The sequence below is a fragment of the Eoetvoesiella caeni genome (assembly GCF_003315175.1).
GTDB lineage: Bacteria > Pseudomonadota > Gammaproteobacteria > Burkholderiales > Burkholderiaceae_B > Eoetvoesia > Eoetvoesia caeni.
In genome coordinates this window covers 225,844-281,571 of record NZ_QNRQ01000004.1, presented here as the reverse complement: position 1 = coordinate 281,571, position 55,728 = coordinate 225,844, and the positions used below count along the sequence as shown (strand labels likewise).

Sequence of the window (55,728 nt, the reverse complement as noted above, 5' to 3'; positions counted from 1 at the left end):
TTCTATAAGCTTTCACTGGGTCAACAGCAATCCATCCTGCTCGCACTGATGCTTTCGGCCAATAGCGACAAGCCGCTCATTATTGATCAGCCCGAAGACAATCTGGATGGCGAGTTCATCTACTCCACGCTGGTTCCCGTGCTGCGCCGCGCTAAGGAGCGGCGGCAGGTCATCATCGTCACACACAATGCCAATGTCGCTGTCCTGGGAGATGCGGAACAGATTATCGTGCTGAAGGCCAACAACGATCGCGCAGAGATTGTTTCGCGCGGATCTATCGATCGCTCTGAAACTAGGGATGCGGCATGCGCTATCCTTGAAGGAGCGAAGGAGGCATTTATGCGTCGGGCAAAGATGTACGGATTCGAGGTGTAATGGTTGCAAATAAACGGACACATAGAGGCAATCGAAGCCATCACTAGCTTGAACCCCAACGGGCGACAAATCGACTTTGAGCCTGCGATCAAAGGCACTACAGAGGCTTCCTACAAGGACTATGTAATCACGCGGCTTAGCACGGGTGCTATCAAGCTAGAGCGTGATGGCCTCCCCATAGAACCTGTCTCGCCCGAACTCCGACGCCTGGCAGGCGAGCTTAACGTCCCCACGGCAAACAAGCAGGGCAATCCGCACAACACCCAAGTTTTGGGCAGAGAGCTAATCAAAGCTATCAATGCGCTTTAGTGATGCGATCTAAGGGAGCTAGTCAATGGGCCATCTGAATATTCTATTGGTCAGATAGTGTCATCGTGGCTTCAGCTGTATTAAGCGCTTTCCTGAAATGCCGCCGTAGACACAGCGAACTCCCTAAGCGGCAAGCTCACTCTCGCAATCGGAAAATCCCCCGCCAGGGCTACATACCCGCCCAGTGCAGGCAACGACTGTATCTGCGCAGCCGTCACCACGTCTTCCGTCGTCCGATCCGTGTTGTCCGACGTATTCCGGTGATCCACACTGCGGCTGATGCTGTACTTGGGCCGTTCAACCTCATGCTTGCCCAAACTTTCACTCATGTCCTTTGCCGTTTGCGGGTCGGTGCGGGAGCCGCCCAGGACAGCCAGGTTGCGAAAACTCGCACGAATAGTAGTGGCCATGGTGCGCCCGTAGATGTGTTCCAGCTGGGATGTGCTCTGCAATCCCGCCACGATGCGCAGACCATTTTTCCGGCCCTTGGTTAGGCCGGCCTCCAGTGACGGCAGGGCTTCCAGGCTAGCCAACTCATCAATGAACAACCACCAGCGTCGGTGGGTGCCTTCAGGCATGGATAAGATGGACGTGATGAATACGTCGGCCCATGACGACACTAGCGGCTTCATGGAGCTCATCATGTCTTCGCGCCAGTTGATGTATAGGTTGCCACCGTTCGGCTTGCTCAGCCAGTCCCGGATGGAGAACCGCCCGGGTTTCATGCCGGTGTGCTCGGACAGTTTGTTCGACAGCACGAAGCGGGCGGAAGACAGCGCCTTGCTGGCTTCGCTAGAGCCAACAAAAAGGGATTCGGCCAGGGTGCCTTCCAGGAATTGCTTCAAGACCTTGGGGTCTTCGATGGTGCATAGACGAAACAAGTCCATGACGCTGGCTTCCTCGCCCTGCAACTGGTGCAGTTTCTTGGCAGTCTCGCGCAGCAGCAGGCGACCGAAGTCGTTCCATTCTTCAGCGTTCTTATCCTGGCTCATGGGAACCATAGAGTGGGCCAGCCGCTTCCAGTCGTAGTCGGCGCGAACTTCATTGAAGAATGCCCAACCCTGGCTGCGGGCATCATAGGGGTTCAGGATTACGTTGCCCGGTTGCCAGAATTTGCTGAGTAGGTCTCCATTGGGGTCAATCACGATCATCCGGTCGTTGCGCTCCGGCGTTTGGCCGGGCAAAAGGTTGTTCATGTCGTGCTGTGAACGCTTGAGTACGGAAGCGGCCATGTTGCGCAACAACACCGATTTACCGGAACCCGTAGCACCACTGATGAGCAAATGCAGGTTCTCGTTGGCGGTCGGCATGGGGATGCCTCCTACGTCGATTTGCTGCTTGCCACTTTCTTGGCACTGGCGAGCCAGGCTTTTTGCCGAGGTGGTGCGTGTGCCACGTACAAAGCGTTTGTAGGCAGCACCCTCAAACCCTTCGGTTCTAGCGGTGCGCCCGATAAGCAGGATAAGCACCAAGGCGAGGACCAGACCTATGCCCAGTGCGCCGTAGAGCACTGGGTACTGCGGCGTTAGCATCACAAAATGCCAGAACGTTTTGGCGTTCCAGTCTCGCCAGTGCATATGGCTGCCCCAGGTGGCGGCAGCCATCCACGCACCAGTCGGCAAGAGCGCCAAAGAAAAGGCGGCAATGCGACGCCGGGTAATGGGTGAAATCAAGGTGGACATAAGTGCCGGTCCTCAAGAGATCAGGATCTGACCCAGGGCCAGGCCTGCCAGCAAGCCGCCCAGAATGCCTGCTATACCGCCTACGACCAAGGCGATGATTGCCATACGTCGTGCGGATTGGTGGGCGATGCTGGTGTACTGGGCGGCATTACGAGACAACTGATTCAGCTGGTTGCTGGTGCCATCCAGCATGGTCTGGATGGCGTGTTGAGCCTGCTGATTGATGGGTTTGGCTGCCGCTTCCATCGTGGCGATCAGATGGCGGCTGAGTTGTTCAGGCAGGACTTGCTGCGCTTCGCCCATGGATTGCATCTGCTTTTGCACTGCGTCCAGGCTTTGGGTAGTGCTTTCCAGTCTGTCCACGAGGCCAGCGACTTCACCCAGTACCTCGTGGTACAGCAAATCCAGCTTGGTACGAGCGCCACTGGAATTCGAGTGTGATTCCATGGCGACCAACTCAGGAGAACAGCGCGGTGAAAGCCGCATTCATTTGTCTGTCCACCGGCTTGGCCAGGGCGCGTAGGGCGTGCCGGTTGCTTAGCTGTGAAATTCGGAAGTGGTCATCAGGTTCGGCAGCGCGAAGTAGGGCGCGGTAGTCGGTCTGATCAGCCAGCACATCGGCAATTGTGGTGCGTTGGTCGGCCAGCAGTTCGAACACTTCGTTTTCGTAAATGGCAGCCTGGGGGTTGGCCTGCACTTCGCCTGTTTTGGCAGCATAGGCCAGGATCGAGGGAAACTCGTCGTGCACGCTGCTATCGACACGGTTGAAAAGGATCCGTACCCGTTCTGGGTCAACACCCAGTTCTGCCAGGGCAGCCACCGTCTTGATGGTTTCGCGCTGGGCCTTGCCGGTATTGATCACAGGCAGGACGAAATAATTCATTTCCTCGTGTGCGCCTTCGTAGCGCATCATGTGCGTCAGAAAATCCTCGATGTTGCTGGCACCCACATCGACAATCGCATCTTCGCGGGTGAGCAGTTCGCGGAATAAGCGGCCAAAGTGTTCGCCGCGTAGCTGATCGACATTCAAGCCCAGGTCAGCGCCCGTTTCGTTGGTGGATTCCACTGCAAAAATCTGGGCACTATTCATGCGCGGTGCCAGCAGGTGAGAGGCAGCGACTGTCTTGCCAACAGAGCCGGTGTAGTTCAGGACGGCGACTTTCATGATTCATTCCTTTTGGTGGGGTTGTTGTCAGCTGATTGAGCGCGATTGGCCAGGCCTTCGCGGCGCAAGGCTTCCAGGTCTACTCGCATGTCGCGAATCTTGCGTAGATCGCCAGGTGTCTGGATGCTGCGTGGTCGGCCTTGAATGGCATCGGGTGCGGGAGGTTGTGGATGGGGGTTGCTCGCATGGGTTGACTGTCTGGGTATGTCACCGGCAGAAGCTGCTGCATTCAGGCATTTTCTGGCTGCGGATCGTTGGGCTTTGCGCCATCGGTACAGCGTGATGGCGAAGGTGCTGCGTTGTACCGTCAGGCCTGCGGAAGCCAGATCGTCCAGCACGGCGGCATGTGGAACACCAGCAGCCATTTCAACCTCGATCAGGGGAAACAGCGCTCGTAGCTGGGCTGAGAGGCTGATGCGAGGGTCCAGGGCCGCAAGGACAGTGCGGTAGCGTGTTACAGGTGCAGATTCACTCATAGGTTTCCTGAAGTTGGAGTAATCACGGTCTCGTTCAGTGCGATAGGGCTGGAAAGGCCTCGGTCTGTTTGCCTGCCAGCCAGGCGCAGCCTGCGGCCAGTGCTTCGTCGTAAGCAGATTGCTCGTCAGTGAAGCGGACTGACTTGCCTCGTGCAGAGAATTGCCCACCGCCGACCTCCTGACCGTCATCCAGCAGGCGCAGGGTGTAGCCGCCAGCGTCGGATGGGTAAGGGATGATTTCGAAGGAGTATCGAAGTCGGGTCTGAGTCGCTTCGGTGTGAAATTGCCGGGCCACTGTGCAGAGGCGAGCGGCCCAGTGCGGGCCGATGCGATCCAGGGCTTCGGCGATGCTGTAGCCGCGATCATGCAGCCAGTCGCTGCGATCCAGCACCAGAGCTGCAGTCAGGGCTTCGCCCAGACTCATGGTGCCAATACCGTAGTGAGCGGCTTGTTGAACGATGTCGAGCATGCGGGTGTCGATGGTTGCGTGCATAGGATCTCCTTTGCCTTGCGGTGTGAAGGGACGTGATGGGGATGAGAGAAGGAGGTGCCCGGAAGGGCGGGTGTGGTTTGCTGCAGACCGATGCAGCCGCTGCGCGGCTGCTCAGCGTGACAATGCAAGACAGCCTGACTTATCCACAGGCCTTGCTGGTAGTAATAAGGTAGAAATAAGGTAGAAGGCGCTGCGATGGCTGGAATGACCCTGTTCATGCGGGTTTCCAGAAATAGTGCGCGATGCTATTACGATAAAGCGCGATGCTATTACGATAATCCGCGATGTTATTACGACGAAGGCGCGATGCTATTACGATGGATAAAACGAGTTATCCACAGCCTAAAATACCGTTCGATTGCTGCTTTATTTATCGACTTAAACGTAGCCAGACTGCCTGTAGTTGGTTTTTTCTGCTGATCTCTATGCGAGGTTTGGCGATAATTTCCAACCGCTCAAGCTCCAGAAGTGAGCGTTCCAAAGAGGGTCTGAAATCTCGTACACGTCCGGTGTATTGCGCTCTTTCTTTCAGAATATCCAAGCTGTATTTTTGAATCTCATCGGCCGAGGTTCCAACAAGCCGTTGCAGGCTTTTGGACAAATCGTGCCGCATTTTCAGACGCTTTTCCCAGTCCACTAATGCATACTCGCGATTGCTGAAAATCTGTGCCCAGCGTGGGTCTATGTGTAGCGTGTAGATGCCAGTGGGTTCGTCATAATCAAAGCCTCCTATCATTGGCAGCACTCGAGTTGAAGGGTGATTGCCATAGCTGTACTTGACGGTGCCGTTCCGTTTTTTTGCTTCGATGCATATTACGAACCTGGCGAGGTCTTTCATGCCTTGGTGCAGCCATTCGTAACTGGCTCCGCTGGTATTCCTACCCATTCCGCGTAAGAAATCTGCACGATTGATGACAGGTTGATCGCCTGGCAGAGCCGTGGTTTGTAGGTATATGGCATGCATCCAGATGTCGGCGTGGTCTTCGCTCAACTGTTTGCCGGATCCTTTGAGTAGGATGTTGCTGCCCTCCAGAAATACGGTGTCGTCATGCAGTGTGCGCCAGCCCCGGCGAACCGGTGCGAAGATGGCACTACGGGCGATGTAATTCGGAATGGCGCGTGCTGTTTCATTGATACCGGGCAGTATGAATGGTGTAGGAGTTGAGGCCTGCTTTTGTGCTGCGGCGGCCAGCGCCTGGGTGGCTTTTTGCTGAGCACGTTGCATGGCTGCTGACAGGCGCAGAAGGTTCTTATCCTTGTGAAAGGGCATACGGGTGGATGAGGTCATGGGTAAAGCTCCAGGCGAGCCCATGCAAGGCCTGCCCGGAACGTGTGCAGTGCCTCACACGGGTTCAGGGGTAGGTGCGGGCAGGCAGCGATGCCAGTCCGCAAGGATGGAAATGGATGCCCGTCAGGGCGTGGGTGACTCAGGTGTTGATCTGCCGCCTGGGCTCAAACCAGAGCTCTTTCAGCCGAAACCGCTCGAAATGCAGCACGATGTCTATGGTCTGGCGCAGGAAGGCCTGAATGGTTGGCAGATCGAGATTGCCGCCCGTGGGTGATTGCTTGATGAGCATCGCCAGGCGGTCAAAGGCATCGGCGGCCCCGTTGGAGTGGGTGGTGGTGACGGATCCTGGATGGCCCGTATTCAAGGCCGCCAGGTAATCCCAGGTTTCAGGGCCGCGCAGTTCGGCAAGGAATATCCGGTCTGGCGATAAGCGCATGCAGGCGGCCAAGCTTTCGGTGGCCGAAACCCGACCGCGTGTGCCGCCATACATCAGATGAATGCGGTTTCTGTGCCGGGGCAGAATGAGCTCATGCACGTCTTCGATGGTGACCAGGCGTTCATCGACGGGAACCCGGTCGATCAGCGATCTTGCAAAGGTGGTTTTGCCCGAACCTGTCGCACCGGAAATGACCAGGTTCTTGCGGGCCTGAATGGCAGCGAGCAGGAATCCGGGAATGTCACCAGCATCCTTCAGGGCCATCAGTTCCAGATCGGCTTTCGATAGGCCGCCCGAAGTATATTGGGCGGCGGCGTCGTGGGTGGTCTCAAACGCGCCTTCCGCGTGCAGTTCCTCCAGGGAGAACGCCACTTGGGCGTGCTTGCGGATATTGATGGCCAAAGTGCCGTCAATGCAGGCCGGAGGCAGCACGATTTGGCCGCGCTCGCCATCGGGCAGGACGACAGATTGAATGGGGCTGCGTGCCATGTGGTTGTACGCGGCCAGCGCCGTGGCCAGGGCCTCCAGGTGGGGGTAGGAAAGCTTGGGGCACTCGTGAAGCTGCCAGGCACCGCGTGTGCGGGTGTACAGCTCACCGGCTCGCACGATGGCGATTTCAGTGACATTGGGATCCTCCTGATGTTTGGACAAAGGCCGCAGAAAGGTGCGAACCGCAATGGATCGATCAAAGGGGATCGCTTCAGTGGATGGGTTCAAGCTCATAGACGTGACTGAAATCCAGATCACGGGCGACCATGATGCCGATACGCTCGCCCTGGTTCTTGTAAAGGGTGGGAGGAATGTTCAGGGACTTTTCCAGAATCTTTGCAACCGCTTCTTGTCCGCCTTCGGCGGTGTTGTCAAAGCGGATGTTGTTGCTGCCCGATTGCCCTTGATTGGATGCCCAGTTACCGAAGTCGCCCACCAGAGAAAGCAGAATGGCGTTGCCAAAGCGTTCCCAGAAGTGGTTGTCGATATGTCCGCCCAATCCCGCTTCGCCCAGCGGGCCGGTGCCGGGGGAACTTAGATTCACGATGACGCCGGTAGGCGTTTCCAGTCGGTTCCAGGTCACAAAGGCCCGGGCCTGGCCCTGCTGTATGCCTCCAGACTGATAACCCGTGAATTTGGTGCCGGCATCAATGAGCTTGACCTTGCCGTTGGCGCTCATGACATCGTGCGTGGCCAGACACGTCAGAAGCCCGGACTGGGTGCTGACCAGTTTGGTCTGCAGGGTGCAGTCGATCACGGTGCCTTGCGTGAGCAGGAAGTTGCGGTCACCCAGTTGCCCGGCGACCGATGGGGCCAGCTCCAGCGGTCGCAGCTTGTCGGCCAGGGGACCCGCATCGCTATAAGGCCCTTGGGGGGCATTTGACTGGCTTGGGGTCGTGCCGCTTGCGTCTGCACCACCGGCCTGTAGTGGACTGGTCAGCCGACGCTGGGTAAGTTCATCGACGGGAGGTGGAGCTGCGGGTATGGGTGCGGGAACGCTGTAGCTGGGCGCCATCGTTGGCTCAGGATTCGGAGGCGGCGGTGCGGGAGGTGGTGTGGGGCGTTCTACCTTGGGGGCTTTGAGGCGATTGGTAATACCGCTTTGATCGGCTTCCAGACCGCTATCGGCTTTTGCTGCTGGTTCGCGGCTCCAGACCTTCATGAGCACGCCGGCAGCCACTGCCACAGCGATCAGAATGGTGAGCCACAGAAATGCGCGGGCACCGCGTGGGGCGCTGCGCCCGGTTGCCTCCAGATTCAGTGTTTCCCGCTCCAGATTAGCGTCTTTAGGGTTCCCCTCTTGCGAGGCTTGCTCTTGTGCCTGATCTTGTTCCTTTTCCGTCATGGGGAATTCCTTTCTTGCGTGGCTTCGCGTATGCGGATGGTGGGCACAGGTGCCGCAGTGGGCGATTGCGGGCTCGCACTACCCTTGATGCTGCGTCTGACTGCGGGTGATGCCGTCCCGGTATGTGCTGGTACGGGTGTGGTGCCGTAGGCGCCGTTGTGAATCGCCAGCACTTGGTCGCCCAGGCGCAGATGCCATAAGGCAGACGTGCGATGAAGCACCATCGTCCGTTCATCTGCCATGTGGTGATTGGTGATGACTTCTTGTCCGTCAGGCGTGACGCGGTACACGGTCGGGATGTCGGCTTGCGGTGCAAACTGCAGCCAAGTCTGACGACCATCGTCCCAGGCGTGTACCGGTGCGATGGCCGCATCGCCGCTGCGGGTGTAGGTCTGCCAGTTCATGTCAGCGCTGACGGCTTGTAAGGATCGCTCAATCGCAGCCTTTTGTGCGGCCTGGGTTCGTTGCCTGGCTTGAACCTCTGGATAACGGACCACGAGTTTGTACAAGGCGGCTGAATTGCGGTTGTCGCTGTACGAGAGCCTGAAGCTGTAATCGCGCCTGTCAGTAACGACGATAAGGTTGGTGTTGGCGTCTTCTGCCGTGGGTTTGAAGAACAGATGATTGTTCTTGTAGGTAAACGCATAGGCTTGGCTATCGCCAAAGACGTGGTAGACGTATTTTTCGCCGGGCTCCAGCACGATATGGGTGGCCACGCCGATCACGGCATTGAGCTGGATGACATTGGCGTCGTTGTAATTGACATAGCGCACGCGGTGGTCGAGTCGCGAGGAACGAGGGGTCTCCAGCGCCAGCGCGCTGGCAGGGATGGCCAGGCAAAGAAACAACGCCAGCGCCTGCCGACTGGGGAAATGTTTAAACATAAGAATTCCTTCAGATCCTTGTCGGTATCAGCGCGACAAGTCGGCAGCCAAGTCATAGCGCATGACCTGAAAGCCCAGCGGGTTCAGGCGGGCGACCTCTTCGGTGAGCGGCACGTCGGTGTATTGGTAAGCCATGGTGGCAATCAGGTGCTGAGCCTTGGTGATGTTGCCCGTGGTGACTTCCCGCTCCGTCTTGGTAAAGCGCACGATAGCGGCCTGGTTGGCACCCAAGGTGATCGAATGAATCTGCACATCGACTGTGCCCTGAGTACCGAGGCGTGTCGTGACGGCGTCCTGCCCTTCGAATCGTTTGCCATACTGCGTCTGGATGGGTGCAGAGGACAGCAGGGCGCACGTGTCGAATTGCTCCTGTATCGTCTGCCAGCTGTAGCCCTCGCAGTTCAGCACGTAAGTGTTCAGAAAATACTTGGCGATGCGCTGGCCGTAGTCTTCGAGCGGCTGGCCCAGGCTACTGACATGTTCGATGGAGCCGGTGGCGCTATCGACGCGGACCACATACATTTCAGGCGGCTGCTTCAAAGGGGTAAGGCCCGCAACAGCAGCAATGGAGGCCAGGGCGATCAGGCCAGCACCGATGGCCACCTGCCAGGCGCGTTTACGGCTGCTGACGAGCTCGCCAAGGTGATCGCGTTCCAGGCCGCGCGACTGCTCCAGGTAAGCGGCAACGTCTTCGGATTTGAGAGATGCGGACACGAGTCAAACTCCTTTGAAAAGAGGCGGCGTGGCATTGACTGGCACGCGTGGCGTATCGGCCGGTTGCGGCGGCTGGGGCGCATGAAAGGCACAGCCAGCCAGCAGCCCGGCCAGCGCGAGGGCGGCAAAGAGGTTTTTCATGGAATGGTTCCTATCCTGCCGGATTGGCAGAAGGACGGGGATGGAAAATAGGTTGATTGGCCCGGCATGGGCCGACAAGCAGAACGCCTATTTGGCGCGCAGGCGCAGCATGCTACGCAGTCGTAGCATTGAGAATGCTCCTTTGGCCGCGGTACCCACACCGAGCTGAGCGCCAAAGCCGTTGGAGAGACCGGCTGCGAGGCCTGGAATCATGACCATGATGACAAGGCTGGCGATGCCGACCAATGTTTGGGCTCCAAAGAGAGACATAATGTCCTGATCACCAGCGTTGATTTGGTCTGCAACCATGCGAATAAGCTGAATGTTCATCTGTAGCAGCAACCCAAAGATGAGTCCTGCTAGCAGCGCCAGAAACACGAAGTTAAGGGCTTGTGAGACCCAACTGTTAAACAGCGGCTTGGTGGGTTCAAACAGAGTAGCTGCTATAAAAATCGGTCCGGCAGCGACGATGAGTGCTATCCCCACCTTGCAGACCACGATGATTACCATGATGATGCTGCCCAGGATGGCAGCATTGATGCGTACCAGTGTGGCCAAGATGCTGACGAGCACTTCCCAGGTTGAGGGAAGAAATCCAAGCATGGAGTCACCCCCGTCAGCACCTAGCATAGTGTTGGACGTTTCGCTGGCTTCGTGCTGCAGTTTGTCGACTTCTTGAGCTACGTTGCCAGTACCTAGTGCTAGCTCAGTCACATCATCTGGCAGGCTAATCATAGCCTTCGCGATGTCATTCTGATACAGGCCGCCTACTCCGAAAATCATCGAAATGATGGCCACTAGAATGGCTTTGCGAAAGAACTCAGTGACCGTCATATTGCTCTGTCCGTGCATAAGGGCAAACGCATACACGACAAATTGAAGTGTGAGGCCAACTACGATGACTGGCATCAAGGCCTCGAATAGAGCCTGCATGGGTCCATTCACAGCGTCATCCAGGACATTCTCTGTTTGGGTCATAACCCATTGGGCAATATCGCTGGGTGCTGACGGCGGGGTGACAGGAGGAGTCAGATTAGACATGATGCCGCCTCACTTTTCAGGATTGGTGGCATCGCTGGCATTAGTGGTGCTACCAAACCAACCCCTATACACTTGCTGTGCTCGCGCCTGCAATAGATTGCGCTCGGCATCCAGTTGTTGGGATGCTAGCTGAATCCGTGTCTGCTCCGCTTGAATGTTGGCTTGCTCTATCTGAATGCGAGCCTGTAGTTCCGCGATTTCCTTCGGGTTTGTTGTCTGATTGATCTTGTTCTGTAAAGCATCTACGTTGGCTAGGCGTCGAGTCATGGAGTCATAGGCCCGTTCGCTCATGGCCTTGGATGTGGCCTCAATATTCAGAGAGCGCCTGGACAGGCTCTGGCGATCCTTCTGAAAATTCACGGGAGCCATCACCTCGTCTGTGATGCGGCCTACATCGCCATCCAGGCTCGACCCTCCCGAGCGGTTCAGTAGGCTCTGAGCATTGGATGGCAGGGCAGCGCGCAGTTGGTTCCGAATATCGGCGTTGCCGACAACGTTACCGTAACCGCTGGACTGTGTGAAAGCAGCCAGCTGACTTTTGGCTGTAGCTAGCTGATCGGTTAGATTCTTCAATTGGTCGCGGGCGGTCAGCAGTTGCTCCTGCAATTGGGCGATCGTTGCCGCATCGACGGTGGGGATGCCGCTGGCATGGGCAGAATTTAGAAAGGCAGCGGACAGGATTATGCCCGCCGCAAACGACTTGCAGCGTGTCATGTGAAACTCCAGGATGTCCACAAGGTCCGACGAATGCCGACCTGTGGATTTGTTAGAAAAGGGCTACGTCTTGTTGGTAGCGCTTTCGTATTGTGCTTCGGTGATGCGGTGGGCCTTCATGCGATCGGAGACGATCGCATCTTCCTTTTCGTCGTAGGCCAAATGAACAGTATCGGCTACGACCAGTACATTGTCGGCCGCCTTAATGACTGCTGGTACGGTGCGGGTTCGATACCCGACCTTCCCGACGATACTCCATGCTGTCTCGTGAAAGAGGAAGCTCTCCCCGTTACGCTCGATACGGACCAGCACCGGGTGATTTCCTTTGTCCGACTTCCAATACCCCACGAACTTCTCTCCATCTGGTTCAGTCTTGCATCCGGCTACGATGGTCAGCAGCGCAGCGGCGCTAACAGTAGTGATGAAATGTCGTCGATTCATTGGGTTTCCTATGGTGAACGGTTGTTGGGGTGGGTCGGACTGCGTTTGAATGCTGCCCAGGCGTCGGTCACGCTGCAAACGTGTCCGGTCTTTGTAAGCCAGTAGGACCTTTGTTTATGTTTCAGGATGTTCCGGCAGATCGTGTCCATGGTGTCATCGAAAGTAGGGTCGCGGTGCGGGCTGGATGGGATCATAGGCATAGATCTGGACCCTCCTGCCCATGCTCCTGTTCATGCCGTTCCGGGCGGTGATCGAAACGTACGCCGATCAGGTCAGCTACCTGTTCATAATCGGCGGGAGTAGGAGGGCGACCATTCATTTCGTGAATAAGCAGGCTGTAATATTTGTGTACCCCTTGTTCAAAATAGGCACGATCTTCGGGTGGAAAAGTGGAGCGGAAGCAGGCTTGTGGTGACATGTCGGGATGGCTGCAGGGTGCCTCGGAGATCCCGTATTGCTCAACATGCTGCGCCAGGGCGTCGGCATCGACAGTGATATGGTCCAGCTCGGTTTCGTACGTACTGGCTTGACCAACTTCCCGATCTTGATGCGTCCAATGGTCGCAGTAGACAGAAATGACATAAGCATCATCCGGGGTGTCCGCTTGCGCTTCCGGGCCGGAAAGCCCCAGGCGGGCATAGAAGTCCTGATCTTTCGTTGCTTGCAAATCGTCGCGGGCCTGTGCTTGGCGCTGGTTGTGTTCAAGCGCTGCTAGCTGCTTTTCCCGATCATGAGTGTCTGGTTTCATAGGCTACCTTCTTATGAAATGGCGGTTATCTGGCGGCTTTGTTTGACGGTGTCCAGGTACACAGGTAGCCAGGCGGCCGGATCATGCCCGGCCTGGGCCACTGCCTGTTCGGCTATCTCAGCCATGTCGGGGCTGCCAGAGAACACCAATAGTTCGTCTTCGCAGCCGGACAAGTCCAGTTGCGCGACCGTGACACTTGAACCTTGCTTGACGAGAAATTTACGGCTGGCCTCGCCCAAAGACTTCAATAACTCGAACTCAGTGGGTGACAGGCCGAAGCCCTCGATGTAGTCGCGGGCCTTGGCTCTGGGGTTAGGCAGCAGAATTAAGGTGGCTGTCTGCTGAACCAGAGAGGGGCCGACTGGGTTTTCCGTGATGGCGCCCGGCTCCTGGGTAGCGAAGGCCAGCACGCCGTTTTTCTTGCGGATGGTGCGGCTGGCATCTTGCATGTCTTCCTGAAAATGCCTGTCCTTCAACGGGTGCTGGCACTCGTCGTACAGATTGATGATGCGCCGGCCATCGTGCAGGGCATCAACGCGGTGCTTCAGATACATCGTGGCGGCGCCTCGTACTGCGTCATCATCGAGTAGTTCGGTCAGATCAAATCCGAAGATGGCGGGTTGGCCTGTGTCGGTGGCTAGACTCAGTTCATCGGCAGGGTTATCGAACACCCAGCCATATTCACCGCCCTGGCACCAAGGGGCCAGGCGAGCATGGATGGTGCTCGTGGTGTCATCCTCACTGTAAGGATTGGGCAGCAAGGTATTTAAAGTCGATAGCGTGCGAGCCTCTCGATCGATCAGCGTGGTTAGCTGCTGCACGGCCTGGGTAATATCTGCCTGCTGCCGTGTGGTGACTGCTTCGCCCCGGCGCTCGGCCAGAAATACGACCAGGCGCACCATGAAGGCGACGTTGCCTTTGGTGGGCTCCATCTGAAACGGATTCCAGCCAGTTGCCTCACCCAGGCGGATGTTGAAGTAGCGGCCCCCCAGCGCCATGATGAGCACCTGCATGCCCTGATCCTTGTCCCAGACAACACACGTTGCACCAAATTTCTGCGCCTGGGTAAGCAGCATTCCCTGCAATACAGTCTTACCCGTGCCGGTCATCCCAATGATCATGGTGTTGCCCGGACGACGCTTTCCGGTTTCGTCCAAGTCCTCAGTAGAGGCATGGAAGTTGAAGAAGAACGGGCTACCTGTCTGGGTTTTGAGCAGCGTGACCGCTGGCCCCCAGGGGTTGCCGACCGGTTTGCCGGTCAGTTGGTTATGCAGGCTGGAAAAACACAGGAAGTTGAGCGATGTGATGGGCACCGGGCGTGGCCGCCAGTGCCAATTACCGGGCAGTTGAGCCCAAAACCCGGCTTCTAGCGCCCGGTCCAGTGGCCGGAAGCCGATTGCCTCTTCGGCCAGCGCCGTGGCGGTCTGGGCCAAGGCCTGGCGCACCCCTTCAGCCGTGTCACCATAAATCAGCATCGTGGCGTGATGATCGCCCAGGCCCAGGCGAGCTGATGTCAGATCGTCCATGGCCTCAGTCAGTTGGGTGACCTGGCTGATCGAATCATCGCCCGAATCGACCAGCAGCTTGTGATGTTTCTTGACCAGCTTTTTGGCTGCCGCTCCGGTATGGCTGCCCCACGATTGAGTGAGCACGAATTCGTGCGGCAGTCCCAGCAGCCGATCCAGGTGTCCCGGTTTTGTGGCTTCCGGGTAGTCGCGTAGCTCCATCATGCCGAAGATGCGGGAGCTGGCGACGGTACGCAGTTCGCCCAATTCTCCATGGCGGCCAAAGATCGGTCTGGCGTAGGGCAGGGTGTCACGCAAGCGTTCTCGGTTGATTGGTACGGGCCGGTGCGTACCGGAAAGCAGAAATCCCAGGAACTCGGCGGCTTCGCTAAAAGCAAAGCCCTTGCGATCTACGATGCCCAGGGTTTGTGGATCGTAGCGGTACAGGCCAGCGCTCAAGGCACGTATGATGCCGTTCAGGCGTTCGATGGACTCGGCTTGCCAGTGCGCAATGCGTTGTGCGTCGGCTTTTTCCAAACTGGCGAATGTGCCCAGTATCGGATCCTGTACTGGATGAATAAGCACTGTCAGGTATAGATCGTTGATCATCAGGCCCGAGGCATTGAACGTGGCACGGTAGGCGGCATCGAAACTGGAAGCAAAGGGCTGGTTGAAAGCGCTGTCGGGGTATTCCGTGACGCGACGGCGCACGATGTGGGAGTACAGGCCAAGCGATCCCATGGGTAAGCCGCGTAGCACGTTATGCAGCGCTTCGATCCAATCTTTCAGCTCATCTTGTGCATAGGCATCCGGCGCACGGCCCGTTATCTTTATGACCGCCAGGTATTCATGGTTGTCGCAGGCAATGATCTGGTCGGTGACATGGTGGGAATAGGGCAGATAGCGCGAGACGCGCCGTTCGTCCACGGCCAGGGTGGTAGCAGCAGTCATGGAAACATCCTTTACTTGATGAGTGCGCGCCAGGGCCGACGCCGGTGGTAGCCTTGCAGGGCGTAACTTGAGCCCTGCCAGAAGCGTTGATTGCGATTGCGCCGTCGCGTTTTCAATTCGAGCCACAGCACATCCAGCGCTTTATCGTCATCGCGGGTGAGAATGGCAAGCGTGGGTATGACGAGGAAAAGCAAGCCCCACCAGGCTAGGCCTGCCGTCATGGCGACTATGGCTACGCAGGTAAAGGCGCCCAGTAATAGCTTGGTGGGAACGCCCATGAAGGTGGCCTTGCGGCCCAGTCCTCTAAAGACCGGATAAGTGTTGGTTGCCATGGCTTACCTCCAAAGCAACACAACCAGTTCGGCAACGGATCCGGCCAGCAGCACGCCAATGCCCCAACGGATGGCATCGTCTTTACGCATGACCTCTGCCGAATACAGTACAAAAATGATGACGCCGATGATGATGGCTGCAATGGGCAGGATGACATCCAGATTGTCTCTGAGAGTCTGCAATGTGGTTTGCGCTCGGGAAAGTCCGCCGATGGATTGTGCAAATGCAGCCTGATGGATACCGAGCAGTAGTGCGGCTGTAGTCGGTTTACTGATGATCCGTAGGAAGGACATAGCGTTCTTGAAGTGTTTCAGTAGAGACATGCGAAGACTCCTGCCCCTGGAAGCCAAGGGGCGCAGTGGTGGTGGGTAAGAATAGGAATGAGTGTGGCTAGGTCGGCCAGGGGTGCGTCAGGCGTCGGTGTCCGAGTTGGTCTCTGGTTTGCCGTCACGCGTTTGTGAAAAACCGTCGGTTGCCGGGTTGGCGCTGAAACCGTCCGGTGCACCTTCTGGTTGAGCCGGTGGTCCTTGATCGGGTTTCTGCGCTGGCTCTGCCGGCGTGGCCTTTGTCGCAGGCCCTGTCGTTTCGTTTTTCAGCGGTGCCAAGGCCGGAACCTTGATCTTCGCTTGGGCCAGCACTTTGCCGACATAGCCATTGGTGAAACCGCGCTTGAAATTGCCAGTGTTGTAGCAGGACAGTGCGGCGCGTAAGGCGCGCTGCGGATCTGTCTGTCGGGGCAACGCTCTGGCATAGCACTCTGCCAGTACCGTCTGGGCGGCGGCCAAGTTGCGGCACGGATCAAAGACAGTCTTGCTATCCAGCTTCAACCACGCCCAGTTGCGAACATTGATCTGCCCCAGCCCGGCATCGAAGTCGATACCCTGGTCAATGAGGCGGTCAGCAGCTGCGCTCGCTTCGACCAAGGTTTGAGGTTGCCGTCGAAGGTGCTGGCCCTTGCGGTTGACGCCGATGGCGTACTGCTGGACTCGGGATTCATGACGAATCAGTGCATGCAGCGTGACTGGGTGGATGTTGGGCGCGCAGGTGAGGACCAAGGCTGCTATTTCTGCGATCATGCTTGGCTCCTTCAGCGTCCACGCCGGTGCCTGGGGTCCGTCAGGGAAAAATTCCAGCCTTTCGCCCATAACCCGCTATGGTCGGCATCCCATTTGGCTTGTGCTGCGTCGTACTCTTCGGCTTTGACCCAGTGCCCGCCCATGGTTGGCCTGCCGACGTAGCGTACAGACAGCTCATACGTCCAGGCGTGATCGTTGTAAACGACACAATAGGTGGGTAGCTGGTCGAGTGTGACTGTAGGTAGCGGATGGACTTCGTAGACGGTTTGCCCGCTGTCACCGCCGTATTCACGCTTGCGCCATTTGTACGCCGTATCGGCATAGGTTTGGTTCAAGAATTCCGCGTCGCATTTGCCAGCACCGCGTGATATGGCATCAATGCGCTCTGACATGCCTGAGTCGCCGGACGCTGGGCACTGCGATAGAAAGGAACGTCTCGCTGAGACGGTTGCTGACCAGTCCAGGCCGTGTTTGTTGTACTTCCTGATGCCGAAGTAGTGGTCCAGGGATGGACTGCACTGGCCAGGTCGCAGGCTGGATGACAGGCAAAGCGTTGCTTCGCAGGCTAGACGTGGGATGCCAGTGAGTAGGTCAGCCGTGCCGGCGGCATGAGCGACAGGAGCCAGGACGCAGGCGAGCGCCAGCGCCCCAGCCCGCAGGGCGGGAAGGGTTTGCATGAAGATGTCTCCGGGAATGGGTACGGCAGATGGCCTTGGAACAGGCCGAGGACGAATCAGCGTTGACGCTGCAGATTCTGTTAAGCGAGGCCGATCTGTTCAGGCTTGGCCATGGCCCGCAGCCTGTACGGCTATAGTCTTAGGCATGGGTCAGCATCAGATGGCCGACTGTCTCCGGTGTTTTACGCAGGCGAATTTCTATGTCATAGCCCAGGCGGTTCAGGCAGTCCATCAGCTTGCGCTCGGAGAGGTTTGAGAACTCACCGCGCAGCAGACTTGATACTTTGGGTTGTGTCAGACCCATGCGCTGTGCCGCTTCGACTTGGGTAAGTCCACGCTCCCGAATGGCTTTGGCGATTTCGGTAGCCAGCCCCGATTTGATCTGTAGCTTCTCGGCATCGGGTAGGCCGAGGTCTGCGAATACATTGCCCGAGCTGGCCTCGATTTCAACTCCTGCAACAATGCGTTTAGTCATTTTTTCAACTCCTGAGCAACGATGGCGGCAGCTTTGAGGCGCTGGCGAATGATGTCCATATCTGGCTTGGGCGTTTCAATACCGCGCTTGCTCTTCTTTTGAAAGACATGCAGCACAAAGACGGCCTCAGAGAACCGCACGGTGTAGACGGTTCGGTATGTGCTGCCGGAGTCGTCTTCGATGATCTCCAGTACACCTGCGCTGCCGAAGCCACTCAGCACCTTTACTGCTTCGTGCTGTTCACCTCGTTGGGCGGTATCAAGAACATGGCCAAAGAATTTCCGTACTGGCACAGGTAACGCCAGCAGATCTTTCTTGCTGCTACCAAGCCAAAAAAGCGGTTTTATAGGGGCAGGCTTCACGTTAATATACCATTTCAGGAATATTTTGACTACGTCCAGTAAGAATCAGCGTTGATGCTGCAGTGTTTGTTGCGCGATGGCAATGTGTTCAGGCTTGGCCATGGCGCGCAGCAGATGGGCGGTTTCGATGGCGGCCAGACGGGTATCGCGCAGATGACCCAGGTCTGCCACGATCTGACGCAACAGCGTCAATTCTTCCTGCAGCATGTCATCGGCGGACAGTCGGCGCCTCATGTAATCCGAGAGGGACAGCCCTGAGAGAGCTGCCGCCTCGCCCAGACGAGCGGCATGGGAGGGAGTCACTCGGATGCGGATGACTTCAGAAAGGGACTCATTCATGGGTAGGTTCCTTGGGAGATACAGTCAGTCGTCACTTGAGCATTGCCACCAGATAGCAATGCCCTAAGTTTCGTCATGTCCCGACCCGTAGCGCAGGCCGTGGCCGATGACGGATGAATTGCAGTATGTTGTCCTCGGGCATAGGCATCTGCCCAACTTCCAGTTCATCCAGAAAGTCGGCCCATTGCTGCACCATCGTTTTGCGCTGGGCAATGAAGGCTGCGCGGTCATAACTGCTGCCGAGCTCTTCGTCTGAAGTGTGGGCCAGATGGCGTTCGATGACGTCGGGCTCCCAGCCCAGATGTTCGCGGATCATCGTCCGTGCTGTGGCGCGAAAGCCGTGACCGGTGATTTCTTCCTTCGTGTCATAGCCCATGGTGCGCAGCGCCGCGTTAATCGTGTTATCGCTGATGTAGCGGCTTTTCTCCGAACGTCGTGACATGCTACGGAACACGGGGCCGGTGGGGCCAGTCAATGGATATAGTTCCCGCAGAACTTCTAAGGCCTGGCGAGGTAGCGGTACGATGTGTGCCGGCGTACGGCTATCCCGTTTTTGCCACTCACGCATCTTCATTTTCTCGGGCGGGCAGCGCCATAGTTCAACTTCAAAGTTGATGTCCTCCCAGTCAGCGAGCCGGATCTGGCCCGGCCGCTGAAACATCATGGGCGCAAGCCTCAATGCACATCGCGTGATGAAATGGCCGTGATAGCTGCGAATATCGCGGAGCAGTTGCCCAAGTTGGGCAGGTTCGGTAATCGCTGCGAAATGCCGACTGCGTGGCGGTGGCAGGCCGCCGGTGTTCTTGTTGACGAAATTCTTGCTCGGCTCCAGCGCTCCCACGTCTACAGCGTATTGGTAGACGTGCTGAACGGCCTCGCGCACACGCTGGGCAGTTTCCAGATTGCCGCGATCCTTCGGACGATGCAGGCACCGGACAATTTCTGTGGGCAGAATCACCTCAATTGGTTTGTGTCCTACCCATGGGAAGATGTGGATTTCCAAATGTCGGATGACTTTCTGGGCGTAGTCCTCCGACCATTCCCGGTCTTTCTTGGCACTGGTGTGCCAGGCGCGGGCTAGTAACTCGAAGGTATGCAGACGAGCGATTCGCGCCAGCTCTTCCTGGTGCTCACGGACTTCTTTCGGGTCCAGGCCATTGGCTCGTTGACTGTTGGCTTCGTATGCCTTGGCTCGTGCCTGCGCGAGGGAAACTTCCGGGTATGGCCCCATCCCAAGTTTGATGGGCTTGCTATCCTTCATGTAACGGTAAATCCAGGCCTTACCCGTGGTTCGCACACGCAGGTACAGATTGTCCCCGTCATTCAGTAGGTATTCCTTCTGGCCAGGCTTGGCCGCTTTGATCTGTGTTTCGCTTAGTAAGCCCAAGACTTGTACCCCCAAAGGCTGTTTTTCACGAAACCATTGTGGGGTACAAACTGGGGTACAGACAAATGCGGGATATAGCGACGCGCAGTGAGACGTCCTGGGCGATGACTGTCGCCTAAGATATTGATATTTCTGCGTTTTGGGATGTTTTGAAGCGTGCTGGAACAGCAAGATGGTGGCCTGGGGCGGAATCGAACCACCGACACAAGGATTTTCAATCCTCTGCTCTACCGACTGAGCTACCAGGCCAACCGTGAAAGGCAAAACTATACACGAAAATTTAAATGCGTGCTGGCGGCAAGAAGGCTGAATTGCGGCTTTTCAGGCCTGCGCTGACCGGTACGCCGAGTGTACAGGAGCGCCTGGTGTTGCGCACTGTGTGGCCGCTGCATGTTCGGCACGGCGCTAATAGCTTGAAAACAAGACGCATTCCATAATGGATTACCCCCAATTTTGCGCAGGCGTTTATAATCTACGCCTATCTGCAGGTATTTTCTGAGGTTTTTGCGCTTTCCATGTCCGTCGACGTCTTAACTTTCGGTCTGAACCACGTTTCTGCCCCGGTTGCGGTGCGGGAGCGCGTGGCGTTTCCGATCGATGTGCTTCGGCCTGCGCTGGACGGTTTGCGTTCGGCGTTTGGGGCGTCGGTCAAAGAAGCGGCCATTCTTTCCACCTGTAATCGCACCGAAATCTACTGTGCGGCCGAACCCCATGTGCGCGAGCAGCTGCCGGTGTGGATGGCCGATTTCAATCGGTTGGAGTCGGTCAATCTCAAACCTCATTTGTACGAGTATCAGCAAAACGAGGCGGTGCGCCACGCCTTTCGTGTGGCCAGCGGGCTTGATTCCATGGTGCTGGGCGAACCGCAAATCCTGGGGCAAATGAAAGACGCCGTGCGCGCCGCCAACGAGGCGGGCGCGCTGGGCACTTTGCTGCACCAGTTGTTTCAGCGTACGTTCTCAGTAGCCAAAGAGGTGCGGTCGCAAACGGCCATCGGCGCGCATTCGGTGTCCATGGCGGCGGCCGCGGTGCGGCTGGCAGAGCGGGTGTTTGGCGACTTGTCGCAAACCAGTGTGCTGTTCATTGGCGCGGGCGAAATGATCGAGCTATGCGCCACGCACTTTGCCGCGCTGGCTCCCAAGCATATCGTGGTGGCCAACCGCACGCTGGAGCGCGCGGAACTGCTGGCTTCGCGCTTTACGGCAAAGACCATGCGCTTGTCCGAGCTGCCTGAAAAGCTCGCCAATTTCGATGTCATTGTTTCCTGTACGGCAAGCTCCTTGCCCATCCTTGGCTTGGGGATGGTGGAAAGAGCCACGCGTTCGCGCCGCCACCGGCCCATGGTGATGGTCGACCTTGCCGTGCCGCGCGACATCGAAACCGAAGTCGGGCGACTGGACGATGTGTATTTGTATTCGGTGGACGACCTTGGCCGCATGGTGCAAAGCGGCACCGACGCGCGCCGTGCGGCGGTGGTGCAGGCAGAGGCCATTATCGAGACGCGGGTGCAAAATTTCATGCACTGGCTGCAAAATCGCGAAATAGTGCCCACTATTGTGGAAATTCACCAGGCTGCCGACAAGGTACGCCAGGCCGAACTGGAAAAGGCGCGCCGCATGCTGGCCAGGGGCGATGCGCCCGACGCGGTGCTTGAATTGCTGGCGCACGGCCTCACGCAAAAGTACATCCACGGGCCTTTGGCGGCGCTTAATCAAAGCGAAGAGGCCGAGCGCGAGCAACTCATTTCCTTGTTGCCGCGTCTGCTGCCCACGGTGGAACGGCGTCGTTAGCTGGGAATACTCCTTCGCTTGCGTCGCTGCGCGTATCCTTTACGCGACATGTTTTAACCCACCTTATCCTCCCCAATATTTATGAAAAATTCGATGCGCAATCGGCTGGAGCATTTGTCTCGCCGGTTAGTAGAAATTGACGCCATGCTGGCCGAGCCGGAAATCACCGGCAATATGGACCGCTTTCGCAAGATGTCGCGCGAGCGCGCCGAGCTGGAACCGGTGGTCGAGGTGTTTGCCGCGTATACCGCCACAGAAGGGGACATTCAGGCGGCCCAGGAAATGATGGGCGATCCCGAGATGAAGGCAATGGCCGAAGAAGAGTACAAGCTGGGCAAGGACCGGCTTGAGCAACTGGCCGCCGACTTGCAGATTTTGCTGTTGCCGCGCGACCCGGATGACGGGCGCAGCGTATTCCTGGAAATCCGGGCAGGCACGGGGGGCGACGAAAGCGCCTTGTTTGCGGGCGACTTGCTGCGCATGTACAGCCGTTATGCGGAAAACCGCGGCTGGCGCGTCGAGTTGATGTCGGCGAGCGAGTCCGAAGTCGGCGGCTACAAGGAAGTCATCGCGCGCATTGGCGGCGACAGCGTGTATGGCCGGTTGAAGTTCGAGTCGGGCGCGCATCGGGTGCAGCGCGTGCCGGAAACCGAAACGCAAGGAAGGATCCATACCTCTGCTTGCACGGTGGCCATTTTGCCCGAAGCCGATGCCTTGAGCGAGATTGTCATCAACCCGTCCGAGCTGCGTATCGATACGTTCCGTGCCAGCGGGGCGGGCGGCCAGCACATCAATAAAACCGATTCAGCGGTGCGTATTACACATTTGCCCACAGGATTGGTGGTGGAATGCCAGGACGACCGCTCCCAGCATCGCAACAAGGACAAGGCCATGCAGGTGCTGGCGGCCAGGCTTAAGGACAAGCAGCAGCAAGAGCAGCATAATAAAGAAGCCGCCCAGCGCAAAAGCCTGGTGGGTTCGGGCGACCGCTCAGAGCGCATTCGCACCTATAACTACCCGCAGGGCCGGGTAACGGACCACCGCATCAATCTTACGTTGTATAAATTGCAGGCCATTATGGAAGGCGACCTGGACGAGCTGACCGGCGCTTTGCTGGCCGAACACCAGGCCGAGCAGTTGGCCGCCATGGGCGAAGAGTAGGGCGGGCATGGCCGATACCGTGCGCCGTCTGCTGGCGTCTTGCCGCTTGCCCCGGCTGGAAACGCAAATGCTGTTGCAGCATGTGTTGCAAGTGCCCAGGTCGTGGCTTATTGCGCACGATACCGACGTGCTCGAGCCGGGCACGGTGCAGCGGTTCCAGGCCTTGGCCGATTCGCGGCTGGCGGGGCAGCCCATGGCATATTTGCTGGGCGAGCGCGAGTTCATGGGGCATGCATTCAGCGTGGCTCCGGGAGTGCTGATTCCCCGTCCTGAAACCGAACTGCTGGTGGAAACCGCGGTACAGCATATCAATCAGTCGGGCCTGGCTGCGCCCCGCGTACTGGACCTGGGCACGGGCAGCGGCGCTGTCGCCATATCGATTGCGCTGGCATGTCCGCAGGCGCAGGTCTTTGCCACCGACATCAGCCCCCAGGCGCTGGCGGTAGCGGATGGCAATGCCGGCAAGCTTGGGGCCCGAGTCGAGTTTTCTTGTGGAAATTGGTACGATGCAATCGTGGGCCAGCCGGCCTTCGACATTATCGTGTCGAACCCGCCTTATATTTCCGCAGACGATGCGCACCTGGGCCAGGGCGATTTGCGCTTTGAACCCATAGGCGCCCTGACCGATGGCGCCAATGGCCTGCATGCCCTTGAAACGATTGTGGCGGGCGCGCCTGCGCGATTGGCGTCAGGTGGCGTATTATGGATGGAGCACGGATGGGATCAGGCATCCGCCGTGCGCAAAATGTTGCAAGATACCGGCTTTTGCCGGGTGAGCAGCCTGCAGGATCTGGCTGGCATCGAAAGAATTACCGGCGGGTTTTTATAATTGTCTAATTGTTTACTTATTGTCCTGGAAATTAAAGCACCATGAGCGAAGTTCAAGATTTTATTCGGGAAACCGTCACGAGCCATCCCGTTGTGTTGTTCATGAAGGGAACAGCCCAGTTTCCGCAATGCGGCTTTTCCGGCAAGGCCATCCAAATTCTGAAGGCATCGGGCGTGACCAAGCTGGTTACTGTCAACGTGCTTGAAGACGAGGAAGTGCGCCAGGGCGTAAAAGAATATGCCAACTGGCCCACGATTCCCCAGCTGTATGTGGCTGGCGAATTTCTTGGCGGTTCGGACATTATTTCCGAGATGCACGAAAGCGGCGAATTGCTGACCATGCTGAAAGAGGCCGGCGCGCTTGAGTGATGCGAAAGTACGCCGCCTGGTCGTCGGCGTAACAGGAGCCACCGGAGCCACATATGCGGTGCATTTGCTGCGGGCCTTGCAGGGCGTGCCCGATGTCGAGTCGCACCTGGTGGTTTCGCCGGCGGGCGTGCTGAACATCAAGTACGAGCTTGGCCTGACCCGCCAAGAGGTCCATGCGCTGGCCGACAAGGTCTATAGCTTTCGCGATGTCGGCGCAACCCTGGCCAGCGGCGGGTTTGCCACCATGGGCATGGTCGTTGTGCCGTGTTCCATGCGCACGTTGGCGGCCGTGGCGCACGGTTTGTCCGACAACCTGGTAACGCGTGCAGCCGACGTGACTCTTAAAGAGCGCCGGCGCCTGGTCATGCTGGTGCGCGAAACGCCCTTCAATCTTGCGCACCTGCGCAACATGACGGCGGTCACCGAAATGGGCGGCATCATTTTCCCGCCCCTGCCGGCTTTCTATCATCATCCCGCCACTATCGACGAAATGGTCCAGCACACGGTGGCTCGTGTCCTGGAACTGTTCGATATTACGGTTCCCGGACCGCATTGGGAAGGCACGGCAAGCGCGGGACGATAACGCCACGCTTGAATCCTTCGTCATGCCCGTCGCGAAGCCGCCCCAAAAGCTTGGAGCGGCTTCTTGCTTTTGGGCTGCGGCTTGCCTGGCGGGGTTTTGCCGCTCAGTTTGCAGAGGGCTTGGTAGCTGTAAATTCGCGCAGCGAATCGACTGCGCGCACATCCACTGGAGACGCATAGCCGGACTTGTCGCGGCCGAAATGCAGCACCGATTGTGGATACGGCAGCTCGATGCCGGCTTGATCGAAGCGCTGCTTGAGCAATCTGTTGTAGCCGCGCTGAACGGCCCATTGGTTGCCTGGCGTTGTCTTGATCAGTACGCGAATGCTGAAACCGCGCTCGTTCAATGCGGTAACGCCGGGGATGGAGATTTCTTCCAGCACTTCGGGAGCAAGCTCGGCATCCTGCATCAGGTCCTTGTAGGCCAGATTCATCTGAGCAATGGCTTCGTCCACGTTCTCGCGGTGCGCTATATAGTATTCAGCATAGTGGTAGCCATAATCGCGGGTGTGATTGCTGAGCTTGTCGATGCTGGAAAACGGGATCAGATGGTAGCCGCCGTCCAGCGTGCGTATGACGACCGAGCGGATGGTTATTTTTTCTACAGTGCCGAACAGGCCGACGACCTCGACGATATCGTTTTGGTTCATGCCGTTTTCCAGCTGTATGAACAAGCCGGTGATGACATCCTGAACCAGCTTTTGGGCACCGAAGCCGATGGCCAGCCCGGCCACGCCGGCGCCTGCTATCAGGGGGCCTATGTTTATCCCGATTTGCGATAGAACGACCAGCACCGTCATGGTGGCAATGACCACGGCCGCCGCGTTGCGAAACAGCATGAGCAGGGTTTTTTCGCGCTCGGTAGGGCGGTGATGGGCGCTTGCGGCGCCAAGCCGGTGTTCGATGACGCTGGCCAGTATGGTCCAGCTTAGCGCTGCGATCGCCAGGATGAATCCTACGCGCAGCAAGACCGTAATGACGGTCAGGCCGCTATCCGAGGTCAGCCAGGCTCCAAGGTCGAAGGCGTGCCAGGCGTCCAGCACTACCAGGGCGACAAGAATCAGTATCAGCAGCCGCAGGCCTTTCAGGGCGGCAGGAACATACGAATTGATGCGGACCTCGAGTAATGGAAGGGCTTTGCCCCAGTGTTCGGGCACGGCGATGTGGCGCGTCAGCAGCGCCGTCAAGGCGGCGGCCGCCAGTGCCCCGAGCACAATGGCAATGGCCGATTGCACAGTGGCGCCAACCATGAAAGACAAGGCCTGCTGTTGGTCCGCCTGGCTGGCGACTAGCAGCACCGTAAGATAGGCCATGGCCAGCAGATGCCACAGCCGGGCAAATATGCGGATAAGCGTGCCGAATACTGCGGCGCTGGAATTCCGGGCCCATTCGATAAGTCCGGCCCTGACTGTGTTGCGGTTGCTCCAGACCACCCGCACGCCGTAGATGTACACACCCAGCATAATGACCAGGCCCAGCAGGCGGCCAAGCGATGGCAGCAAGACAGCCTGGGTGATAGGCACGACGACCAGCAGGCAATAGCCTGTCAGGCTGATCAGCAGGCTTAGCCAGCGGTTCCAGTAGTGGGCGGTTTCGCGGCTTAAGGGTAGAAGGCGCAAGTGCTCGTAACGGGTGGCGAACACGCCTCGGGACAAAGCCTTGGCGACTTCGATCATGACGAAGGCTGTCAGGAATTGAAAGGCGAACGACGTGGCATTTGCGGTTTGATCAGCGCTGATGGCTGCCGCCACATAGCCGGCCAGCGCGGCCAGCAGGGTGGCTGCCAGGTCGACGACCAGGGCAGCGCTGACGCCCAGCAGTTTCCGGTTCAAGGCAAGATGTCTTTTGCCGTGGCGGGGGCTTGCCGCCCCGGCGTCATGGGCAGCGCCGGCCTGCGGCCGGGCTTGCGCTGTCCAGCGGCTCAGGCGCGCGAAGATCCGGGCGGCCGCCAGGCGCAGCGCAAGGTAGGCGATCAGCACGGTCAGCAAGACTATGAACAGGACCTTAAGCTGGCGGTCGACGCCCTGCATCCTGCTTTCAGGCGGAAGCTCTCCTTGCGCCAGGGATTTGATTGCGGCCGCAGCGCTGGACAGGTCGCTGGTCAGGCGATGGCTGGCGTTCTGCAGCGAAGCGGCCAGCCGTTGGGGGGTGGATGCGTCCTCGGAGGCCTGGCTGGCCGCGGCCGGAGCCGGGGTATTTTCGGCTGGCCCGGCCGGTGCCATGGTGCGCAGCTCATTGATGAGCTGCTCGCGGCTTTGGGGGTCTTCCAGGATGTTGGCAAGGGTTTCGTACGGCGTCTCTTTGCTGTGCGCCGGTTGCAGTGCTGTCAAACCCAGCAGCAGTACGGCCGCGATCAACAAGGATTTAAAGACGCTCCAGGCGCGTCCGTTCGGCTGCGGCGTTTCGCTGGCGGGCGTTCTGCCGCGTTGGTGCTGGAATTCGATGTTCAAAGTGCTGCTGGCCGAATCGGAAAGCATGCGGCTGACTCCCTTTGATTTGGGCGATGGACAAATAAAAAAAGCACGTCAGGCGCGTGCTTATATAAAGGGTAACACTGGTACGCCGGCTTGTCAGGCCGAGCGGGCGCGGGTTATGAAGGCAGGCCGCGCAAGTCGGTCATGAATACAGTCTTGTGCCGAGGGCTGTCCGGGGCTTGGTCTTGCGCATCGATTGGTGTGTTGGGATCCGCAAAGAGAGGCTCGGCGAAGTCTTCCGTATCGAAGGCGGTGTCGCCGTTTTCATCCATGGTGCCGGTGGGTTTCAGGCCGGCGAAATCGAACAGCCCGGTGTCCATCAAATGCGTAGGCACGACGCGCGACAAGGCGCCGAATACATTCCAGGAACGGCCGGGCATTTTCTTGTCCCATTCGGCGATCATCCGTCCGACTTCCTGGCGCTTGAGGTTTTCTTGCGAGCCGCACAGATTGCATGGGATGATGGGGAACTGTTTCAGGGCAGCGTAGGCTACCAGGTCCTTTTCCATCACATAGGCCAGCGGCCGAATCACAATATGCTTGCCGTCGTCCGACATGAGCTTGGGCGGCATGGCTTTCATGCGGCCGCCATAGAACAGGTTCAGGAAGAAGGTGGCCAGGATGTCGTCGCGATGGTGGCCCAGCGCTATTTTTGTTGCGCCCAGCTCGTCGGCCACGCGGTACAGAATGCCGCGGCGCATGCGCGAGCACAGCGAACACATGGTCTTGCCTTCAGGAATGACGCGGGTCACGACAGAGTAGGTGTCTTGCGTTTCGATGTGAAACGGAATGCCCAGTTCTTTCAGGTATTCAGGCAGGATATGGTCGGGGAAACCGGGCTGCTTCTGGTCCAGGTTCACGGCAACGATGTCGAACTTTATCGGAGCGCGCGCCTGGTGCGTCAGCAGGATGTCAAGCATGCTGTACGAGTCTTTGCCGCCCGACAGGCACACCATGACTTTGTCGCCGTCCTCTATCATGTTGAAGTCGGCAATGGCCCGGCCGGTTTCGCGCATCAGCCGTTTGGCAAGCTTGTTGTCATCGACGCGCTGTTTATGGGCGCGCTTGCGTGCGGCCTGGGCGTCGGGTTGGATGTCGGGTGCGTCCGCTACCTGGCTGGAGGCGGGCGGCGAGACTGAAGGTTCGGGTTGCATGGCTGTAAACCGGCGGTTGCCCACGGGTTGCACGAAAGAAGAATATTAGCGGCTGCGTTGCAGTTCTATGCCAACGGCGGCGCAGTCTGAAAAGGCATTGGGTTTGCTGATACGGATTTTAACCCGGCTGATTTCGGCGAATTCGGCAAGCAGCCGGTCGACCACTTGTTCGATCAACGTTTCAAGCAGGTTGACGTGCGCCTGGGTGCATTCTTGCACGATGGCGTTGCGCAGCAGCCGGTAGTCCAGGACGGTCTGGATGTTTTGGTCGTGCACTTGCTGGGTGACGTCGACGTCGATTTCCGCATCGATATGCAGGGGCTGCGTTGCGCGCAACTCATGCTCGAGAATCCCGATGCGGGCGTCAAGCGCTAGTTGCGAGAAGAAAATGCGGCGTGTGGACATATTGCGTAGGCCTTAACAGGATGGCGCAATTGTAGTTCGATTACGTGATGCCGCAAGAATTTGGTAAGGTAGGCAGTCTAGCAGGCAGAAGGCTGCCAAGCGGTAAGGAAGGGACGGAGCGCAATGCAGGCAAAAAAATACGATGCAATGATTATTGGCGGTGGACCTGCGGGGGTGTCCTGCGCGGTGTGGCTGGCGCGCCTGGGCTTGGCGCCGGTTTTGCTTGAAGCGGGCAGCCGGATCGGAGGGCTGTGCCGGATCAATCCGTTTCAGGACGACTGGAACGCATCGCTGCCTGGCATGACGGGAATGCAGGTTGCCGATAATCTGGAGTTAAGCCTGAAGCAAGCCGGCGTGCCGGCCTTGCTGTCGCATGCGGTCGAGCGCGTCGAACATGAGGACGACTGCTTTGCTGCAACGAAAGCGGGCGAACCGGGCGACGTCGTGCGCGCTACGCATCTGGTGTTGGCTACCGGTGTCACGGCCCGCCGTCTGCCGGAAATGGCCGCTACGCCGGTCATGCGCTTCGAAGAAAGATCCACGCTGGGCAGCGCGGCTGATGCGGCGCCGGGCGTGCTTGTCGGGCCAGGCGTGCATATCGTGGCCCAGGATTTCAAGCAAAAGCGGGTTGCCGTGCTGGGCGGAGGCGATAACGCATTCGAGAATGCCTTGTACGCCATGCAGCATGGGGCGGCCTGCGTGGATGTATATGCACGCAGCGTGCGCGCGCAGCAGCAATTTGTACGCCAGGTTCCCGCCGAAAGAGTGCGCGAGGGCGCATACCGCATCGACGCCCAGGCCCGTACGGTCGATGGGCAGCATTACGATTTGATCATGGTGTTCTACGGCTGGGAACCCAGTACGCATTTTGCCGACAGCCTGAATCTGCGCCGTACCGCGCAAGGCTATATTGAAACCGACAGCGTCATGGCCCAGACCAGTTGCCCCAGGGTATATGCCATTGGCGAGGTCACTCAGCGCCAGCATCCATGCGTGGTTACGGCCCTGGCCGACGGCATCACCGCCGCCAAGGCTATTCAGGCCAGCATCGAGCGAAGCGCGGCCTGATAGCCGCCAGCACGTTCGGAACAGGCCCGTCAGTGTAAAGCGACGATGCCATCAACGCTTGATTACCGATGACATGCGCAGCCGCTGCGACCGGCTTGTCCCTTGGCGATCAAGCCATAACCGGCGCCAGCGTGCATTCGGTCTTCTCGGGCTCGGCCAAGATTGCTTCAAAAGCCCGCAGCTCATCGCGCCTGAACACGTGAATGGTTATCGTGTCTCCGGGCCGGTATGCCTGCAACAGGCGGTCGAGCCCGTTCTCGGGCACGCGCAGGCCGTTGACCGCAACCACGATGTCTCCGGCGCAAAGGCCGGCGCGGTGCGCGGCCCCGCCTTCGAAGACCGTAGCCAATTGCGTTTCGCCGTGCGCGCTGCGCGTGCGCACATCCAGCGAGGGCAGCTTTGATGCGGCCTGCCATTCAAGTTTGATGCCTTGTTGCGCCAGCATGGCTTGCAGCGGTATGTCTTCGCGCCCTTCTGCGTAGCGGGCGATGAAATCGGAAGCGTCGACGCCGGTGGCTTCGCGTATCAGCCTGGGCATGGCTTTTTCGGGCACGCCCGTGCCGCCGCCCTGATAGAAGCCGCGTCCGTAGCGGTCCCACAACAGGCGCATGACATCGTCCAGCGAGCGGCTGCCGCCCGATTCGCGGCGGATAAGCAAGTCCAGCCCCAGCGCCACCAAAGATCCCTTGGTGTAGTAGCTGACCAACGCATTGGGCGAGTTTTCATCCTGCTTGTAATAGCGCGTCCAGGCGTCGAACGAACTTTCCGCCACCGACTGCTTGTGGCGTCCCGGCGAGCGCCGCACGCCGCTGATGGTTTTGGCAATAAGGCGCAGGTAGTCGGCCCGGCCGATAGCGCCCGAACGCAACAGCATCAGGTCGTCGTAGTAAGACGTGAAGCCCTCGAAAACCCAGAGCAGGCGTGTGTGATTTTCGTGGCTTAAATCGTAGGGCGCGAATGCCGCGGGCTTGATGCGCTTGACGTTCCAGGTGTGGAAGTATTCGTGGCTGACCAGCCCCAGGAAGGCCTGGTAGCCTTCGCCGGCGTCGCCGCAGCCCAGCGTGGGCAGATCCTTGCGCGCGGCCATCAAGGCCGTCGAGGCGCGGTGTTCCAGCCCGCCATAGCCGTCGGCCGTGACCATGGTCATGAAAACATAGCGGTCGGACGAGTCCAGGAAGGGCGCTTGTTTGCTGTCGGGTTCGAACAAGGCTATCTGGGCTGCACAGATTTTTTGAACGTCCGCGGCGATGCGCTTGAGGTCGAGGTTGGGCACCACGCCGGTGAACACCATTTCGTGTTCGGCGCCATGAGCCCGAAAGCGCACGACTTGCGGCGTGCCCATTTCGACCGGATGGTCGATAAGCGCATCATAGTCCGGAGCCGTATAGCGTCCGAAGCCATGGCGGTGCGCGCTGCCCGGATGCCCGGCGGCCTCGGGCAGGCTGGTGTGGACCTTCCAGTTGCGCGCGTGCGGCGGAGGCAGCAGCTCTAGATTGCAGGGCTGGTCTTCATGCCCGGCCGGACATAGGAATACACTGGCCCCATTGAAGAAAGCATGGGTCTGGTCGAAGTGCGCACCGCGTACCGAAAGATCCCAGGCGTAGACGGTATATTCAATATGCAGCGGCCCATTGCACGGCGCGCATCGCCATGTGTGGTTGCCGGTTTTGATTATGCTTACCGCCTTGCCTCGGCTGGCGGCCTTGATGCTGAGGATCTGGCGCGAGAAATCGCGTATCAAGTAGCTGCCCGGAATCCAGGCGGGAAGCGAGAGCTCCTGGCCTTTTGGGGCGGGGGTTCGAATGGACAGTTCGACCTTGAAGCGGTGGCTCGCGGGGTCGAATGGCGTTAGGCGGTAAAGTAACGGTTTTTTGTTCATCCCTTTATAGTACTGTGCAAGGAGTCAATATGACCGCAGCGTTGGTAAAAACTGAAATTCGCGGCCGCGTGGGGCTGGCGACTCTGGACCGGCCGAAGGCATTGAATGCATTAAGCAATGAGGTGATCGGCGAGCTGGCCAAGGCCTTGCGCGAGTTCGACGCCGACGAGGCGGTCGGGGCCATTGTGCTGACCGGCAGCGAAAAGGCATTTGCGGCCGGCGCGGATATTGCCGCCATGCAGCCCTGGTCGTATGCCGACGTGTATTCGCAGGATTATCTGGGGCACGACTGGGAGTCGCTGCGCCGCATCCGCAAGCCCATTATTGCCGCGGTGTCGGGCTATGCATTGGGCGGCGGTTGCGAACTGGCCATGCTGTGCGACTTCATTATTGCGGCCGAAAATGCCCGTTTCGGCCAGCCCGAAATCAACCTTGGCATTATCCCGGGATTTGGCGGAACGCAGCGCCTGGTGCGGGCCATAGGCAAGGCCAAGGCCATGGACATGATACTTACCGGCCGGATGATTACCGCCGCCGAAGCCGAGCTTGCGGGCCTGGTGTCGCGGGTCGTGCCCGTGGACCGCTTGCTGGATGATGCGCTTGAAACGGCGGCGCTTATCGCCTCTAAGTCCTTGCCGTCGGTGATGATGGCCAAAGAGTGCATCAATCGCGCCTTCGAGACGCCATTGGACGAAGGTCTGCTGTTCGAACGCCGCAACTTTCATGCATTGTTTGCCACGGAAGATCAAAAGGAAGGCATGGCCGCCTTTCTTGGCAAGCGTAGTCCTGAATTTAAAAATCGCTAGTCTGCGAAGGGCAGGCACCGCCGTTTTTGTTGCGCGGCAAGGTGTGCGGGACGAATGTTCCGCCGATGCAACAAAACGGCGACCTTACGATTTGCTTACTATCAAAAAATAAAGTTATACTCCATGGGTTTGACGCAGCACCAACGGAGAGGGCAGTGGATTCCAGGCTGGTACTTAGCGAAGCCGATCGCGCTACCTTGAAGTTCAAGGCGGGTCGCGGTCTGATCCGGGTCTTGGCGGCCCAGGCGGTCATGGGGCTTGCCGCTGCGCTAATTTCCTGGGTAATCGCGGGTTTGGATGCCGGTGCCTCGGCCCTTATTGGGGCGGGCGCCTATTTTGTGCCCAACGCGCTTTTTGCAATGCGCCTGCTGCTTGGGTTGCTTGCATCCAAACCGGCAAGTCCGGTCGCCTTTTTTATGGGCGAAATCATCAAGCTTGGTTCCGCCGTTGTGCTGCTGGCTTTGGCAGTGCATTTTTGGCAAAGCTGGCTGGTGTGGCCAGCCCTGTTGTTCGGGCTGGTTTGCGTACTGAAGGGCTACGTGCTGCTTATGCTGTTTCATAAGTTGCCGTAAGCAGGTTACACAATTTCATGGGCATGATGCACGTTCTGGCGTCATGCTCTCGTTTTAAGTTAACAGGTAAGGGTTCCGATGGCTGCTAGTGATATTTCGCCTCAGTCTGAGTATATTCAGCATCATTTGGTCCATTTGAACAATCTCGGCGAAAAGCAATCGGCTATCGCGGACTTCAGCGTCATCAACTACGACTCGCTGTTCTGGTCGTTGCTGATGGGGCTTATCGTTGTCTTCTTCCTGTGGCGCGCCGCCAAGGCCGCAACCACCGGCGTTCCGGGCCGCTTCCAGGTTGCCGTCGAAATGCTCGTGGGCATGGTCGAAGATGAAGCCAAAAGCATAGTTCCCAATGCCAAGTCGCGTGCGTTCGTTGCGCCGCTGTGCCTGACGATTTTCCTGTGGATCATCCTGATGAACACGCTCGACCTGGTTCCGGTCGACCTGTTCGGCTGGGTTACCCAGTTGCTTGGCCTGGCCAATCATCATAACGATCCCCTGTACTACCACCGTATTTTGCCGACGGCCGACTTGAACGTGCCCATGGGCATGTCGCTGGGCGTGTTGCTGCTGACCATTTACTACGGCATCAAAATCAAGAGCCCGGGCGGTTTCGTCAAAGAACTGTTTACGGCGCCTTTTCATGGCCATGGTGTTGTAGGTTTGCTGCTTGTTCCATTCAACCTTTTGTTGAACCTCATGGAGTACGCCGCAAAGACTGTGTCGCTTGGGATGCGGTTGTTCGGCAACATGTTTGCCGGCGAATTGCTTTTCTTGCTTATCGCCTTGCTGGGCGGGGCATGGACCGGGTTCGATGGCACAAGCATCGGCTTGGGCATAGGCCAGGTTGTGGCAGGGTCGATATGGGCTATTTTCCATATCCTGATCGTTCTGCTGCAGGCTTATATCTTCATGATGCTGGCCCTGGTGTATGTGGGTCTGGCTCACGAAGGCCATTAACGAATTTCCGTTTCGGACCGGCATGGCCGGCCCGGGGCGGGGCGCAAGATCCTCTTGCACAGAAGTTTCATATTGAAGTTTTCTTTTTGACTTTTTGATTACACGGTTTTTAACCAAGGAGTTGTTATGACCAACGTTGCTCTCGTTGCTCTGGCTTGCGGTATTATTGTTGGATTGGGTGCATTCGGCGCCAGTATCGGTATTGCCCTGATGGGCGGTAAATATCTGGAAGCCTCGGCTCGCCAGCCCGAGTTGATGAACGCTTTGCAGACCAAGATGTTCCTGTTGGCCGGCCTGATCGACGCAGCCTTCCTGATCGGCGTTGGTATCGCCATGTTGTTTGCTTTCGCCAATCCGTTCGTCGGCTAAGCGAAATGGCCCGCATTTCTGCGGGTAAAGCAGTCGTTTGCGGTGCCCGGTATGGGTGCCGCGGCGATTTGGACATTCGGCATCGCGCAATATGGCACGATGCCCGTGGTATTAAAGGGAAACGACCGTGAATTTAAACGCGACTCTCTTTTTTCAGATGATCGTGTTTTTCGTTCTGGGCTGGTTTACGATGAAATTCGTATGGCCTCCCATGACGAAAGCCATGGACGATCGCCGTCAAAAAATTGCCGATGGCCTCGCGGCCGCCGACAAGGGCAAGGCCGATCTGGCCCAGGCCCAGGCGCGCATCAGTCTGATAGAAGCTTCCGCTAAAACCGATAATCATGCCCGCATTCTCGAAGCCGAGAAGCAGTCGGCCAGCATCATCGACGAAGCTCGTCGTGAGGCCGAAGCGGAAAAGGCTCGAATCATTGCCCAGGCCAAGCTTGATGCTGCCCAGGAAGTTCAGCGTGCGCGCGATGCGTTGCGTGCCGACGTAGCCACTTTGGCTGTCCAGGGCGCCGAGCAGATTCTCAAACGAGAAGTCAATGCACAGGCACACGCCGAGCTGTTGAATCAGCTCAAGGCACAACTCTAATCAGGGCGGGCCATGGCTGAATTATCTACTATTGCCAGACCTTACGCCGAAGCGCTGTTCGCTACGGCTAAGGAAGACCAGCAAGGCTTGGCCTCCTGGTCGGAACTGGTCAACCAGCTTGCCGCTGTTGCAAGCCTGGAAGATGTGCGCGAAGCATTGACAGACCCGCGCTTGAATAACGCGCAACGCACCGAACTGTTTTGCGGACTCATCAAGTTGGCGCTTTCCGAAAAAGCACGCAGCTTTATCGGCTTGTTGGTCAACAACGACCGTATTTTGTTGCTGCCGCAAATCGCAGAGCAATTCGATGCGCTCAAGAACCAGCTCGAAGGCTCCGCCCTTGCTGAAATCACCAGCGCGTTTGCGCTGGACGAGGCGCAAGTTCAAGAGCTCGTAACGGGTCTTGAAAAGAAGTTTGGCCTTAAACTCAAGCCGGCCGTCACGGTCGACCCTGCCCTGATCGGCGGCGTCCGCGTGGTAGTCGGTGATCAAGTACTCGATACTTCCGTGCAGGCCCAATTGGCCCGCATGCGCGATACGCTGGCCGCTTGAAGCGGGCCGGATAACAGGATTCCAGGAGTCTGAACATGCAACTTAACCCGTCAGAGATCAGCGAGCTGCTCAAAAGCCGTATCGAAGGCTTGGGCGCGTCGACCGACGTACGTACGCAAGGCACGGTTGTTTCCGTGACCGACGGTATTACCCGTATCCACGGCTTGTCCGATGTGATGCAGGGCGAAATGCTTGAGTTCCCCAATAACGTGTTCGGCCTTGCGCTGAACCTAGAGCGCGACTCCGTCGGCGCCGTTATTCTGGGCGACTACACCGGCGTCTCCGAAGGCGACCCGGTCAAAACCACCGGCCGCATTCTTGAAGTGCCGGTCGGTCCCGAACTGCGCGGCCGTGTTGTCGACGCATTGGGCAACCCCATCGACGGCAAAGGTCCGATCAACGCCAAGGCTACCGATATCATCGAAAAAGTAGCCCCCGGCGTTATCGCCCGCCAGTCGGTCGACCAGCCTTTGCAAACCGGCATCAAGGCTATCGACTCCATGGTGCCTATCGGCCGCGGCCAGCGCGAGCTGATCATCGGCGACCGTCAAACGGGTAAAACCGCGGTTGCCATCGACACCATCATCAGCCAGAAGGGCAAGAACGTTACCTGCGTGTACGTTGCCATCGGCCAGAAGGCGTCCACCATCAACAACGTCGTGCGCAAGCTCGAAGAGTTCGGTGCGCTGGAATACACCATAGTCGTGGCCGCCGCCGCTTCCGATTCAGCCGCCATGCAGTACTTGTCCGCCTATGCGGGCTGCACCATGGGCGAATACTTCCGCGACCGCGGCGAAGACGCGCTTATCGTGTATGACGACTTGACCAAGCAGGCTTGGGCCTATCGCCAGGTTTCGTTGTTGCTGCGCCGTCCTCCAGGGCGCGAAGCCTACCCTGGCGACGTGTTCTATCTGCACTCCCGCCTGCTCGAGCGCGCAGCCCGCGTCAATGCCGACTACGTCGAAAACTTCACCAAGGGCGAAGTCAAAGGCAAGACCGGTTCATTGACCGCACTGCCCATCATCGAGACGCAAGCCGGCGACGTATCCGCTTTCGTGCCGACCAACGTAATTTCGATTACCGATGGCCAGATCTTCCTTGAAACCGACTTGTTCAACGCCGGTGTGCGTCCTCCCATCAACGCCGGTATTTCCGTGTCGCGAGTCGGTGGCGCCGCCCAGACCAAGGTCATCAAGAAGCTTGCCGGCGGTATTCGTACCGACTTGGCCCAGTACCGTGAATTGGCCGCATTCGCCCAGTTTGCCTCCGACCTCGACGAAGCTACCCGCCGTCAGCTGGAGCGCGGCAAGCGCGTGGTCGAGCTGCTGAAGCAGCCGCAGTATCAGCCTTTGCAGGTTTGGGAACTGGCCGTTACGTTGTACACCGTCACCAAGGGCTACCTTGACGACATCGACGTTGCGCAGATCCTGCCCTTCGAAAAGGCGCTTAAAGACAGCCTCAAGTCCAAGCATGAAGCCCTGGTTCAGCGTATCGAAGACAAGAAAGAATTGTCCAAAGAAGATGACGCCGAATTGGCCGCTGCCGTGGAAGAGTTCAAAAAGCACGGTGCTTATTAAGTTTGATTGGCGGGGGCAGCGGGGTTGAAACCCTGTTTGCCCGAACGTAAGGTGGGGCTGGCGCAAGCCGCCCCGCAGCAACGCCCTGACAGGAAGTGCGATGGCCGGAATTAAGGAAATTCGAACAAAGATCAAGAGCGTGCAAAACACGAGCAAGATCACTAAAGCCATGGAGATGGTGGCTGCATCCAAAATGCGCAAGGCGCAGGACCGGATGCGGGCCGGCCGTCCCTATGCGACCAAGGTACGAGAAATCGCCGCCAACCTGATGCAAGCGCATCCCGACTATCACCATGCCTACATGGATGATCGCGGCAAGGCTTCGGCGGTGGGTATCGTGCTGGTCAGTACCGACAAGGGCTTGTGCGGTGGTCTTAACACCAACATTACCCGCCTGGTGCTGAACCGCATCAAAGAGTTCAAGGAAGATGGCGTCAAGGTCCAGGCTACGGCCTTGGGCAACAAGGGTCTTAGCTTTCTGACTCGTATCGGCGTTGACCTGGTCTCGCAAGAAGTGCAATTGGGCGATACGCCCAACCTTGAACGCCTTATCGGCGCCATCAAGGTGCAGCTTGACGATTTTGTCGATGGCAAAATCGATGCGGTGTACATTGCGACCAACCGTTTCGTCAATACGATGAAGCAGGATCCCAGCTTCATCCGTTTGCTGCCTTTGCCCAGCGGCCTGGCCGATCCCTTCCAGGCTGGCGAGTTCGGCCAGGAACAGCAAGCGGACACCAAGTCGCAATACGGCTGGGACTACATCTACGAGCCCGACTCGAAAACCGTCATCGACGATTTGCTTATGCGATATGTCGAAGGTTTGGTGTACCAGGCCGTCGCGGAAAACATGGCTTCCGAGCAGTCCGCTCGCATGGTGGCCATGAAGGCTGCATCCGATAACGCCAAGAAAATCATCGGCGATCTGCAACTGGTTTACAACAAAACCCGTCAGGCCGCCATTACGAAAGAAATTTCAGAAATCGTCGGGGGCGCTGCCGCTGTTTAATACAGAAGGGCATCCCGTCAAAGATATTTAGCAAGGACTAAACATGAGCAACGGTACCATCGTTCAGTGCATCGGCGCCGTGGTGGATATTCAGTTCCCCCGCGACAGCATTCCAAAAATTTACGACGCGCTCAAGCTCGTCGATACCAGCTCCGAGTTCGCCGAAGCCGGTCTTACCTTTGAAGTCCAGCAGCAGCTGGGCGACGGCGTGGTTCGCACCATCGCCATGGGCTCGTCCGACGGCCTGCGCCGCGGTATGGACGTTGCCAACTCCGGCGCGCCGATTTCGGTGCCGGTCGGCATGGGCACCCTGGGTCGCATCATGGATGTGCTGGGCCGTCCTATCGACGAGCGCGGTCCCATCCAAAGCGAAGAGTTGCGCTCCATTCACCAGGACGCGCCCAAGTTCGACGAACTGTCGCCTTCAGTAGAATTGCTTGAAACCGGCATCAAGGTTATTGACCTGGTCTGCCCGTTTGCCAAGGGCGGCAAGGTCGGCCTGTTCGGCGGCGCCGGCGTGGGCAAGACCGTTAACATGCTTGAGCTCATCAACAATATCGCCAAGGCGCACAGCGGCTTGTCGGTGTTTGCCGGTGTGGGTGAACGTACCCGCGAAGGTAACGACTTCTACCACGAAATGGCCGAAGCGGGCGTTATCAAGCTGGACAACTTGTCCGAATCGAAAGTGGCCATGGTGTTCGGCCAGATGAACGAGCCTCCCGGCAACCGTCTGCGCGTTGCGCTCTCGGGCCTGACCATGGCCGAGAAGTTCCGCGACGAAGGCCGCGACATCCTTTTCTTCGTCGACAACATCTATCGCTACACCCTGGCCGGTACCGAAGTTTCGGCACTGCTGGGCCGTATGCCTTCGGCCGTGGGTTACCAGCCTACGCTGGCCGAAGAAATGGGCAAGCTGCAAGAACGTATTACCTCGACGAAAACCGGCTCCATTACATCGATTCAGGCCGTTTACGTGCCCGCCGATGACTTGACCGACCCGTCGCCCGCCACGACGTTCCAGCACTTGGACTCCACCGTTGTGTTGTCGCGCGATATCGCCGCGCTGGGTATCTACCCGGCCGTCGATCCTCTTGACTCCAGCAGCCGCCAGCTTGACCCGCAAGTTGTGGGCGAAGAGCACTACGGCGTTGCGCGCGGTGTTCAGCAGATTCTGCAGCGCTACAAAGAATTGCGCGACATTATCGCCATTCTGGGCATGGACGAGCTGTCGCCGGAAGACAAGCAGGCCGTTGCGCGCGCCCGCAAGATCCAGCGCTTCCTGTCGCAGCCTTTCCACGTTGCTGAAGTGTTTACCGGCTCTCCCGGAAAATACGTTCCGCTGGCTGAAACCCTGCGTGGCTTCAAGATGATTGTCGACGGCGAATGCGATGCGTTGCCCGAGCAGGCGTTCTACATGGTCGGCTCCATCGACGAAGCTTTCGAGAAAGCCAAGACACTGTAATCTAAGGGACTTTATATGGCCACCTTGCATATTGACGTAGTCAGCGCAGAAGAATCGATTTTCTCCGGCGAGGCGAAATTCGTGGTTCTGCCTGGCGAGTCGGGTGAGCTGGGCATCATGCCCGGCCATACGCCGCTTATTTCGCGGATTCGCCCCGGCACGGTCAAGATCGTGCTGGCCGACGGCAGCGGCGAAGAAAGCATCTTCGTTGCCGGCGGTATTCTTGAAGTTCAGCCCGGTGGCGTCACGGTCTTGTCCGATACGGCCATCCGCGCCGCCGACCTGGACGAAGCCAAGGCTTTGGCTGCGCGCGAACAAGCAGAAGAGGCCTTGCGCAACGCCAAAGACAAGGCCGATATCGCTGTTGTCGAGGCCGAGCTTGCCATGCTGGCGGCGCAAGCCGCGGCTGCGCGCCGTCTTAGCCAGACGCGCAGGCATTAATCGTCGCCCGTTCAAAAAAACGACCTTCGGGTCGTTTTTTTTATGCATTGCGGCCTGGCGCCTAGGGCTTGTCCCCTACGTACTTTCCGATTTAAGAGTTTTCCGTATTGCTGGTTCTTGGTTCGGTGCCTATTCTTGTTCCACAAAAGGTTTCGACTCAACCGGACAACAGGAGGGGACTTCCATGAGAGAGCGTTTAGATTGCGCAGTGTTCAGCACTTCATGCAATGACGAATGGGCACAGGGCTGGCTAGGCGTCCATGCCGGGGGCCGCTTGCATATCAGAATCGCCGCATCCGGCATCGACATACATCACCCCAACGCCAATGCCTTGCTGGGCCAGTCCGAAATGCTGCTGCGTCGTTTCGACGTCTGCCTGGTGCCTGTCTGCGCGCAGAACCTGTCCTGGCTGCGCACCAGCCTGCAGGCTGCTTATCCGCTGCAAACGCCCGTGCTGGCGCTGGTGCGCGATTTAAAGGCGGCGGCGCTGGACGATCTCTACAATCTTGGGCTGGCCGATTTCGTAAAGGGCCCGCTATGCCCCGAAGAGCTGCGTGTCCGGATCGAGCGCCTGCTTACCATGCGCCGCTACCGCGCCGCCGTTCCGGGCATGCAGGCCGGGCAGGGCGTCAGCGAATGCCCGCCCGCGCGGCCCGATGCTCCCATACCCGAGGCAGGCTGCACCGAAGAAGAGCTCTGTTCGACTATACTAGAGCGCACCGGCCTTGAGCTTGATGCTTTTGCCGTTGCGTCGGCTTCTCGCAGCACCTCTTCGCGCGAGTCTTTTCGCGTCGCAAAAAACAAAGTCATCGAACGATTTGAACGTGCGTACATCAATGCCGCGCTGGGCCGGCATTCGGGCAATATTGCCATGGCTGCGCGTGCTGCCCAAAAACACCGAAGAGCCTTCTGGGCGCTGATGCGCAAGTATCAAATCGATGCTGCGTCTTATCGCCCCGAGGCCGCAACTAAAGTATTACCAGGCGGGTAAAATGCCCCCAGTCTATCTACAAGGATTGTCGTGCCATTTCCAACTTTGCAAAACGATGTATTTCTGCGCGCCCTGATGCGCGAGCCGGTTCCGTATACTCCGCTATGGCTAATGCGCCAAGCGGGGCGCTATCTTCCCGAATACAACGAAACCCGCGCCAAAGCCGGGTCGTTTCTTGGGCTGGCACAGAACCCGGAATATGCTTGCGAGGTCACGTTGCAGCCATTGCGGCGCTTCGAGCTGGATGCGGCCATTCTGTTTTCCGACATCCTGACCATTCCTCACGCCATGGGCCTGGGGCTGGACTTTCTTGCTGGCGAAGGCCCGAAGTTCAGCAAGCCGCTGCGCACCGAAGCCGATGTGGCCAAGCTGGCCGTACCCGACATGTCGGCGTTGCAGTATGTATTCGACGCCGTCACGCTTATCCGCAAAGAGTTGCACGGCAAGGTGCCCCTTATTGGTTTCGCGGGCAGTCCCTGGACTGTAGGCTGCTACATGGTCGAAGGCCAGGGCTCCAGCGACTATCGCCTTATCAAGACCATGCTGTACCAGCGTCCCGACCTTCTGCACCGTATCCTGGAAGTCAACGCCCAGGCTACAGTGCAGTACCTGAACGCCCAGATCGAAGCCGGTGCACAAGCGGTCATGATCTTCGACAGTTGGGGCGGCGTATTGGCCGATGGCCAGTTCCAGGAATTCTCGCTGGCCTATACGCGCAAGGTGGTGCAGTCTCTTACCCGGCATAGCGACGGCCGGGCGGTGCCCGTTATCGTCTTTACCAAGGGCGGCGGCCTCTGGCTGGAAGAAATCGCCGCCGTGGGGGCCGACGCGATGGGGCTGGATTGGACGGTCAATTTAGCGCAAGCGCGCCAGCGGGTGGGCGATTCGGTGGCCTTGCAGGGCAATCTGGACCCCATGGCCTTGTTCGGCGGCGAAGAAGCCATAAGGACTCAGGCGCGCCGCGTCATCGACGATTTCGGGGCCGTGGGCAAAGGCGGCCACGTCTTCAATCTGGGGCATGGGATTTCACGTTTTACACCGCCCGAAGCGGTTGCAATACTTACCGACGAGGTGCACAAGCATAGTCGCGGCAAGCACTGATTATTGCAAAGCCAAAGCCACTAAGCGCTTGTTTTTAAAAGGGTGTGGCGGTAAGTTGTACACAAGTTTTGCCGCTACGCACAAATTTTTCCAACAGCTTAGATACAATCTCTTTGTGTGCTGCAACACATTGATTCTACGGCGTTAAAAATTCAATTTCGATTATTTCAATTAAAATTCAGTAGTTGTAGTAATTGACATTAGCTAAGTTGTTAATTTGTTTTTCCCCAAAGTTATCCACAGGCTGGAGTGGCATGGTGGGTCTACATGCCGCCGCCGGCATTTAACGTCGTTTTCCAGAAATTACTTTAAGTATTAATGATCGATACTCTCAATTCAGATCCGCCGTCAAGCGAGCCCCAGGCCTCGTCCGACGACTGTTTTTGGTTGAGGGTGGCTATCGACGTGCCGCTGGCGGGTTTGTTCGACTATCGTTGCGCCCATGCGGTTGCGCCGGGTTGCCGGGTCATTGTGCCGTTCGGGCGGCGCAAGCTGATGGGCATTGTGGTCGAAACTCCCGACACGCCCTCGTTCGAGGCCAAGCAGGTGCGCGAGGTCGACGAGGTGCTCGACGACTTACCGCCTTTTCCGTCCGACTGGATGCGCATGGCGGCTTTTGCGGCGCAATACTATCAACGTCCCTTGGGCGAGGTCATGCTGCCCACTTTGCCGGCTGGCTTGCGCAAGGTAACCGCGTACCAGGGCAAGCGTTCGGCCGGAGGGCCGGTACGCCGCCTTGACAAGCGCGCCTCCAAGAGCAGCCCCAAGCCGATTCAGGCCAAAGAGGCACCTGCGCTCAACGAAGAACAAATCCAGGCGGTGCAGGCCATCGACGCCATAACAGGCTATAAGGCGGTGCTGCTGCATGGCGTAACAGGCAGCGGCAAGACCGAAGTATATCTGCGCGCCGCGCAAACCGTGCTCGCCCGAGGCCGCCAGGTATTGTTCATGGTGCCCGAAATCAATCTGACTCCTCAACTGGAGCAGTCCCTGCGTTCCAGCCTGGCCGTAGCGGCCGGGCCCGACAGCCTGGCGGTGCTGCACAGCGGGCTGTCCGATGGCGAGCGCTTGCGCGCATGGTTGCGCGTGCAGCGCGGCGAAGCGCGCATCTTGCTCGGAACGCGCCTGTCTATTTTTACGCCCATGCCCGACTTGGGGCTGATCATCGTCGATGAAGAGCACGATACCTCTTACAAGCAGCAAGAAGGCTTGCGTTATTCGGCGCGCGACCTGGCGGTCTGGCGCGCCCATGATCGCGACATCCCGGTCGTGCTTGGGTCGGCTACTCCATCGCTGGAATCCTGGGCGCATGCGCAGCGCGGCAACTACTTGAAGCTGTCCCTGGAGCATCGGGCTCGCGACGTCGAACTGCCGGTGGTGCAGTTGGTGGACACCCGCCGCCTTGCGATGCAGCAGGGGTTTTCCCCGCAGCTCATCGAAGCCATTCAAGGGCGGCTGGAACACGGCGAGCAGTCGCTGGTGTTCCTGAACCGGCGCGGTTATGCGCCGGTGCTGAATTGCGGGTCTTGCGGTTGGGTCAGCCAATGCCCGCGTTGCACGGCCTATACGGTGCTGCACCGCGCGGGCGCCAGACGCAATTATTTGCAGTGCCACCATTGCGGCTATCAGGCGCGGGTGCCGGCGTCCTGTCCCGATTGCGGCGACCAGGACCTGCATCCCATGGGGCGCGGTACCCAGCGTGTCGAAGAATATTTGGCCGAGCTGTTCCCCGAGGCGCGCATCGCGCGTATCGACGCCGACAGCACCCGCCTGAAGGGCAGCGCCGAGGCACTGTTTGCCAAGGTGCACGCCGGTGAAATAGACATCCTGGTGGGTACGCAAATGGTGGCGAAAGGCCACGATTTTGCCAATCTTGGCCTGGTGGGGGTATTGAACGCCGACGGCATGCTGTTTGCGCAAGACTTCCGGGCGCCCGAGCGTTTGTTTGCGCAGTTGATGCAGGTGGCCGGCCGTGCCGGCCGCCACGTGCGGGGCGGCAAGGTAATCATTCAAACCGACTACCCGGAACAGCCTGTTTACCAGGCATTGGTCAAGCACGACTATGTGGGCTTTGCCCGCTACGGCCTGGAAGAGCGCGAGGCTATCGGCTTGCCTCCGTATGCCTTCCAGGCGCTATTGACGGCCGAGGCGCGCGAACTGGCAACCGCCATCGAGTTCCTCACGCAGGCAAGGGCTTTGCCCGAACAGTCGCCCGACGCGTACTACATGGCTTCGGCAATTACCTTGTACGACCCGGTGCCGTTAAGAGTGCTGCGCGTGGCCAACATCGAGCGTGCGCAATTGTTGATTGAAAGCGCGCAGCGGCCGGCTCTGCAGGCGTTTCTGGCGCAATGGTCCGTGTCGTTGCCTGAACTGGCCGGCGGCCATCGGGTGCGCTGGCAACTAGAAGTGGATCCTCTGGAAATCTGACATGAGTGTTTCGGTTTCGCCCGTAGGGCATACCTTGCCATCGAACTTGAACGCGGTGCAACGCGAGGCGGTACTGTATTTAAGCGGACCTTGCCTGGTGCTGGCCGGCGCGGGCAGCGGCAAAACGCGGGTCATCACCCAGAAAATGGCTTACCTGCTGCGCGAGTGCGGCTACATGGGCCGCCAGATCGTTGCGCTGACCTTTACCAACAAGGCCGCCCGCGAAATGGGCGAGCGCGTGAAAACACTGGTCGACGCCAAGCTGGCCAAAGGCCTGATCATCAGCACCTTCCATTCTTTGGGGGTGCGTTTCCTGCGTGAAGAAGCGGCTCACGTCGGGCTCAAGCCGCAGTTTTCCATCCTGGATTCCACCGACGCCCTGGCGATTATCCAGGAAATGCTGGCAACCACCGACAAGGCGCGTTTGCGCGCGGTCCAGCAGACGATATCGCTGTGGAAGAACGCGCTCATGGACCCCGACGCCGCCGACCGCGCCGCCGCCACGCCCAGCGAGGCCGAAGCCGCCAAGATATACCGCAATTACAACGCCACCCTGGAAGCCTACCAGTCGGTCGATTTCGACGACCTGATCCGTTTGCCGGCATTGCTGCTGCAAAGCAATCAGGCGGTGCGCGAGCGCTGGCAGGCCAGGGTGCAGTATCTGTTGGTGGACGAGTACCAGGACACCAACGAATGCCAGTATCGTTTGGTGCAAATGTTGACCGGCAGCCGGGCCATGTTCACCGCGGTGGGCGACGACGACCAGGCCATTTACGCCTGGCGCGGCGCGACGGTAGAAAATCTGGCCAAACTAACCACCGATTACGAGAACCTCAAGATCGTCAAGCTAGAGCAAAACTATCGCTCTGTGCAGCGCATTCTTTCGGCGGCCAATGCGGTAATCAGCAAGAACCCCAATCTTTTCGGCAAGAAGCTGTGGTCCGACCTGGGCGTGGGCGAGCCCATCCAGGTCAGCGCCATGGACACCGACGAGGTCGAGGCCGAGTCCATTGCCATCCGCATTTCGGCCGAGCGCTTCGAGCGCAAGGCGCAATGGAAGGACTTTGCCGTGCTGTACCGCAGCAACCAGCAGGCGCGCGTCATGGAACAGGCACTGCGCAATTTGCGCATCCCCTATACGATTTCAGGCGGGCAAAGCTTTTTCGACAAAGCCGAAATCCGCGACGTGCTGGCCTATTTGCGGCTTATCTCCAACGACGACGACGACCCGGCGTTCATCCGCGCGGTCACGACTCCGCGGCGCGGCATCGGCCAGGTTACCTTGCAAACACTGGGGCAGTTTGCCGCGGAACGGCAGTTGTCCTTGTTTGCCGCTTTATTCGAAATAGGACAAACTGAACGTCTGCCGGCCAAGCAACTGGAACCGTTGAAAGTATTCGGGGCCTTCATCCAACGCATCCAGGAACGCGCAGGGCGGCGCCACTCGCAACAGGTTGCCGCCTCGGCCGAACCGGCCGGCGCCATTCTCGACGACTTGCTCGGCGCGATCCAGTACGAGCGCTATCTTTATGACACGCTGGAAGAGCGCGCAGCGCAGTCGCGCTGGCAGAACGTGCTGGAATTGCTGGGGTGGCTTAAGCGCAAGGCCGATGAAGACGAACTGAATTTGTTCGAGCTAGTCCAGCACGTGGCGCTGGTCACCATGCTCGAGCGCGGCGACGACGATGAACCCGATGCGGTCAAGCTGTCGACGCTGCACGCCTCGAAGGGGCTGGAATACCCGCATGTGTTCCTGATTGGCGTCGAAGAAGGGCTGTTGCCCCACATGGGGCGCGACGAAGAGGACGGCGACCCCGCCAAGGCGGCCGAGTCGCTGGCGGCGCGCATCCAGGAAGAACGGCGCCTGATGTACGTGGGCATTACGCGGGCGCAGCGTACCTTGCATCTTACCTGGTGCAAGAAACGGCGCCGAGCCCGCGAGGACATAGTGCGCGAGCCTTCGCGCTTTATCGACGAGATGGGCCTGTCGGCCATCAAGATGCAGGAAGATCCCGAACTTCAGTCCCTTAGCCCGAAGCAGCGGCTGGGCATGCTGAAGGCCTTGTTGAACAAAGGTGCTACATAACAAAACGCCCGAAACCGGTTACGGAATCGGGCGTGGTGCATCCGGCGGATCGGTCCGGCCGGTCAGGCGTATTTGGATGCGGTGATCTGTGCGTTGTGGGCGCGCGCCTGGGCCAAAGCCTTGCCTGCCGCGCGGCAATACGAAGCCAGCTTCAAAAACACCTTTTCCAGGCCCAGCACAACATTGCGTGCCGATTCGCGCAAGGACACTGGGCTGCCCTGGTTCAAGGCGCGGCGTACAAGCATGCGCTCTTGCGCATCGCTCATGTAGGTGTAGGTCGTATAAGTGGTGTAGTTAAGCAGGCTCATGATCTCTCTCTTTGTTATCGTGTTCCATCGTTAGTTCTATATTAGGGTAAACCCTAGATTTAAGCAAGGAAAAACCTAGGGTTTACCCTAGATTCACATTAAAGGGCCGATTAGCGTTGTTATTTAGGGCAAATGCGGTTTGCAAAACGTTGGAAGCAGTGGGTTTTTTGTGGCCACGTGCAACCGGTCGCCGCATGTTTAGTCTTGGGGCAGCGTCCCGGGCGGAATCCGATTATCATTTAGGGCTGGTCTGCGGCGTGTGTTGTGCGGCGGGCCGCATATAGTGTCAAGAGCGGTTTCAAGGGCTGTCGCTGCGCTGTGCAGCGCCCGAAGCTTGACCCCATTGGCGGGAATGATTGGAGCAGGAAGGGATGAACGAGATTAAAACAATAGGCATAGTTGGCGCTGGCGCCATGGGGCGCGGTATTGCGCAAATTGCGGCGCAGGCCGGACTGGAAGTTCTGCTGTTCGACGTGAACGCGCAGGCCGTGGCCGCGGCGCGCGAAAACTTGCAGCAGATGTGGTCGAAGCTGGCCGGCAAGGGCAAGATTTCCGACGAACTGGCGGCGGCTTCGCTGGAGCGGGTTACGCCTTGTTCCCAGCTGCAGGACATGAGCCGGGCCGACCTGGTGGTCGAGGCTATCGTCGAGCGCCTGGATGTCAAGCGCGAACTGTTTCAGCAACTGGAAGCCATCGTAGCGCCAAGCTGCATCCTGGCTTCCAATACATCGTCCTTGTCTATTACCGCCATTGCGGCGGGCTGCAAGCAGCCGGGCCGAGTGGCCGGCTACCATTTCTTCAATCCCGTGCCGCTGATGAAAGTCGTCGAGATCATCGACGGTCTGCGTACCGAGCCCGAAGTGGGCGACGCCTTGATGACACTGGCGCGCCGCATGGGGCATACGCCTGTGCGGGCCAAGGACATGCCGGGGTTTATCGTCAATCATGCGGGCCGCGGCATGAATATCGAAGGACTGCGCCTGGCCCAGGAAGCCGTTGCGCCCTTTTATCAAGTGGACGCCATCATGCGCGAGCAGGCCGGCTTTCGCATGGGGCCGTTCGAGCTGCTGGACCTTACCGCGCTGGACGTCTCGCATCCCGTCATGGAGTCCATTTATCATCAGTTCTACGACGAGCCGCGCTTTCGGCCTTCGCCGATAACCGCCGTGCGCTTTGCCGGCGGCTTGCTGGGCCGCAAGACGGGTGAAGGCTTTTATCGCTATCCGGAAGGCAAGCAGCAGGTGCCGCAGGCGCCCGCCGTGCCCGAGTTGGCGCCGGGACTGCGGGTTTGGGTTGCGCCTTATCATTCGGTCGGCCACAAGCGGGCGTCGGCCCTGCTGCGCGATCTGGGTGTGGGCGTCATTGCAACCGACACGCCGCCGTCGGATGCGCTGATTGTGGTTACGCCTTACGGCGAAGATACATCCAGCGTGGTGGGCAAGCACCAGCTTGACGGCGAACGCACAGTCGCGCTGGATACCTTCTTTGGTCTTGAAAAGGGCAAGCGCCGCGTTGTGATGTGTTCGCCGGCAACATTGCCGCAATGGCGCGATGCCGCACACGCTTTGTTTGCGTCCGACGGCACGGCGGTTTCGGTTATCGACGACTCGGCCGGCTTTGTCGGCCAGCGCATGGTGGCCAGCATAGTCAATGTGGCGTGCGATATTGCGCAGCAAACCATTGCCTCGCCCGAAGACATCGGTTTGGCGGTGTCGCTCGGCCTGGGCTATCCCATGGGCGGGCCCTTGAGCATGGGCGACACGCTTGGTGCCGCGCATGTGCTGGAAATCCTGCGCGCCATGTACAAGGTAACCGGCGACTCCCGTTATCGCGCCAGCCTGTGGCTGCAGCGCCGAGTGCAGCTTGGCCTGCCGCTAAGCGCCAGCCCAGCGTGCGTCGCCCGCTAGAAGGGGATTGAAGCCGGCCATGCCTGGCCGCTGAGTGGCCAGGCGCAGCGCCTTCGAATTCGCATTTGAACGCTGCCGCTCGCCGGAGGCAAAAAAAAGGAGCCCAAGGCTCCTTTTGTGTTTGGGCGGTTGCTTCGCCGCCCAGGCCATAACCAGACGGCCGGCCGGCTTATTTCGCTGCCTGCACCATGTATTCGACTGCGGCATGTACTTCGGCGTCGGTGGCTTGCGAGCCGCCGCGCGGAGGCATTGCGCCTTTGCCGTGGATGGCGATTTCAACCATGTGGTCTATGCCGGTAGCGATCAGCGGAGCCCAGGCGGCTTTGTCGCCGAACTTGGGTGCGCCGGCTACACCGGCGGCGTGGCAGGCAAAGCAAACGGACTTGTATAGTTTTTCGCCAGCGGGATCGATGGTGGCCGATGCTGCAGCGGCGGGTGCTGCTGCAGGTGCCGCGGCGGCAGGCTTGGCTGCTTCGGCCTTGGGCGCCGCCGGAGCAGGCGCAGCCGCTGCGGGCGCGGGCGTAGCGGCCGGGGCAGCTGCTTTGGCGGCGGGCTGGGCGGCTTTTTCCTGGGCGGGTTCGGCGGGTTCTTTGAACGAAGCGCCCGATTTGTTGGCCATGTACACGACGGCGCGTTCGACTTCAAAGTCGCTTAGGGAGGGATTGCCACCCTTGGGAGGCATGGCGCCTTTGCCGTGCAAGGCGATTTTTACCATGGCGTCGTAGCCGGTTTTGATCAGCGGAGCCCAGGCCGAGCTGTCGCCGATTTTAGGCGCGCCCGCGACGCCGGCCGTATGGCAAGCGGTACAGGTGGACTCGAAGACCTGCTGGCCAGTCTTGAATACCTTGGGCGCATTGGCGTCGACCAGGCTGAACCCGGCTACCGGCTTGATGCGCGATGCAATGGCTTCGCTGCTTTGCGCATTGGAACCCGACCCGGTGATGTCTCCGGCCGCAACCAGGTTGACGAGCATGACAATAATGATAATAGGGACGAGGAAAGCCAAGATGACAGTGACAATCAGTTGTTTTGGCGTCTTGATGAGGCCTTCATGCCCCCCTTCCAGGGTTGCTTCGATGCGGTCTTCCGTATTATTCATGTCGAGTCCTGCGCGTTCACGACCTGAGGCTTCTTTTGCCAGAGATCCAAGGCGGTTAATTACTGAGGTGCATGCACACAAGGCGCATTGCTGCGAATTTTAAAGCGAATCAAGGTAGCGATTATACCGGGACTGTTGCGTAAATGCAGGCATGCCCATTCGCGAAATGCAATTATTCGAATTGAAAAGCCCCGCGCCGCGAGGTGAAGCAACATAAAACACGCTACAATGCTGTCCTTTGGCGCCCGTAGTTCAATGGATAGAATGAGAGTTTCCGAAGCTCTTGATACAGGTTCGATTCCTGTCGGGCGCGCCACTATCAAATTGCCCCCTTTAAAGTGATCTAAAGTCTTGAAAGGTAAGGAGAAACTGGGGGTTCTAAACCCTTCGTTTCTTGTATAGGCCAGCCGCTCGGTGAAGGCCAGTTTGAGGACGGTCCGCTTGTCCTCTAGTCGCTCAGAAGTCCATAGATTCCAAGGACTTGCGAGGAAATCAAAGGCGGTTCTAAGTGTTTCATCAAAGCTGCGTATGGGACGCCCGCAATTGGCGATGTTTTCGGCTAGAACAATCTTCCGGTCTTCCAGTGTTTTGATGCGGGTTTCGTAGGCGGCGATTACCGATGGCACAGAAGCATCAGCGATCCGGTCAAGGAATTGTTCGACCTGTTCACTGACTTTCGCCATTTCAGCCTTGAGTGTCTTGGTCCGGGTTGCACCCGTAGCGAGACGGTGATCCCAAAGGTCTTTGAACATGGCGTGTGCTGCCTTAAAGAGATTGGCAGTCGGCTGCATCTTTCTTAGCAACTCCTCAAAATCCCCTTCAATTACGCTGCGGCGGATGGATTTCCCGTAACTATCGCAGCCGCGCAAGCGGCAGAGATAATAGGGGTGATACGCCGTATTGCCCTTGGACCAGCACGCCGTTAGCGGCGTGCCGCAATCTCCACAGATCACAGCCCCGCGTAATGGGAAATCAGCGTTCAGGTCCTTGCGGCTTGGCGCTCTGGCTTTCCCGTTGATACGGTCCTGAATCTTCATCAGGGTTTCATAGCTGATAAGGGCTTCGTGATAGCCCTTGCGCGAGGATATGTCCCACTTGGGCGCGGCCACGTACCCGGCATAGATTGGGCGCGTCAGAATATCGGTCACTTGCTGGCTGCGGACATTCCCTTTGCGGTCACGCGGGAATTCCGGGAAGGATTCCAGAAAGCGTCCGACTTCGGCTTGAATCTGGAAGCGGCCAGAGGCAAAGCCTTCGAGGGCTCCTTGAATAATGGATGCTAATGGTTCGTTGCGTGTCAGAACATTGCCATGACCGGGAACCCGCTGATAGCGGTAACCGACCGGGCAAGCAAACGGCCAGTAGCCGTTCATGACACGCGCCCGCATACGATTTTTGGTTTGCTCCGCATTTTTGCGGCGCTGGTGCTGCGCCACGGTTGCAAGGATGTATTCCTGTAATTCACTGTCGGCGTCATCGCCGAATTCGATGCTGGGCGATTCCAGCGTTCCACCCGCAAGGCTAATGGCGGCGCGTAATTCGATATGGGCCTTCATGCCACGAGCCAGCCGGGAAATATCGTCAATCAGGACGGCAAGCCCTGCTTGGCGGTGCTTTTTGAGAAAGGCCAACATGGATTTCATGCCGGGGCGCTCAGTCAGGCTGCCAGAGGCATCGTCCATAAAGGTTTCGATGACTTTGTAGCCCCTTGCGTTGGCGTATTCGATACAGCGCGTCTTTTGTGAGCCAAGGCCATCGCCGCGCTTGGTCTGCGCCGCGCTGGATACCCGGCAATAGATGACGGCGCATTGTTGCTCTATGGTCATGTTATCTCCTCATCATCCTCCACCGTATCATCGGCGGAGATATTGAACTCATGCGTTGGGATAGCCTGTTCTAGCGCATTCCCGCCGTTTTCTGAAGCCTTTTGAAAGAGGATAGGCAGTGTATATTCGACATCGAATCCTAATCGGACAAAGGTTGCCATGATGTTCCAAAGCGTATGAAGGAACTCAGCTTTTTGGGGTTCGGTCAGATCGCAGTCTTCGATATGTTCGAGGTACTTGTCGGCGTCGAAGCCGAGGACATTGCTGGCCTGTGACGGCTCGGGATTGATGGGGGGCAGTTTGTTGTTGCTCATCTCAGTTCACCTTGCGTAGTACAACTGGCGGTTGACCACATTTCCATATTGCTCTCAGCCCGCTTAACAACTCGTAAAAACAGGCGCGGATTCTGTTGTGCTTTGCAGTACCAAAGGTTAGGGCGGCCTGTAGCCCTCGGGATAGGCCCACTCGCCGAACTGATACTGCGGCCAGTGCGCGAGACGCGCAGGCACAGGTTCACGGATAACCCGTACCCACCTTTGACCGCGAGGCCCGGAAACGGGCACGCGGTCATGCGGCGGATGAAATGGGTTGGGTAGATACCCGCCCGCCATTTCAGGGCGGGTGAAGTAGGGATGTTTGTTGGCCCGGACCGGGGCCAGGCCGAGGCCCGAAATGAACAGGATTTGTTCGTCCTCGGGCATGCCAAGCAACTCGTCCGGCATCATGAGCGCACGCGACTGCTTGGCGCGGTGCTGCGCCGCATACGTGGAATGCGCCAGGCCTATACCGGCGGCGAGAGGGTCGCCGCCAGCCAGCAGGCCATGCAGGATGCGGGCGGTCTCCGTCCGCGCCGCGTGCTGCTGGAGCTTGTCGTCGAATTCGAGGGTCTGTTGCCCGAGCATTTGCGAGGCCAGACGCGCGGTGTCGAGGTCGCGCACGCCGAAGAACTGACGGCATTGGCTGGAGCCGACGAAGCCGGACAGAGCGGTATGGCCGTAGTTACGGGTGATCTGGCCGGGGTCCTGCCAGAACGACCAGGTGCGCAGGCCCATCCCCCGGCCATAGCTATAGGCGCGTAGTAACGCTTCGAAATTCCCGAGCTGTGCCGCCTCATCCACCACGAGGAGGACGCCCGGCGCGGCTGGGTTGCGGTTTTTGTAGAGGATGGCGGTGCCGAAAATGGCCCGCTGCACCGGGGCCAGCAGCCCGAGGTATTCGGCGGGGATGACGAGATAGACGTTGCAATCCTGCTGGCACAGGACCTCTAGCGAGAAATCCGATCCGCTCAAGGTTTCCCGGATGGCGGGGATGCTCAGGGCCTGAACGGCTTCATAGAGGCTGCCGACGATTCCGCTGTACTCTTTGGGCGCTTCCTTGCGCTTGCTGTCCATTTCCTCCGCCACGCGGCGGATGTCGCTGTCCGGCATGGACGCCATGCTTTGCATCAAGGCGTCCCAGCCGGACTGGATCGCCATCATGTTGACGAGATCGTAGAAGACCGCGAGGCTGATCGCATCGCGGGTCCGGCTGTCCGCTATTCCCATGACATGGCTTTTGACCAGCGTTTCGGCCAGCTCGCGGGCGCGTCGCCCGAAATAGTCATCCCCCTGCACGGGCAGCGGGATCAGATCGGCCACCAGCAGCTTCACGTCCGCATGCAGGGTCGGCGAGTCGTGGCGCAGGATGTTCCACGGGTTGACGCGGTGGCGCGGCAGGCCGTGCAGCCCGAAGGGATTGATGCAGTACGCGGCCTTGTCCAGGCGAATCTGGTTGCCGATGGATATGGCCGCCAGTTCGCCGCGCGGGTCGTTGATAATCATGCGGCGCGGGGCGTGCCAGACGCCTTGACCGTCGCGAACGCCGCACAAGTTGTAGGCCAGCACATCGCGAAGCTTGCCCGAGCCCGCACCGCCGAAGGTGATGATGGGGGCGTCGCCAGCGAGGCGCAGCGGGCGGTCGCCCAGATATCCCAGGAACGGGCCGGACTGCCCATGCAGTCCCGCGTGGGCCGCCTCGTCCGGCAACGCCCAATGGGCGCTGCCGAAGCGGAATTCTTCGTGGAAGGCAGTCATGATCAGTCCTTGAAGCGGCGCATGGCCAGCTGAGTGACGATCCAGACCATGCCCGCCGTTAGGAGGAACGACGTGGCCATGAAGATGAGGCAGGCTTCGACCGCCCCCATTACCCAGACGAGCGATTCAGCGAGATCGCGGCTCCAGAATTTGAGAAAATAGGAGAATAGTGGACGGTACGTCATTTCGAAAACAATGGGTGTTCCCATTAACATGACCGCGAAGGCAATGACGCCCGCGAGTGTGGAAATGCTTTGGTACAGTCCCGAAGGGCCTTGTTCCTGATTCATGGTTCATTCTCCTTTGGAGTGTGGAAAGAATAGAAATCAGCTTACCGATGGTCGTTGGAATCGGTTGGAATCCGAGCATCAGGGCGAAGGACCAAGGCGAGCGCAACCGGGAGGCTGCACATGGATAGAAATCAGACCAACTGGATTGACCCGGCTACCGCAAGGCGGCTGCTCCTTGAGTACAGGCAGGCGCTGGCGGTCAAAGGCGCTTCAGAGATTGAGCGGCAAATCGACCGGCACACCCGGCTCGGGATCAGCCGCAAGACCATCGAGAACTGGCTGCACGACGCGGACAGCACACCCAGCCCCCAGACACTCAAGATCGTGCTGCGGTTTTTGCAGACCGAGCATTTTCAAAAAATGGTGCCGCGTACGCGGGACTACCTTGAAGCTGACGCACGCCTGTATCGGCGCGGTGCGGCCTTGTTTGATTTACATGGCGCTCAGGACCTGGACGCAAATGAATATGCCCGCTTGAACTCTCTCATTGATGGGTGGTGGAGCGGACCGGTTTCCCAGCGGGATATGGGCACCCATGAGACCAGCTATCTGCACACCGATTTGGTCCCCGGCCAGCCCTTTTCGAGGATGTTCTTGTGCATGAGGGCCGAACATTTGTTGATGGGGTCCGGCATCGTTTTTCCCCTAAAAGGTTCGGAAGAGGCCGACCGGTTCGAGGCTCGCATTTGGTCTCGAAGTACCCTTCAGGAAAACGTGATGACGATCATGAGCGCGATGAGTTCTCCCAGGAACGGAGGTCTCATGCTGGTCTATCAGGATCACGATCAGCCGCATCGAATCTTGCACGAAACATTTTTTCCTGCCGATGAGAACCTGGTTCCCGAAGAGGTCAGGTCCACGTTCGAGAGTTGGAGGGGCGATGCGATTCCCCACGATCCGACAGGCCGCATTGAGGCTTGACGAAAGCATCGGAGCGCAGTGACAGGGACGCAGCCAAGGCGACCGGACGAGCGTGCCGACGTAGTACAGGCATGCTTGGCAGGGAGACTTGGCGCGGACCGCAAGATGTGTTCTGTACTACGTCCAGAACCATCTTGCCAAAGGGAGGCGTGCCGCCCCCTGTTGGATACCCCCTGCTGATGGCGCAACCCGGCATCGAGCCGGGCCGCACCATTGCAACGCTTGGCCGTTGCATCACCAGCCTGCCTGCATTGGCATGAAGCGCCAATGCAGGCAGGTCGGGCGGAGCGTTCCATCTCCCCCGACACCCCCATGACCAAGGGCGATTTCCGCTCTCCCTTGGAACCCATCAGGCAAGAGGGTGACTTCGCTCTCCCCCTTGCATCCCCCATCGGCCAACCCTGCGCGGATTGGATGCGCGTGCGGCAGCACAAGTCGCCCGGCTCAGGGCCGGGGGGCTTGGCTGGCAAGACTGCGCTGGATGTTTTCCAGCGTTTTGCGTGCGGCGGCTTGCTGGCAGACTGGGCATTGTGTGGATGCGGCTACGCAGGCGACGCGGCGGAACATCGCGCGTAGTTCACTTTCGCTCTGGCGTTTCAGTTCGTGGATAGTCGGGATATACGTGGTCATCGTTGCCTCCTTGGCTCGGAGGCCGCGCCTGTCGCGGCCTTTGTGGAGGCCGGGAAGGGCGCAGGGATCACTGGCTGCGGACACCCGAAAGGGCTGCAACACCGTGGAGGAACCGGAAGAGTCCGGTTTGTCGCTGTCATGGGCCTGTGCCAGAAACGGCGGGAAAAA

General features: G+C 58.5%; 57 protein-coding genes, 2 tRNA genes and 1 pseudogene (1 of these 60 only partly in view). 24 read left to right on the top strand and 36 right to left on the bottom strand.

Annotation, left to right across the window (positions count from 1 at the left end; all coding sequences use genetic code 11):
- On the top strand, positions 1-375 hold the end of the coding sequence (locus tag DFR37_RS10205) for a TrlF family AAA-like ATPase (RefSeq protein ID WP_113933213.1). 2,316 nt of this gene lie to the left of the window's left edge; 375 of the gene's 2,691 nt are visible here — the last part of the coding sequence; its start codon lies off the left edge, out of view; it ends in the stop codon at positions 373-375.
- A 389-nt stretch (positions 376-764) separates the two neighbouring features.
- Here the strand turns inward: DFR37_RS10205 and DFR37_RS10195 are convergent, their stop codons facing one another.
- The 25 genes from DFR37_RS10195 to DFR37_RS10070 all read right to left on the bottom strand — a co-directional run bounded on the left by DFR37_RS10195 (position 765) and on the right by DFR37_RS10070 (position 20,095).
- Positions 765-2,366, bottom strand: a complete 1,602-nt coding sequence (locus tag DFR37_RS10195) for a type IV secretion system DNA-binding domain-containing protein (protein ID WP_113933133.1) — start codon at positions 2,364-2,366, stop codon at positions 765-767.
- 12 nt (positions 2,367-2,378) lie between these two features.
- Entirely contained in the window at positions 2,379-2,813 is a 435-nt protein-coding gene (locus DFR37_RS10190; protein ID WP_113933212.1) for a hypothetical protein, read from the bottom strand.
- A 10-nt stretch (positions 2,814-2,823) separates the two neighbouring features.
- Complete coding sequence (gene stbB, locus DFR37_RS10185) at positions 2,824-3,531, bottom strand: StbB family protein (protein ID WP_113933132.1); 708 nt, start codon at positions 3,529-3,531, stop codon at positions 2,824-2,826.
- Positions 3,528-4,007 carry a hypothetical protein gene (locus DFR37_RS10180; RefSeq protein WP_113933131.1) on the bottom strand — a complete coding sequence of 160 codons (480 nt, stop codon included), beginning with the start codon at positions 4,005-4,007 and terminating at the stop codon, positions 3,528-3,530. Before DFR37_RS10180 ends, stbB begins: the two co-directional genes overlap by 4 nt.
- A 34-nt stretch (positions 4,008-4,041) precedes the next feature.
- The gene (locus tag DFR37_RS10175; RefSeq protein WP_113933130.1) at positions 4,042-4,500 is read right to left on the bottom strand and encodes a hypothetical protein; all 459 of its coding nucleotides are present in this window, start codon (positions 4,498-4,500) and stop codon (positions 4,042-4,044) included.
- A gap of 370 nt (positions 4,501-4,870) precedes the next feature.
- The gene (locus DFR37_RS10170; protein WP_113933129.1) at positions 4,871-5,788 is read right to left on the bottom strand and encodes a TrfA; all 918 of its coding nucleotides are present in this window, start codon (positions 5,786-5,788) and stop codon (positions 4,871-4,873) included.
- 139 nt (positions 5,789-5,927) lie between these two features.
- The gene (virB11, locus tag DFR37_RS10165; protein ID WP_113933128.1) at positions 5,928-6,947 is read right to left on the bottom strand and encodes a P-type DNA transfer ATPase VirB11; all 1,020 of its coding nucleotides are present in this window, start codon (positions 6,945-6,947) and stop codon (positions 5,928-5,930) included.
- Positions 6,925-8,058, bottom strand: a complete 1,134-nt coding sequence (gene virB10 / locus DFR37_RS10160; protein WP_113933127.1) for a type IV secretion system protein VirB10 — start codon at positions 8,056-8,058, stop codon at positions 6,925-6,927. Before virB10 ends, virB11 begins: the two co-directional genes overlap by 23 nt.
- Positions 8,055-8,942: a TrbG/VirB9 family P-type conjugative transfer protein gene (locus DFR37_RS10155; RefSeq protein ID WP_113933126.1), complete on the bottom strand. Its 888-nt coding sequence runs from the start codon at positions 8,940-8,942 to the stop codon at positions 8,055-8,057. The genes virB10 and DFR37_RS10155 overlap by 4 nt, the downstream gene beginning before the upstream one ends.
- A gap of 27 nt (positions 8,943-8,969) precedes the next feature.
- Positions 8,970-9,656: a VirB8 family type IV secretion system protein gene (locus DFR37_RS10150; protein WP_113933125.1), complete on the bottom strand. Its 687-nt coding sequence runs from the start codon at positions 9,654-9,656 to the stop codon at positions 8,970-8,972.
- A 3-nt stretch (positions 9,657-9,659) separates the two neighbouring features.
- Positions 9,660-9,797, bottom strand: a complete 138-nt coding sequence (locus DFR37_RS10145; RefSeq protein ID WP_012250609.1) for a hypothetical protein — start codon at positions 9,795-9,797, stop codon at positions 9,660-9,662.
- An 87-nt stretch (positions 9,798-9,884) separates the two neighbouring features.
- The gene (locus DFR37_RS10140) at positions 9,885-10,838 is read right to left on the bottom strand and encodes a TrbL/VirB6 family protein (protein ID WP_113933124.1); all 954 of its coding nucleotides are present in this window, start codon (positions 10,836-10,838) and stop codon (positions 9,885-9,887) included.
- 9 nt (positions 10,839-10,847) lie between these two features.
- Positions 10,848-11,552, bottom strand: a complete 705-nt coding sequence (locus tag DFR37_RS10135; protein WP_113933123.1) for a TrbJ/VirB5 family protein — start codon at positions 11,550-11,552, stop codon at positions 10,848-10,850.
- Positions 11,553-11,615: 63 nt separating this feature from the next.
- Positions 11,616-11,993: a hypothetical protein gene (locus tag DFR37_RS10130; protein WP_113933122.1), complete on the bottom strand. Its 378-nt coding sequence runs from the start codon at positions 11,991-11,993 to the stop codon at positions 11,616-11,618.
- Between the two features lie 190 nt (positions 11,994-12,183).
- Positions 12,184-12,741, bottom strand: a complete 558-nt coding sequence (locus DFR37_RS22810) for a hypothetical protein (RefSeq protein WP_147251607.1) — start codon at positions 12,739-12,741, stop codon at positions 12,184-12,186.
- 11 nt (positions 12,742-12,752) lie between these two features.
- Positions 12,753-15,197: a VirB4 family type IV secretion/conjugal transfer ATPase gene (locus DFR37_RS10115; protein WP_113933119.1), complete on the bottom strand. Its 2,445-nt coding sequence runs from the start codon at positions 15,195-15,197 to the stop codon at positions 12,753-12,755.
- A gap of 11 nt (positions 15,198-15,208) precedes the next feature.
- Complete coding sequence (locus DFR37_RS10110) at positions 15,209-15,529, bottom strand: VirB3 family type IV secretion system protein (protein WP_113933118.1); 321 nt, start codon at positions 15,527-15,529, stop codon at positions 15,209-15,211.
- A 3-nt stretch (positions 15,530-15,532) separates the two neighbouring features.
- Positions 15,533-15,853 carry a TrbC/VirB2 family protein gene (locus DFR37_RS10105; RefSeq protein ID WP_113933117.1) on the bottom strand — a complete coding sequence of 107 codons (321 nt, stop codon included), beginning with the start codon at positions 15,851-15,853 and terminating at the stop codon, positions 15,533-15,535.
- Positions 15,854-15,940: 87 nt separating this feature from the next.
- The gene (locus DFR37_RS10100; protein ID WP_113933116.1) at positions 15,941-16,606 is read right to left on the bottom strand and encodes a lytic transglycosylase domain-containing protein; all 666 of its coding nucleotides are present in this window, start codon (positions 16,604-16,606) and stop codon (positions 15,941-15,943) included.
- Between the two features lie 11 nt (positions 16,607-16,617).
- A complete protein-coding gene (locus tag DFR37_RS10095) occupies positions 16,618-17,283 on the bottom strand; it encodes a TrbM/KikA/MpfK family conjugal transfer protein (protein WP_113933115.1) in 666 nt (221 codons plus the stop codon).
- A gap of 139 nt (positions 17,284-17,422) precedes the next feature.
- The gene (locus DFR37_RS10090) at positions 17,423-17,758 is read right to left on the bottom strand and encodes a helix-turn-helix domain-containing protein (protein ID WP_113933114.1); all 336 of its coding nucleotides are present in this window, start codon (positions 17,756-17,758) and stop codon (positions 17,423-17,425) included.
- Positions 17,755-18,120 (bottom strand): type II toxin-antitoxin system RelE/ParE family toxin, encoded by a 366-nt coding sequence (locus DFR37_RS10085; protein ID WP_180148061.1) that lies wholly within the window; start codon positions 18,118-18,120, stop codon positions 17,755-17,757. Before DFR37_RS10085 ends, DFR37_RS10090 begins: the two co-directional genes overlap by 4 nt.
- A 45-nt stretch (positions 18,121-18,165) precedes the next feature.
- A complete protein-coding gene (locus tag DFR37_RS10080) occupies positions 18,166-18,459 on the bottom strand; it encodes a plasmid mobilization protein (RefSeq protein ID WP_113933113.1) in 294 nt (97 codons plus the stop codon).
- Positions 18,460-18,532: 73 nt separating this feature from the next.
- Entirely contained in the window at positions 18,533-19,846 is a 1,314-nt protein-coding gene (locus DFR37_RS22990) for a tyrosine-type recombinase/integrase (protein WP_167670768.1), read from the bottom strand.
- Between the two features lie 173 nt (positions 19,847-20,019).
- A tRNA-Phe gene (locus DFR37_RS10070) sits at positions 20,020-20,095 on the bottom strand.
- 266 nt (positions 20,096-20,361) lie between these two features.
- Here DFR37_RS10070 and hemA point away from each other — a divergent pair.
- From hemA to DFR37_RS10045, 5 genes are all read left to right on the top strand, one after another.
- Complete coding sequence (gene hemA, locus DFR37_RS10065; RefSeq protein ID WP_113933111.1) at positions 20,362-21,636, top strand: glutamyl-tRNA reductase; 1,275 nt, start codon at positions 20,362-20,364, stop codon at positions 21,634-21,636.
- Positions 21,637-21,717: 81 nt separating this feature from the next.
- Positions 21,718-22,797, top strand: a complete 1,080-nt coding sequence (prfA, locus tag DFR37_RS10060; RefSeq protein ID WP_113933110.1) for a peptide chain release factor 1 — start codon at positions 21,718-21,720, stop codon at positions 22,795-22,797.
- A gap of 7 nt (positions 22,798-22,804) precedes the next feature.
- Positions 22,805-23,626: a peptide chain release factor N(5)-glutamine methyltransferase gene (gene prmC, locus DFR37_RS10055; RefSeq protein ID WP_113933109.1), complete on the top strand. Its 822-nt coding sequence runs from the start codon at positions 22,805-22,807 to the stop codon at positions 23,624-23,626.
- A 41-nt stretch (positions 23,627-23,667) separates the two neighbouring features.
- Complete coding sequence (gene grxD, locus DFR37_RS10050; RefSeq protein WP_113933108.1) at positions 23,668-23,994, top strand: Grx4 family monothiol glutaredoxin; 327 nt, start codon at positions 23,668-23,670, stop codon at positions 23,992-23,994.
- Positions 23,987-24,577 carry a UbiX family flavin prenyltransferase gene (locus DFR37_RS10045; RefSeq protein ID WP_113933107.1) on the top strand — a complete coding sequence of 197 codons (591 nt, stop codon included), beginning with the start codon at positions 23,987-23,989 and terminating at the stop codon, positions 24,575-24,577. Before grxD ends, DFR37_RS10045 begins: the two co-directional genes overlap by 8 nt.
- A gap of 103 nt (positions 24,578-24,680) precedes the next feature.
- Here DFR37_RS10045 and DFR37_RS10040 read toward each other — a convergent pair whose 3' ends face one another.
- From DFR37_RS10040 to folB, 3 genes are all read right to left on the bottom strand, one after another.
- On the bottom strand, positions 24,681-27,053 hold the full coding sequence (locus tag DFR37_RS10040; protein ID WP_113933106.1) for a mechanosensitive ion channel domain-containing protein: 2,373 nt from the start codon (positions 27,051-27,053) through the stop codon (positions 24,681-24,683).
- 113 nt (positions 27,054-27,166) lie between these two features.
- Positions 27,167-28,204: a tRNA 2-thiocytidine(32) synthetase TtcA gene (ttcA, locus tag DFR37_RS10035; RefSeq protein WP_113933210.1), complete on the bottom strand. Its 1,038-nt coding sequence runs from the start codon at positions 28,202-28,204 to the stop codon at positions 27,167-27,169.
- Positions 28,205-28,249: 45 nt separating this feature from the next.
- Entirely contained in the window at positions 28,250-28,609 is a 360-nt protein-coding gene (gene folB, locus DFR37_RS10030; RefSeq protein WP_113933105.1) for a dihydroneopterin aldolase, read from the bottom strand.
- 123 nt (positions 28,610-28,732) lie between these two features.
- Here folB and DFR37_RS10025 point away from each other — a divergent pair, with 123 nt between their 5' ends.
- Positions 28,733-29,677, top strand: a complete 945-nt coding sequence (locus tag DFR37_RS10025; protein ID WP_113933104.1) for an NAD(P)/FAD-dependent oxidoreductase — start codon at positions 28,733-28,735, stop codon at positions 29,675-29,677.
- Positions 29,678-29,786: 109 nt separating this feature from the next.
- On the opposite strand, the gene DFR37_RS10020 is transcribed toward DFR37_RS10025, so the two are convergent.
- Complete coding sequence (locus DFR37_RS10020; protein ID WP_113933103.1) at positions 29,787-31,556, bottom strand: M61 family metallopeptidase; 1,770 nt, start codon at positions 31,554-31,556, stop codon at positions 29,787-29,789.
- Between the two features lie 29 nt (positions 31,557-31,585).
- On the opposite strand from DFR37_RS10020, the gene DFR37_RS10015 reads away from it, so the two are divergent.
- The 14 genes from DFR37_RS10015 to DFR37_RS09950 all read left to right on the top strand — a co-directional run bounded on the left by DFR37_RS10015 (position 31,586) and on the right by DFR37_RS09950 (position 46,507).
- The gene (locus tag DFR37_RS10015; RefSeq protein WP_113933102.1) at positions 31,586-32,362 is read left to right on the top strand and encodes an enoyl-CoA hydratase; all 777 of its coding nucleotides are present in this window, start codon (positions 31,586-31,588) and stop codon (positions 32,360-32,362) included.
- 155 nt (positions 32,363-32,517) lie between these two features.
- On the top strand, positions 32,518-32,934 hold the full coding sequence (locus tag DFR37_RS10010) for an ATP synthase subunit I (protein WP_242341787.1): 417 nt from the start codon (positions 32,518-32,520) through the stop codon (positions 32,932-32,934).
- A 78-nt stretch (positions 32,935-33,012) separates the two neighbouring features.
- On the top strand, positions 33,013-33,891 hold the full coding sequence (gene atpB / locus DFR37_RS10005; RefSeq protein WP_113933101.1) for a F0F1 ATP synthase subunit A: 879 nt from the start codon (positions 33,013-33,015) through the stop codon (positions 33,889-33,891).
- Between the two features lie 126 nt (positions 33,892-34,017).
- Complete coding sequence (atpE, locus tag DFR37_RS10000; protein WP_113933100.1) at positions 34,018-34,260, top strand: F0F1 ATP synthase subunit C; 243 nt, start codon at positions 34,018-34,020, stop codon at positions 34,258-34,260.
- Between the two features lie 127 nt (positions 34,261-34,387).
- Positions 34,388-34,858 carry a F0F1 ATP synthase subunit B gene (locus DFR37_RS09995; RefSeq protein ID WP_113933099.1) on the top strand — a complete coding sequence of 157 codons (471 nt, stop codon included), beginning with the start codon at positions 34,388-34,390 and terminating at the stop codon, positions 34,856-34,858.
- A gap of 12 nt (positions 34,859-34,870) precedes the next feature.
- Complete coding sequence (locus DFR37_RS09990; protein WP_113933098.1) at positions 34,871-35,410, top strand: F0F1 ATP synthase subunit delta; 540 nt, start codon at positions 34,871-34,873, stop codon at positions 35,408-35,410.
- A gap of 35 nt (positions 35,411-35,445) precedes the next feature.
- Positions 35,446-36,987, top strand: a complete 1,542-nt coding sequence (atpA, locus tag DFR37_RS09985; protein WP_113933097.1) for a F0F1 ATP synthase subunit alpha — start codon at positions 35,446-35,448, stop codon at positions 36,985-36,987.
- Between the two features lie 100 nt (positions 36,988-37,087).
- On the top strand, positions 37,088-37,996 hold the full coding sequence (gene atpG, locus DFR37_RS09980; protein ID WP_113933096.1) for a F0F1 ATP synthase subunit gamma: 909 nt from the start codon (positions 37,088-37,090) through the stop codon (positions 37,994-37,996).
- 43 nt (positions 37,997-38,039) lie between these two features.
- The gene (atpD, locus tag DFR37_RS09975; protein ID WP_113933095.1) at positions 38,040-39,458 is read left to right on the top strand and encodes a F0F1 ATP synthase subunit beta; all 1,419 of its coding nucleotides are present in this window, start codon (positions 38,040-38,042) and stop codon (positions 39,456-39,458) included.
- Between the two features lie 15 nt (positions 39,459-39,473).
- Entirely contained in the window at positions 39,474-39,899 is a 426-nt protein-coding gene (locus DFR37_RS09970; protein ID WP_113933094.1) for a F0F1 ATP synthase subunit epsilon, read from the top strand.
- Positions 39,900-40,083: 184 nt separating this feature from the next.
- Positions 40,084-40,890 (top strand): hypothetical protein, encoded by an 807-nt coding sequence (locus DFR37_RS09965; RefSeq protein WP_242341788.1) that lies wholly within the window; start codon positions 40,084-40,086, stop codon positions 40,888-40,890.
- Between the two features lie 30 nt (positions 40,891-40,920).
- The gene (hemE, locus tag DFR37_RS09960; RefSeq protein ID WP_113933093.1) at positions 40,921-41,991 is read left to right on the top strand and encodes a uroporphyrinogen decarboxylase; all 1,071 of its coding nucleotides are present in this window, start codon (positions 40,921-40,923) and stop codon (positions 41,989-41,991) included.
- 318 nt (positions 41,992-42,309) lie between these two features.
- Positions 42,310-44,421, top strand: a complete 2,112-nt coding sequence (locus tag DFR37_RS09955) for a primosomal protein N' (protein WP_113933092.1) — start codon at positions 42,310-42,312, stop codon at positions 44,419-44,421.
- A gap of 1 nt (position 44,422) precedes the next feature.
- Complete coding sequence (locus DFR37_RS09950) at positions 44,423-46,507, top strand: UvrD-helicase domain-containing protein (RefSeq protein WP_113933091.1); 2,085 nt, start codon at positions 44,423-44,425, stop codon at positions 46,505-46,507.
- Between the two features lie 62 nt (positions 46,508-46,569).
- Here DFR37_RS09950 and DFR37_RS09945 read toward each other — a convergent pair whose 3' ends face one another.
- On the bottom strand, positions 46,570-46,815 hold the full coding sequence (locus DFR37_RS09945) for a hypothetical protein (protein ID WP_113933090.1): 246 nt from the start codon (positions 46,813-46,815) through the stop codon (positions 46,570-46,572).
- Positions 46,816-47,186: 371 nt separating this feature from the next.
- On the opposite strand from DFR37_RS09945, the gene DFR37_RS09940 reads away from it, so the two are divergent.
- Entirely contained in the window at positions 47,187-48,722 is a 1,536-nt protein-coding gene (locus tag DFR37_RS09940; RefSeq protein ID WP_113933089.1) for a 3-hydroxyacyl-CoA dehydrogenase, read from the top strand.
- 169 nt (positions 48,723-48,891) lie between these two features.
- On the opposite strand, the gene DFR37_RS09930 is transcribed toward DFR37_RS09940, so the two are convergent.
- Positions 48,892-49,821, bottom strand: coding sequence for a c-type cytochrome (locus DFR37_RS09930; RefSeq protein WP_113933087.1), 930 nt, complete (start codon positions 49,819-49,821; stop codon positions 48,892-48,894).
- Between the two features lie 241 nt (positions 49,822-50,062).
- On the opposite strand from DFR37_RS09930, the gene DFR37_RS09925 reads away from it, so the two are divergent.
- Positions 50,063-50,137 (top strand) — tRNA-Arg (locus tag DFR37_RS09925).
- A 493-nt stretch (positions 50,138-50,630) separates the two neighbouring features.
- Here the strand turns inward: DFR37_RS09925 and DFR37_RS23535 are convergent.
- The 4 genes and pseudogenes from DFR37_RS23535 to DFR37_RS09905 all read right to left on the bottom strand — a co-directional run.
- A pseudogene (locus DFR37_RS23535) lies at positions 50,631-51,647 on the bottom strand (recombinase family protein); the annotation flags it as partial.
- Positions 51,644-51,961 (bottom strand): hypothetical protein, encoded by a 318-nt coding sequence (locus tag DFR37_RS09915; RefSeq protein ID WP_113933086.1) that lies wholly within the window; start codon positions 51,959-51,961, stop codon positions 51,644-51,646. The gene DFR37_RS09915 and the pseudogene DFR37_RS23535, both read right to left, overlap by 4 nt.
- A gap of 117 nt (positions 51,962-52,078) precedes the next feature.
- The gene (locus DFR37_RS09910; RefSeq protein ID WP_113933085.1) at positions 52,079-53,719 is read right to left on the bottom strand and encodes a type IV secretory system conjugative DNA transfer family protein; all 1,641 of its coding nucleotides are present in this window, start codon (positions 53,717-53,719) and stop codon (positions 52,079-52,081) included.
- Between the two features lie 2 nt (positions 53,720-53,721).
- On the bottom strand, positions 53,722-54,009 hold the full coding sequence (locus DFR37_RS09905) for a hypothetical protein (RefSeq protein WP_113933084.1): 288 nt from the start codon (positions 54,007-54,009) through the stop codon (positions 53,722-53,724).
- A gap of 120 nt (positions 54,010-54,129) precedes the next feature.
- Here DFR37_RS09905 and DFR37_RS09900 point away from each other — a divergent pair, with 120 nt between their 5' ends.
- Complete coding sequence (locus DFR37_RS09900; protein WP_113933083.1) at positions 54,130-54,930, top strand: hypothetical protein; 801 nt, start codon at positions 54,130-54,132, stop codon at positions 54,928-54,930.
- A 444-nt stretch (positions 54,931-55,374) separates the two neighbouring features.
- Here the strand turns inward: DFR37_RS09900 and DFR37_RS22795 are convergent, their stop codons facing one another.
- Positions 55,375-55,560, bottom strand: coding sequence for a hypothetical protein (locus tag DFR37_RS22795; RefSeq protein ID WP_147251605.1), 186 nt, complete (start codon positions 55,558-55,560; stop codon positions 55,375-55,377).
- Positions 55,561-55,728: the final 168 nt, after the last annotated feature.

What these genes read in the sequence shown, in the direction of transcription:
- DFR37_RS09955 (WP_113933092.1), top strand. Translation starts at nt 42,310, where the DNA reads ATGATCGATACTCTCAATTCAGATCCGCCGTCAAGCGAGCCCCAGGCC.
- virB10 (WP_113933127.1), bottom strand. Translation starts at nt 8,058, where the DNA reads ATGACGGAAAAGGAACAAGATCAGGCACAAGAGCAAGCCTCGCAAGAG.
- DFR37_RS10175 (WP_113933130.1), bottom strand. Translation starts at nt 4,500, where the DNA reads ATGCACGCAACCATCGACACCCGCATGCTCGACATCGTTCAACAAGCC.
- DFR37_RS10115 (WP_113933119.1), bottom strand. Translation starts at nt 15,197, where the DNA reads ATGACTGCTGCTACCACCCTGGCCGTGGACGAACGGCGCGTCTCGCGC.
- DFR37_RS10170 (WP_113933129.1), bottom strand. Translation starts at nt 5,788, where the DNA reads ATGACCTCATCCACCCGTATGCCCTTTCACAAGGATAAGAACCTTCTG.
- DFR37_RS10180 (WP_113933131.1), bottom strand. Translation starts at nt 4,007, where the DNA reads ATGAGTGAATCTGCACCTGTAACACGCTACCGCACTGTCCTTGCGGCC.
- DFR37_RS10110 (WP_113933118.1), bottom strand. Translation starts at nt 15,529, where the DNA reads ATGGCAACCAACACTTATCCGGTCTTTAGAGGACTGGGCCGCAAGGCC.
- DFR37_RS22795 (WP_147251605.1), bottom strand. Translation starts at nt 55,560, where the DNA reads ATGACCACGTATATCCCGACTATCCACGAACTGAAACGCCAGAGCGAA.
- DFR37_RS09945 (WP_113933090.1), bottom strand. Translation starts at nt 46,815, where the DNA reads ATGAGCCTGCTTAACTACACCACTTATACGACCTACACCTACATGAGC.
- DFR37_RS22810 (WP_147251607.1), bottom strand. Translation starts at nt 12,741, where the DNA reads ATGAAACCAGACACTCATGATCGGGAAAAGCAGCTAGCAGCGCTTGAA.
- stbB (WP_113933132.1), bottom strand. Translation starts at nt 3,531, where the DNA reads ATGAAAGTCGCCGTCCTGAACTACACCGGCTCTGTTGGCAAGACAGTC.
- DFR37_RS10130 (WP_113933122.1), bottom strand. Translation starts at nt 11,993, where the DNA reads ATGAATCGACGACATTTCATCACTACTGTTAGCGCCGCTGCGCTGCTG.
- DFR37_RS10135 (WP_113933123.1), bottom strand. Translation starts at nt 11,552, where the DNA reads ATGACACGCTGCAAGTCGTTTGCGGCGGGCATAATCCTGTCCGCTGCC.
- DFR37_RS10080 (WP_113933113.1), bottom strand. Translation starts at nt 18,459, where the DNA reads ATGAATGAGTCCCTTTCTGAAGTCATCCGCATCCGAGTGACTCCCTCC.
- DFR37_RS10155 (WP_113933126.1), bottom strand. Translation starts at nt 8,942, where the DNA reads ATGTTTAAACATTTCCCCAGTCGGCAGGCGCTGGCGTTGTTTCTTTGC.
- atpG (WP_113933096.1), top strand. Translation starts at nt 37,088, where the DNA reads ATGGCCGGAATTAAGGAAATTCGAACAAAGATCAAGAGCGTGCAAAAC.
- DFR37_RS09990 (WP_113933098.1), top strand. Translation starts at nt 34,871, where the DNA reads ATGGCTGAATTATCTACTATTGCCAGACCTTACGCCGAAGCGCTGTTC.
- DFR37_RS09910 (WP_113933085.1), bottom strand. Translation starts at nt 53,719, where the DNA reads ATGACTGCCTTCCACGAAGAATTCCGCTTCGGCAGCGCCCATTGGGCG.
- virB11 (WP_113933128.1), bottom strand. Translation starts at nt 6,947, where the DNA reads ATGAGCTTGAACCCATCCACTGAAGCGATCCCCTTTGATCGATCCATT.
- DFR37_RS09970 (WP_113933094.1), top strand. Translation starts at nt 39,474, where the DNA reads ATGGCCACCTTGCATATTGACGTAGTCAGCGCAGAAGAATCGATTTTC.
- hemA (WP_113933111.1), top strand. Translation starts at nt 20,362, where the DNA reads ATGTCCGTCGACGTCTTAACTTTCGGTCTGAACCACGTTTCTGCCCCG.
- DFR37_RS09900 (WP_113933083.1), top strand. Translation starts at nt 54,130, where the DNA reads ATGGATAGAAATCAGACCAACTGGATTGACCCGGCTACCGCAAGGCGG.
- grxD (WP_113933108.1), top strand. Translation starts at nt 23,668, where the DNA reads ATGAGCGAAGTTCAAGATTTTATTCGGGAAACCGTCACGAGCCATCCC.
- DFR37_RS09915 (WP_113933086.1), bottom strand. Translation starts at nt 51,961, where the DNA reads ATGAGCAACAACAAACTGCCCCCCATCAATCCCGAGCCGTCACAGGCC.
- DFR37_RS09905 (WP_113933084.1), bottom strand. Translation starts at nt 54,009, where the DNA reads ATGAATCAGGAACAAGGCCCTTCGGGACTGTACCAAAGCATTTCCACA.
- atpE (WP_113933100.1), top strand. Translation starts at nt 34,018, where the DNA reads ATGACCAACGTTGCTCTCGTTGCTCTGGCTTGCGGTATTATTGTTGGA.
- DFR37_RS09930 (WP_113933087.1), bottom strand. Translation starts at nt 49,821, where the DNA reads ATGAATAATACGGAAGACCGCATCGAAGCAACCCTGGAAGGGGGGCAT.
- atpA (WP_113933097.1), top strand. Translation starts at nt 35,446, where the DNA reads ATGCAACTTAACCCGTCAGAGATCAGCGAGCTGCTCAAAAGCCGTATC.
- ttcA (WP_113933210.1), bottom strand. Translation starts at nt 28,204, where the DNA reads ATGCAACCCGAACCTTCAGTCTCGCCGCCCGCCTCCAGCCAGGTAGCG.
- atpD (WP_113933095.1), top strand. Translation starts at nt 38,040, where the DNA reads ATGAGCAACGGTACCATCGTTCAGTGCATCGGCGCCGTGGTGGATATT.
- DFR37_RS10190 (WP_113933212.1), bottom strand. Translation starts at nt 2,813, where the DNA reads ATGGAATCACACTCGAATTCCAGTGGCGCTCGTACCAAGCTGGATTTG.
- DFR37_RS10195 (WP_113933133.1), bottom strand. Translation starts at nt 2,366, where the DNA reads ATGTCCACCTTGATTTCACCCATTACCCGGCGTCGCATTGCCGCCTTT.
- DFR37_RS10025 (WP_113933104.1), top strand. Translation starts at nt 28,733, where the DNA reads ATGCAGGCAAAAAAATACGATGCAATGATTATTGGCGGTGGACCTGCG.
- DFR37_RS10100 (WP_113933116.1), bottom strand. Translation starts at nt 16,606, where the DNA reads ATGATCGCAGAAATAGCAGCCTTGGTCCTCACCTGCGCGCCCAACATC.
- DFR37_RS10020 (WP_113933103.1), bottom strand. Translation starts at nt 31,556, where the DNA reads ATGAACAAAAAACCGTTACTTTACCGCCTAACGCCATTCGACCCCGCG.
- DFR37_RS09965 (WP_242341788.1), top strand. Translation starts at nt 40,084, where the DNA reads ATGAGAGAGCGTTTAGATTGCGCAGTGTTCAGCACTTCATGCAATGAC.
- DFR37_RS10040 (WP_113933106.1), bottom strand. Translation starts at nt 27,053, where the DNA reads ATGCTTTCCGATTCGGCCAGCAGCACTTTGAACATCGAATTCCAGCAC.
- DFR37_RS10140 (WP_113933124.1), bottom strand. Translation starts at nt 10,838, where the DNA reads ATGTCTAATCTGACTCCTCCTGTCACCCCGCCGTCAGCACCCAGCGAT.
- DFR37_RS09950 (WP_113933091.1), top strand. Translation starts at nt 44,423, where the DNA reads ATGAGTGTTTCGGTTTCGCCCGTAGGGCATACCTTGCCATCGAACTTG.
- prfA (WP_113933110.1), top strand. Translation starts at nt 21,718, where the DNA reads ATGAAAAATTCGATGCGCAATCGGCTGGAGCATTTGTCTCGCCGGTTA.
- prmC (WP_113933109.1), top strand. Translation starts at nt 22,805, where the DNA reads ATGGCCGATACCGTGCGCCGTCTGCTGGCGTCTTGCCGCTTGCCCCGG.
- DFR37_RS09940 (WP_113933089.1), top strand. Translation starts at nt 47,187, where the DNA reads ATGAACGAGATTAAAACAATAGGCATAGTTGGCGCTGGCGCCATGGGG.
- folB (WP_113933105.1), bottom strand. Translation starts at nt 28,609, where the DNA reads ATGTCCACACGCCGCATTTTCTTCTCGCAACTAGCGCTTGACGCCCGC.
- DFR37_RS10090 (WP_113933114.1), bottom strand. Translation starts at nt 17,758, where the DNA reads ATGACTAAACGCATTGTTGCAGGAGTTGAAATCGAGGCCAGCTCGGGC.
- DFR37_RS10145 (WP_012250609.1), bottom strand. Translation starts at nt 9,797, where the DNA reads ATGAAAAACCTCTTTGCCGCCCTCGCGCTGGCCGGGCTGCTGGCTGGC.
- DFR37_RS10095 (WP_113933115.1), bottom strand. Translation starts at nt 17,283, where the DNA reads ATGCAAACCCTTCCCGCCCTGCGGGCTGGGGCGCTGGCGCTCGCCTGC.
- atpB (WP_113933101.1), top strand. Translation starts at nt 33,013, where the DNA reads ATGGCTGCTAGTGATATTTCGCCTCAGTCTGAGTATATTCAGCATCAT.
- DFR37_RS10015 (WP_113933102.1), top strand. Translation starts at nt 31,586, where the DNA reads ATGACCGCAGCGTTGGTAAAAACTGAAATTCGCGGCCGCGTGGGGCTG.
- DFR37_RS10105 (WP_113933117.1), bottom strand. Translation starts at nt 15,853, where the DNA reads ATGTCTCTACTGAAACACTTCAAGAACGCTATGTCCTTCCTACGGATC.